Origin of the sequence: Roseibium sediminis, assembly GCF_008711325.1 — a bacterium.
Classification (GTDB): domain Bacteria; phylum Pseudomonadota; class Alphaproteobacteria; order Rhizobiales; family Stappiaceae; genus Roseibium; species Roseibium sediminis.
Window position 1 is genome coordinate 1 of record NZ_VXDB01000016.1, and the last position, 57,671, is coordinate 57,671.

General features: G+C 56.8%; 51 protein-coding genes and 1 riboswitch (1 of these 52 running past the window's edge). Of the genes, 30 read left to right on the forward strand and 21 right to left on the reverse strand.

The window, feature by feature from the left end; genetic code table 11:
* Positions 1-84 precede the first annotated feature (84 nt).
* Positions 85-849, reverse strand: a complete 765-nt coding sequence (locus F0155_RS15870; protein WP_150525525.1) for an HpcH/HpaI aldolase family protein — start codon at positions 847-849, stop codon at positions 85-87.
* Positions 850-973: 124 nt separating this feature from the next.
* Positions 974-1,297, reverse strand: coding sequence for a DUF1476 domain-containing protein (locus F0155_RS15875; protein ID WP_150525526.1), 324 nt, complete (start codon positions 1,295-1,297; stop codon positions 974-976).
* A gap of 323 nt (positions 1,298-1,620) precedes the next feature.
* Here F0155_RS15875 and purC point away from each other — a divergent pair, with 323 nt between their 5' ends.
* The 5 genes from purC to F0155_RS15900 all read left to right on the forward strand — a co-directional run bounded on the left by purC (position 1,621) and on the right by F0155_RS15900 (position 3,844).
* On the forward strand, positions 1,621-2,385 hold the full coding sequence (purC, locus tag F0155_RS15880; protein WP_150525527.1) for a phosphoribosylaminoimidazolesuccinocarboxamide synthase: 765 nt from the start codon (positions 1,621-1,623) through the stop codon (positions 2,383-2,385).
* Positions 2,386-2,532: 147 nt separating this feature from the next.
* On the forward strand, positions 2,533-2,772 hold the full coding sequence (purS, locus tag F0155_RS15885; protein ID WP_192913825.1) for a phosphoribosylformylglycinamidine synthase subunit PurS: 240 nt from the start codon (positions 2,533-2,535) through the stop codon (positions 2,770-2,772).
* Positions 2,773-2,781: 9 nt separating this feature from the next.
* Positions 2,782-2,889: a phosphoribosylformylglycinamidine synthase-associated small membrane protein gene (locus F0155_RS23940; RefSeq protein WP_150525528.1), complete on the forward strand. Its 108-nt coding sequence runs from the start codon at positions 2,782-2,784 to the stop codon at positions 2,887-2,889.
* A 23-nt stretch (positions 2,890-2,912) separates the two neighbouring features.
* Positions 2,913-3,578: a phosphoribosylformylglycinamidine synthase subunit PurQ gene (purQ, locus tag F0155_RS15895; protein ID WP_150525529.1), complete on the forward strand. Its 666-nt coding sequence runs from the start codon at positions 2,913-2,915 to the stop codon at positions 3,576-3,578.
* 20 nt (positions 3,579-3,598) lie between these two features.
* The gene (locus tag F0155_RS15900; RefSeq protein ID WP_150525530.1) at positions 3,599-3,844 is read left to right on the forward strand and encodes a DUF2164 domain-containing protein; all 246 of its coding nucleotides are present in this window, start codon (positions 3,599-3,601) and stop codon (positions 3,842-3,844) included.
* On the opposite strand, the gene F0155_RS15905 is transcribed toward F0155_RS15900, so the two are convergent.
* A complete protein-coding gene (locus F0155_RS15905) occupies positions 3,804-4,691 on the reverse strand; it encodes a helix-turn-helix transcriptional regulator (RefSeq protein ID WP_150525531.1) in 888 nt (295 codons plus the stop codon). The genes F0155_RS15900 and F0155_RS15905 overlap by 41 nt on opposite strands.
* Positions 4,692-5,029: 338 nt before the next feature.
* On the opposite strand from F0155_RS15905, the gene purL reads away from it, so the two are divergent.
* From purL to F0155_RS15925, 4 genes are all read left to right on the forward strand, one after another.
* Positions 5,030-7,231: a phosphoribosylformylglycinamidine synthase subunit PurL gene (purL, locus tag F0155_RS15910; protein ID WP_150525532.1), complete on the forward strand. Its 2,202-nt coding sequence runs from the start codon at positions 5,030-5,032 to the stop codon at positions 7,229-7,231.
* Between the two features lie 37 nt (positions 7,232-7,268).
* Complete coding sequence (locus F0155_RS15915; protein ID WP_150525533.1) at positions 7,269-7,502, forward strand: BolA family protein; 234 nt, start codon at positions 7,269-7,271, stop codon at positions 7,500-7,502.
* Between the two features lie 97 nt (positions 7,503-7,599).
* Entirely contained in the window at positions 7,600-7,932 is a 333-nt protein-coding gene (gene grxD, locus F0155_RS15920) for a Grx4 family monothiol glutaredoxin (RefSeq protein ID WP_150525534.1), read from the forward strand.
* A gap of 230 nt (positions 7,933-8,162) precedes the next feature.
* Positions 8,163-8,438, forward strand: a complete 276-nt coding sequence (locus F0155_RS15925; protein WP_150525535.1) for an antitermination protein — start codon at positions 8,163-8,165, stop codon at positions 8,436-8,438.
* 9 nt (positions 8,439-8,447) lie between these two features.
* Here F0155_RS15925 and F0155_RS15930 read toward each other — a convergent pair whose 3' ends face one another.
* On the reverse strand, positions 8,448-10,004 hold the full coding sequence (locus F0155_RS15930; protein ID WP_150525536.1) for a DUF427 domain-containing protein: 1,557 nt from the start codon (positions 10,002-10,004) through the stop codon (positions 8,448-8,450).
* A 59-nt stretch (positions 10,005-10,063) separates the two neighbouring features.
* Positions 10,064-11,002 (reverse strand): tRNA 2-thiocytidine(32) synthetase TtcA, encoded by a 939-nt coding sequence (gene ttcA / locus F0155_RS15935; protein WP_150525537.1) that lies wholly within the window; start codon positions 11,000-11,002, stop codon positions 10,064-10,066.
* 238 nt (positions 11,003-11,240) lie between these two features.
* On the opposite strand from ttcA, the gene F0155_RS15940 reads away from it, so the two are divergent.
* Positions 11,241-12,344, forward strand: a complete 1,104-nt coding sequence (locus tag F0155_RS15940; protein WP_150525538.1) for a hypothetical protein — start codon at positions 11,241-11,243, stop codon at positions 12,342-12,344.
* Positions 12,345-12,432: 88 nt separating this feature from the next.
* Here the strand turns inward: F0155_RS15940 and rpsD are convergent, their stop codons facing one another.
* A complete protein-coding gene (rpsD, locus tag F0155_RS15945; RefSeq protein WP_150525539.1) occupies positions 12,433-13,050 on the reverse strand; it encodes a 30S ribosomal protein S4 in 618 nt (205 codons plus the stop codon).
* Between the two features lie 352 nt (positions 13,051-13,402).
* Between rpsD and F0155_RS15950 the strand changes: the two genes are divergently transcribed.
* Complete coding sequence (locus F0155_RS15950; protein WP_150525540.1) at positions 13,403-15,232, forward strand: GGDEF domain-containing protein; 1,830 nt, start codon at positions 13,403-13,405, stop codon at positions 15,230-15,232.
* Here the strand turns inward: F0155_RS15950 and murI are convergent.
* From murI to fabF, 5 genes are all read right to left on the reverse strand, one after another.
* A complete protein-coding gene (gene murI, locus F0155_RS15955) occupies positions 15,209-16,018 on the reverse strand; it encodes a glutamate racemase (protein ID WP_150525541.1) in 810 nt (269 codons plus the stop codon). The two genes, F0155_RS15950 and murI, sit on opposite strands and share 24 nt — an antisense overlap.
* A 3-nt stretch (positions 16,019-16,021) precedes the next feature.
* A complete protein-coding gene (locus F0155_RS15960; protein ID WP_150525542.1) occupies positions 16,022-16,834 on the reverse strand; it encodes an RNA methyltransferase in 813 nt (270 codons plus the stop codon).
* Between the two features lie 63 nt (positions 16,835-16,897).
* Positions 16,898-17,440, reverse strand: coding sequence for a GNAT family N-acetyltransferase (locus tag F0155_RS15965; protein WP_150525543.1), 543 nt, complete (start codon positions 17,438-17,440; stop codon positions 16,898-16,900).
* Complete coding sequence (locus F0155_RS15970) at positions 17,437-17,991, reverse strand: helix-turn-helix domain-containing protein (RefSeq protein ID WP_150525544.1); 555 nt, start codon at positions 17,989-17,991, stop codon at positions 17,437-17,439. The genes F0155_RS15965 and F0155_RS15970 overlap by 4 nt, the downstream gene beginning before the upstream one ends.
* Positions 17,992-18,099: 108 nt before the next feature.
* Positions 18,100-19,368 carry a beta-ketoacyl-ACP synthase II gene (gene fabF / locus F0155_RS15975; RefSeq protein WP_150525545.1) on the reverse strand — a complete coding sequence of 423 codons (1,269 nt, stop codon included), beginning with the start codon at positions 19,366-19,368 and terminating at the stop codon, positions 18,100-18,102.
* Positions 19,369-19,820: 452 nt separating this feature from the next.
* Between fabF and F0155_RS15980 the strand changes: the two genes are divergently transcribed.
* Positions 19,821-20,387: an HdeD family acid-resistance protein gene (locus tag F0155_RS15980; protein ID WP_150525546.1), complete on the forward strand. Its 567-nt coding sequence runs from the start codon at positions 19,821-19,823 to the stop codon at positions 20,385-20,387.
* 94 nt (positions 20,388-20,481) lie between these two features.
* Here F0155_RS15980 and F0155_RS15985 read toward each other — a convergent pair whose 3' ends face one another.
* The gene (locus F0155_RS15985; protein WP_150525547.1) at positions 20,482-21,213 is read right to left on the reverse strand and encodes a DUF6630 family protein; all 732 of its coding nucleotides are present in this window, start codon (positions 21,211-21,213) and stop codon (positions 20,482-20,484) included.
* Between the two features lie 388 nt (positions 21,214-21,601).
* Here F0155_RS15985 and F0155_RS15990 point away from each other — a divergent pair, with 388 nt between their 5' ends.
* The 5 genes from F0155_RS15990 (at position 21,602) to F0155_RS16010 (ending at position 30,634) form a co-directional block, all read left to right on the forward strand.
* Positions 21,602-22,735, forward strand: coding sequence for a TauD/TfdA family dioxygenase (locus tag F0155_RS15990; protein WP_150525548.1), 1,134 nt, complete (start codon positions 21,602-21,604; stop codon positions 22,733-22,735).
* A 317-nt stretch (positions 22,736-23,052) separates the two neighbouring features.
* A complete protein-coding gene (locus F0155_RS15995; protein ID WP_150525549.1) occupies positions 23,053-25,593 on the forward strand; it encodes an Ig-like domain-containing protein in 2,541 nt (846 codons plus the stop codon).
* A gap of 556 nt (positions 25,594-26,149) precedes the next feature.
* Positions 26,150-28,381: an NADP-dependent isocitrate dehydrogenase gene (locus tag F0155_RS16000; RefSeq protein ID WP_150525550.1), complete on the forward strand. Its 2,232-nt coding sequence runs from the start codon at positions 26,150-26,152 to the stop codon at positions 28,379-28,381.
* A 209-nt stretch (positions 28,382-28,590) separates the two neighbouring features.
* The gene (locus F0155_RS16005) at positions 28,591-29,595 is read left to right on the forward strand and encodes a Tle-like phospholipase domain-containing protein (protein ID WP_150525551.1); all 1,005 of its coding nucleotides are present in this window, start codon (positions 28,591-28,593) and stop codon (positions 29,593-29,595) included.
* A gap of 268 nt (positions 29,596-29,863) precedes the next feature.
* The gene (locus F0155_RS16010; RefSeq protein WP_150525552.1) at positions 29,864-30,634 is read left to right on the forward strand and encodes an N-acetyltransferase; all 771 of its coding nucleotides are present in this window, start codon (positions 29,864-29,866) and stop codon (positions 30,632-30,634) included.
* Between the two features lie 96 nt (positions 30,635-30,730).
* Here F0155_RS16010 and F0155_RS16015 read toward each other — a convergent pair whose 3' ends face one another.
* Together F0155_RS16015 and mddA are read right to left on the reverse strand one after the other, a co-directional pair.
* The gene (locus tag F0155_RS16015; RefSeq protein ID WP_161599821.1) at positions 30,731-31,339 is read right to left on the reverse strand and encodes an OsmC family protein; all 609 of its coding nucleotides are present in this window, start codon (positions 31,337-31,339) and stop codon (positions 30,731-30,733) included.
* Between the two features lies 1 nt (position 31,340).
* Positions 31,341-32,078 carry a methanethiol S-methyltransferase gene (gene mddA / locus F0155_RS16020; RefSeq protein WP_150525554.1) on the reverse strand — a complete coding sequence of 246 codons (738 nt, stop codon included), beginning with the start codon at positions 32,076-32,078 and terminating at the stop codon, positions 31,341-31,343.
* A gap of 164 nt (positions 32,079-32,242) precedes the next feature.
* Between mddA and F0155_RS16025 the strand changes: the two genes are divergently transcribed.
* Entirely contained in the window at positions 32,243-32,935 is a 693-nt protein-coding gene (locus F0155_RS16025; RefSeq protein WP_161599822.1) for a winged helix-turn-helix transcriptional regulator, read from the forward strand.
* Positions 32,936-33,229: 294 nt separating this feature from the next.
* Here F0155_RS16025 and F0155_RS16030 read toward each other — a convergent pair whose 3' ends face one another.
* On the reverse strand, positions 33,230-33,913 hold the full coding sequence (locus F0155_RS16030; protein ID WP_150525556.1) for an energy-coupling factor ABC transporter permease: 684 nt from the start codon (positions 33,911-33,913) through the stop codon (positions 33,230-33,232).
* Positions 33,914-33,970: 57 nt separating this feature from the next.
* Positions 33,971-34,179, reverse strand: a riboswitch (cobalamin riboswitch).
* Positions 34,180-34,363: 184 nt separating this feature from the next.
* Here F0155_RS16030 and gltS point away from each other — a divergent pair.
* The gene (gltS, locus tag F0155_RS16035) at positions 34,364-35,566 is read left to right on the forward strand and encodes a sodium/glutamate symporter (protein WP_150525557.1); all 1,203 of its coding nucleotides are present in this window, start codon (positions 34,364-34,366) and stop codon (positions 35,564-35,566) included.
* 68 nt (positions 35,567-35,634) lie between these two features.
* Here the strand turns inward: gltS and katG are convergent, their stop codons facing one another.
* Positions 35,635-37,869 carry a catalase/peroxidase HPI gene (katG, locus tag F0155_RS16040; protein WP_150525558.1) on the reverse strand — a complete coding sequence of 745 codons (2,235 nt, stop codon included), beginning with the start codon at positions 37,867-37,869 and terminating at the stop codon, positions 35,635-35,637.
* A 180-nt stretch (positions 37,870-38,049) separates the two neighbouring features.
* Between katG and F0155_RS16045 the strand changes: the two genes are divergently transcribed.
* On the forward strand, positions 38,050-38,955 hold the full coding sequence (locus F0155_RS16045; RefSeq protein ID WP_150525559.1) for a hydrogen peroxide-inducible genes activator: 906 nt from the start codon (positions 38,050-38,052) through the stop codon (positions 38,953-38,955).
* 36 nt (positions 38,956-38,991) lie between these two features.
* Here the strand turns inward: F0155_RS16045 and F0155_RS16050 are convergent, their stop codons facing one another.
* Both F0155_RS16050 and F0155_RS16055 read right to left on the reverse strand, forming a co-directional pair.
* The gene (locus F0155_RS16050) at positions 38,992-41,109 is read right to left on the reverse strand and encodes a putative bifunctional diguanylate cyclase/phosphodiesterase (protein ID WP_150525560.1); all 2,118 of its coding nucleotides are present in this window, start codon (positions 41,107-41,109) and stop codon (positions 38,992-38,994) included.
* A 287-nt stretch (positions 41,110-41,396) separates the two neighbouring features.
* Entirely contained in the window at positions 41,397-43,406 is a 2,010-nt protein-coding gene (locus F0155_RS16055) for a methyl-accepting chemotaxis protein (protein ID WP_150525561.1), read from the reverse strand.
* 479 nt (positions 43,407-43,885) lie between these two features.
* On the opposite strand from F0155_RS16055, the gene F0155_RS16060 reads away from it, so the two are divergent.
* From F0155_RS16060 to F0155_RS16080, 5 genes are all read left to right on the forward strand, one after another.
* Positions 43,886-45,097 carry an NADP-dependent isocitrate dehydrogenase gene (locus F0155_RS16060; RefSeq protein WP_150525562.1) on the forward strand — a complete coding sequence of 404 codons (1,212 nt, stop codon included), beginning with the start codon at positions 43,886-43,888 and terminating at the stop codon, positions 45,095-45,097.
* A gap of 118 nt (positions 45,098-45,215) precedes the next feature.
* Positions 45,216-45,833: a glutathione S-transferase family protein gene (locus F0155_RS16065; protein ID WP_150525563.1), complete on the forward strand. Its 618-nt coding sequence runs from the start codon at positions 45,216-45,218 to the stop codon at positions 45,831-45,833.
* Positions 45,826-46,491, forward strand: a complete 666-nt coding sequence (locus tag F0155_RS16070) for a glutathione S-transferase family protein (protein ID WP_150525564.1) — start codon at positions 45,826-45,828, stop codon at positions 46,489-46,491. The genes F0155_RS16065 and F0155_RS16070 overlap by 8 nt, the downstream gene beginning before the upstream one ends.
* A 53-nt stretch (positions 46,492-46,544) precedes the next feature.
* Positions 46,545-47,018: a hypothetical protein gene (locus F0155_RS16075; protein ID WP_150525565.1), complete on the forward strand. Its 474-nt coding sequence runs from the start codon at positions 46,545-46,547 to the stop codon at positions 47,016-47,018.
* A gap of 112 nt (positions 47,019-47,130) precedes the next feature.
* Positions 47,131-47,529: a DUF2306 domain-containing protein gene (locus F0155_RS16080; RefSeq protein ID WP_150525566.1), complete on the forward strand. Its 399-nt coding sequence runs from the start codon at positions 47,131-47,133 to the stop codon at positions 47,527-47,529.
* A 14-nt stretch (positions 47,530-47,543) separates the two neighbouring features.
* On the opposite strand, the gene F0155_RS16085 is transcribed toward F0155_RS16080, so the two are convergent.
* A complete protein-coding gene (locus tag F0155_RS16085; protein WP_150525567.1) occupies positions 47,544-48,815 on the reverse strand; it encodes a cyclic nucleotide-gated ion channel in 1,272 nt (423 codons plus the stop codon).
* 235 nt (positions 48,816-49,050) lie between these two features.
* On the opposite strand from F0155_RS16085, the gene F0155_RS24050 reads away from it, so the two are divergent.
* On the forward strand, positions 49,051-49,176 hold the full coding sequence (locus tag F0155_RS24050; protein ID WP_280177007.1) for a hypothetical protein: 126 nt from the start codon (positions 49,051-49,053) through the stop codon (positions 49,174-49,176).
* Between the two features lie 81 nt (positions 49,177-49,257).
* Here F0155_RS24050 and alaS read toward each other — a convergent pair whose 3' ends face one another.
* Both alaS and recA read right to left on the reverse strand, forming a co-directional pair.
* A complete protein-coding gene (gene alaS, locus F0155_RS16090) occupies positions 49,258-51,918 on the reverse strand; it encodes an alanine--tRNA ligase (RefSeq protein ID WP_150525568.1) in 2,661 nt (886 codons plus the stop codon).
* A gap of 243 nt (positions 51,919-52,161) precedes the next feature.
* Complete coding sequence (gene recA, locus F0155_RS16095; RefSeq protein WP_150525569.1) at positions 52,162-53,235, reverse strand: recombinase RecA; 1,074 nt, start codon at positions 53,233-53,235, stop codon at positions 52,162-52,164.
* A 275-nt stretch (positions 53,236-53,510) separates the two neighbouring features.
* On the opposite strand from recA, the gene F0155_RS16100 reads away from it, so the two are divergent.
* From F0155_RS16100 to F0155_RS16115, 4 genes are all read left to right on the forward strand, one after another.
* Positions 53,511-54,470: a PfkB family carbohydrate kinase gene (locus F0155_RS16100; RefSeq protein WP_150525570.1), complete on the forward strand. Its 960-nt coding sequence runs from the start codon at positions 53,511-53,513 to the stop codon at positions 54,468-54,470.
* A 40-nt stretch (positions 54,471-54,510) separates the two neighbouring features.
* The gene (locus tag F0155_RS16105; protein WP_150525571.1) at positions 54,511-55,425 is read left to right on the forward strand and encodes a pseudouridine-5'-phosphate glycosidase; all 915 of its coding nucleotides are present in this window, start codon (positions 54,511-54,513) and stop codon (positions 55,423-55,425) included.
* 193 nt (positions 55,426-55,618) lie between these two features.
* Positions 55,619-56,830, forward strand: coding sequence for a cell surface protein (locus F0155_RS16110; protein ID WP_150525572.1), 1,212 nt, complete (start codon positions 55,619-55,621; stop codon positions 56,828-56,830).
* 127 nt (positions 56,831-56,957) lie between these two features.
* A protein-coding gene (locus F0155_RS16115) for a DUF6384 family protein (RefSeq protein ID WP_150525573.1) crosses the window boundary here: on the forward strand, positions 56,958-57,671 show its 5' portion. It continues 216 nt past the right edge of the window; the window shows 714 of its 930 coding nt (coding positions 1-714); it begins with the start codon at positions 56,958-56,960; its stop codon lies off the right edge, out of view.

A 57,671-nucleotide genomic window follows, 5' to 3' on the forward strand; every position in this document is an offset into this window, starting at 1 on the left:
CCGGCGCCCGCGGCTGCTCAAACCGTCCAAAATCAAACCGCAGGACTGAGATTGCGCAAACGCAAGGCGTTGTTCAGCAGCCTGTTAGACCTCACTGCGCATGGCAGCAGCCGCTTCACTCAGCATAGCAGTATCAACACCGTGCGCTGCCAGCTGATAGCCCATGGCTCGCGTCTCAACGACCATGTCCGCAGACACGCAGAAGACCCCGGCGATTTTGCCGGCAGCCCGTGTACGGGCAGCGATGTGGGCTGCAGCGTCCATGGTCGCCTTGCCGGTAGGGTCGATGCCCGCCCCCTTTGCAACCGTCAGGGACAAGTCCGCAGGCCCGACAAACACACCATCAAGACCGGGCACGGACAGAATGTCGTCCAGTGCAGCCAGCGCTTCGGGCGTTTCAATCATCGCAAGCGAAAGCGTATCCCGATCCCCGAGCGCCGGATATTGCCCGACATCATGGCCCGAGATCGTTGCTCCGCGATGCGGTCCCCAACTGCGTTTTCCGACAGGCGGATACTTCATGAAGTCAGCGAAGGCCTGCGCATCGGCCTTGCTGTTGATCATCGGCGCAATGATGGCCTCCGCTCCCAGATCGAGCAGTCGGCTTGCCGAAGCAAAGTCGCCCACCGGGATGCGTGCAATCCTGTGGCTGCCCACAAGGGCAAGAGAGACGACCGTGTTTCGAATGCTGGCGATGTCGTGCATGCCGTGCTGCATGTCGAGGGTCACGGCCTCATAGCCATTTCGGCCCAGAAGTTCGGAGACAATCGGATACGGCAGAAGCGACCAGGCTGTTACGACATGTTCCCCGTCGCGCATTTTGGCTGCAAGCGATCTGTGATCGGACATTCCAGGTTCCTCCAAACTCTCGTGAGCTGGATGAAAGCCGGAACCGGGCGAACCAACAAGGTCATTTTGAACAAAAAAAGCCCCCGCCGATGGCGAGGGCTCAAAAACCTGAACCTTCGGTCGATCAGCCCTGATTCTGGATCTGATCGACAGCCGTGTGCATCAGTTCGTCCATGGTGCGACGGATCTGATGGTCGGACAGCTCGACGCCAGCGGCATCAAGGTCGCCGCGAATCTTGCGGAACACGTCCTCGTCACCCGGCTCTTCGAAGTCGGAGCGGACAACTTCCTTTGCATAGTCTTCTGCGTCCGTGCCGGACTTGCCCAGAAGATCGGCAGCCCAAAGGCCCAAAAGCTTGTTGCGTCGTGCGGTCGCCTTGAACCGCAGCTCCTCGTCATGCGCGAACTTGCTCTCAAAACCTTCTTCGCGCTTGTCGAACGTGCTCATCTCGGTATCTCCCGAATGTCTGGAATGCTTCTATGCTTTCCATATAGGAACGATTTGGCCACCTGCATATCGGCTGGAGGTGCGCAAATCAACGCAGGAAGAAGCCTTACATGCAAAAGGATGAGGGTTATTTCATTCATTTTCAGCGACCGATTGTACTTTTCCCCTGCTTCGGGTAAGTTCCGCGCCGCTGATACGGGGCCCAAACCCAGAGTTTCCCCCAGCTTGCGCGAGTGACGCCGCGCAACAAGGGGAGGACAAACGACAGGTTAGGAAAGAACCCCCGTTATATGGATTTCCTCAAACATACACGGTACGTACCCATGAATCGCCGTCGGCGCATATATGAAGGCAAGGCCAAGATCCTTTACGAAGGCCCGGAACCGGGCACGCTGATTCAGCATTTCAAGGACGATGCCACCGCCTTTAACAACAAGAAGCACGAGATTGTTGACGGCAAGGGCGTCCTCAACAACCGGATTTCCGAGTATATCTTTAATCATCTGAATGCGATCGGGATTCCGACGCACTTCATTCGCCGCATGAACATGCGCGAACAGCTGATCCGCGAAGTGGAAATCATTCCGCTCGAGATCGTTGTCCGCAACGTGGCTGCCGGTTCCATCGCCAAGCGCCTCGGTCTGGAAGAAGGCACGCAACTGCCGCGCTCCATCATCGAGTTCTACTACAAGGCCGATGAGCTTGACGACCCGATGGTCGCCGAAGAGCACATCACCGCCTTTGGCTGGGCCTCTCCGCAGGAACTCGACGACATGATGGCACTCGCCATCCGCGTCAACGACTTCCTCTCCGGTCTGTTCCTCGGCGTCGGCATCCGCCTCGTCGACTTCAAGATCGAATGCGGCCGCCTTTATGAAGGCGACATGATGCGCATCGTCGTTGCCGACGAGATTTCCCCTGACAGCTGCCGTCTGTGGGACATCAAGACCAACGAGAAGATGGACAAGGACCGCTTCCGCCGCGACATGGGAGGCATGCTTGAAGCCTACCAGGAAGTTGCAAAGCGCCTTGGCATCCTGATCGAAAACGACCGCCCGGCCGTCAACGGCCCGACGCTCGTTCAGTAAGCCTCTGCCGATCCTGAAAGGCCGACAGACAATTCCCGGCTTTTCTTGAGATCAGGTCTTTTGTTGATGGGGCTCCTCGTGTATGGGGAGCCCCATTCCTGTTTGTCCGGCCTAACCGCCGCTTTGAAAGCCTTGGAGAACCGCATCATGAAGGCACGCGTGATCGTCACCTTGAAAAACGGAGTGCTCGATCCTCAGGGAAAAGCCATTGAAGGCGCTCTTGGCGGCCTCGGCTTTGACGGCGTTGGCTCTGTCCGTCAGGGGAAGGTTTTCGATGTGGAACTGACTGGCGCAGATGCAGCCGCAGCCAAGGCCAATCTGGAGCAGATGTGCGAGAAGCTTCTCGCCAACACCGTGATCGAGAACTACGCCATCGAGATCGTGTAAGGGCCAACCATGGATGAAGACAGCGCCCGCGCCGTAAAATTCATGGCGATCAAGGCCGCGATCTTCATCCTTGTTCCGGCGTTCTGCGCCGCCCTCGCCGTCTTCTTCCTTCTCTGACCACAGCATCGGAACTTTCGCTCATGAAAACCGCTGTTATCATTTTCCCGGGTTCCAATCGCGACCGCGACATGTTCGCCGCTCTGGAACTGATCACCGGCTCGCGTCCCCAGTCCATCTGGCATGGCGAAGCCACGCTTCCTGATGTCGATCTGGTGGTTGTTCCCGGCGGCTTCTCCTACGGCGACTACCTGCGCTCCGGCGCCATTGCCGCCCGCTCACCGATCCTCAAGGACCTCGTCTCCAAGGCGGAAAAAGGTGTCACGGTTCTGGGCGTGTGCAACGGCTTCCAGATCCTCACCGAAGCAGGCCTCCTGCCCGGCGCGTTGATGCGCAACGCAGGCCTCAACTTTGTCTGCAAGGAAGTGCTTCTGGAGACGGTGACGGACGCCACCCGCTTTTCCGGCAAGTTCCAGAAGGGCCAGGTGTGGCGCTGCCCGGTTGCCCACCACGACGGCAACTATTTTGCGGATGCAGAGACACTGAAGTCCATCGAGGACAACGGTCAGGTCGTGTTCCGGTATGCAGATGGCACGAATCCGAACGGATCACTGAACAACATTGCCGGCGTGATGAACGCCAAGGGCAACGTGCTTGGCATGATGCCGCATCCGGAAAACCTTGTTGAGCCCCTGCATGGCGGTCTCGACGGACGCCTCATCTTCGAAAGCATTCTGGCGGCTGCCTGAAGCGAAACAGGAACTTCGAAATGAAGCCGGAAACCCTCTCTCGTGAAGAACGTGGATTTCTGGCTTCAGAACTCCGCTCCTATCTGGAGCGGGAATGTGATGTCGAGATCGGCAACATGGATGCCGAACGCGCCATCGACTTTCTCGGCGAGCACTTAGGCGCGGTTTACTACAACCGCGGTCTGCGCGACGCAGAAGCCGTCCTCTCTCGCAAGCTTGATGATATCAGTGATGAACTGCGCGCGATGGAAAAGCCGGTTCGCTAACATCCTGATCGGTTATGCCGATCTGCCGCCCCGGAGCCTCCATCGGACTGCGGGCATATTTGGGCGCATGTCCAAACCGCCGACTGTAAGCCCTTGAAAAGGCCGCCGTGCTGGAAAACCCGCTGATTTTCGCAACGTCCTTGATCGAAACACCGCTTGCGAGTTCCGACTTGGCAATATCAAGGCGCCAATTGGAAATATAGGCACCGGGCGTCACGCCGATAATTTCCTTGAACGTCACGGCAAACTGCGTTCGAGACATTCCGGCAACGTCTGCCAGCTCCTCCAGGCTCCATTGTTTCGTCGGAGCATCGTGGATTGAAACCAGGGCAACCGACAGGCGCGGATGCGCCAGCCCGGCCAGCAGCCCCACACTTGTGCCACGCTGCGATACCACGTGCCTCAGAAGCCGAATTACAAAGACCTCAGTCAGGCGTAGCAGGACCGCCTGCCCCCCACAGCGAGGATCACGCACCTCCTCCACAATAGGCGAAATGATGGCCTCAAGCGCCGGCACATCGTGCAGAGAGACGTGAATGGTCTTGGGCAATGCTGCGACAAGATGCTCCCCTGCCCCCGAAATTGAAATCAGCGCAGCAGCCACGATCTCACCGGAAATCGACTTGCTGCATTTGCCGCTGAGAGCGGACAGCGTGTCAACATGCGGACAAAAGATAAGCTCAATACGCTTGTCTGCGGTTTCAAAGACAAAGAAGTTCGCAGGCTCGACGTAAACCTTGTTCGGCATGACCACAGTCGCCTGAACGCGAAACCGCGAAATAAGGCAGGACAAGCGATCTAGCTGGCCATCGAACTTATTTGGCAGCAAGGTTGGATTGCTCTGCATCAAAAATCGCCCTCAATAAATTACCCAGCGTAATTACACTGTAAAATCACCGAATGGAACCAATAGTAACAATGTATTTACTATTTCAGTTAACGCCCGCGCTAGGCAAAACTTTCAAAAAAATATATTCATTAATGACAACCTTTACCAATGGAAGCCTTACAGTCAATCATCGCAGAAACAGCTTAATAAATACATAGTGCGGTCCAGGCCCGGCTTTTCACCTGCATTAATCCCGATTTCTTTGATATCCGAGTCTCCCCTTCCTTCACACAATCTGCTACACGGCGGCATTCCCGCCTGCGAGCCAGGCCGACCGACAAGTTAAGCGGACCGACATGATCCCGAACACCATCCAGATCACGCCCGAACTCATCGAATCCCATGGCCTCAAGCCGGACGAATATGCACGGATTCTCGACCTGATCGGCCGCGAGCCGACCTTCACCGAGCTCGGCATCTTTTCGGCCATGTGGAACGAGCATTGTTCCTACAAATCCTCCAAGAAGTGGCTGAAGACCCTTCCGACCGAAGGTCCGCGCGTTCTTCAGGGCCCCGGAGAAAACGCAGGCGTCGTGGATATCGGAGATGGCGAGGCGGTTGTCTTCAAGATGGAGAGCCACAACCACCCGTCCTATATCGAGCCCTATCAGGGAGCAGCGACCGGTGTTGGCGGCATTCTGCGTGACGTCTTCACCATGGGCGCTCGTCCGGTTGCGGCAATGAACGCCCTTCGCTTCGGCGAGCCGGATCATCCACGTACACGCCATCTTGTTTCCGGTGTTGTTGCCGGTGTCGGCGGCTACGGCAACTCCTTCGGTGTTCCCACTGTCGGCGGCGAAGTCGAGTTCCATGCCCGCTACAACGGCAACTGCCTTGTGAACGCCTTTGCAGCCGGTCTTGCCAAGTCCGACAGCATCTTCCTTTCCAAGGCCGAGGGCGTTGGCCTGCCGGTCGTCTATCTGGGTGCCAAAACGGGCCGTGACGGTGTCGGCGGTGCGACCATGGCATCTGCCGAGTTTGACGAGACCATCGAAGAAAAACGCCCGACCGTTCAGGTCGGCGATCCTTTCACCGAAAAATGCCTTCTGGAAGCCTGCCTTGAGCTGATGGAAACCGGCGCGGTTATCGCCATTCAGGACATGGGCGCTGCTGGCCTGACCTGCTCCGCCGTCGAAATGGGCGCAAAGGGCGACCTCGGCATCGAGCTCGACCTCGACAGCGTGCCGGTTCGCGAAGAACACATGACCGCCTATGAAATGATGCTCTCGGAAAGCCAGGAGCGCATGCTCATGGTTCTCCGTCCCGAGCTCGAAGGCGAAGCCAAGGCGATCTTCAAGAAGTGGGGTCTGGACTTTGCCATTGTCGGGGTAACCACTGACACGCTCCGCTTTGTGGTGAAGCATCAGGGCGAGGTTGTTGCCGATCTCCCGATCAAGGAACTGGGTGACGAAGCTCCCGAGTATGACCGTCCGTGGGTCGAATCGGAAAAGCGCCCCGTACTGAAGGCTGCCGATATTGCCGAACCCGCTGATTATGCAGAAGCTCTGAGAACCCTCGTGGGCAATGCCAACGGATCGTCCCGTCGCTGGGTTTATGAGCAGTATGACACCCTTATTCAGGGCAACTCGGCAGCAACTCCGGGCGGCGATTCCGGCGTCATCCGTGTGAATGGTGGCCGCAAGGGCCTTGCCTTCACCGTCGATGTGACACCGCGCTACTGTGAGGCAGATCCGTTTGAAGGTGGCAAGCAGGCCGTGGCAGAAGTCTGGCGCAACCTGACTGCCGTTGGCTCCGAGCCGCTGGCTGCAACCGACAACCTGAACTTCGGCAACCCGGAAAAGCCGGAAATCATGGGCCAGTTCGTTGGCTGCATCAAAGGTATTGGCGAAGCCTGCCGCGAACTGTCCTTCCCGATCGTCTCTGGCAACGTATCGCTTTACAACGAGACCCACGGTCAGGCCATCCTGCCGACCCCGGCAATTGGCGGCGTCGGCCTGCTTCCGGACGTCAATGTGCGCGCCAAGGCCGCGTTTGAAGGCGAAGGCGATGCCATTCTCGTGATTGGCGGCAAGGGAACCCATCTGGGCGCCTCACAATATCTGGCTGACGTTCTCGGCCGCGAGGAAGGCGCTCCCCCGCCGGTCGATCTTTCCCTTGAAAAGCGCAACGGCCAGCTCATCCGCCAGTTCATTGGTGCAGGCCGCCTGACCGCCGTTCATGACATTTCCTCTGGCGGTCTCGGGGTTGCCCTTGCCGAAATGGCCATGTCCAGCGGTATCGGCGCAACCGTAAAGGTGAAAGGTCCGGCGCACGCAGCTCTCTTTGGTGAAGATCAGGGCCGCTACGTTGTGACTGTTCCGCAAGACCGTGTCGACGCGATCATCGAAGACACGCTGGACGCCGGTGTGGACGTCGATAATATCGGAACCACTGGCGGCAAGGATTTGACTGTTGAGGGCATCCTCACCATATCAGTTGAAACTTTGCGCGAAGCGCATGAAAATTGGTTCCCGAACTACATGACCGCCAAGCGCTAGGTCGCAGGAATAAACCCGAGGGAAGGACGCACCCAACATGCCAATGGCAGCCAATGATATTGAAGAGCTCATCAAGGCAGCCCTGCCGGACGCGAAAGTGGAAATCCGGGACCTTGCCGGTGACGGTGACCACTATGCTGCAAATGTTGTGTCCGAGGCCTTTCGCGGCAAGAGCCGTGTCCAGCAGCACCAGCTTGTCTATGAAGCCCTGAAGGGCAACATGGGCGGCGAGCTGCATGCCCTTGCCTTGCAGACGAAGGCGCCGGACTAATCCCAGACAAGGAGGGACTTTGCCGCAACCGGCCACGTCCCTCACCTCTTCCATTCTCCGACCGGGCCAGCCCCCGGCTGAACAAGGACGAACCGATATGAGCATCCAGGACTGGATCAAGAACGAAGTATCGACCAATGATGTCGTGCTGTTCATGAAGGGCACGCCGAATTTCCCGCAGTGCGGATTCTCCGGTCAGGTCGTTCAGATTCTCGACTACCTTGGCGCCCCCTACAAGGGCATCAACGTACTTGAAGACGATGAACTGCGTCAGGGCATCAAGGAATTCACCAACTGGCCGACCATCCCGCAGCTCTACGTCAAGGGCGAGTTTGTCGGCGGTTGCGACATCATCCGCGAAATGTTCCAGAACCAGGAACTGCAGCAGACCCTGAATGACAAGGGCATTGAAACCAAGCAAAGCGCCTGAGTTTCACCAGGGGAAATTCTCCCCTGAATTGGAATTTTCAAGAAGGCAGCCGACATATGGCTGCCTTTTTCTTTGAAGTCTCGGAAAATTCTGACGAATCATCTATTCTGAACGCAGGATGAATGCCCGTTTCAGGGTGAGTACAGTTGCGTACGGTCATTCTCCACCCAGACTAGGGGCCAGACCGGTCTTTTCAGATCACTGGTTCACTTGCCAGGGGGTTAGGGGAAATGAAGCTCATCACGGTATCAGCACTGACGGTTGCAGCCGCACTCACCGGCTTTGCCTTTGCAATGACGGTTGAAAAGCCGACCGGCGAACTGCGCCGGGTCGACTGCACCAAGATCACCATTTTTGCGCCGCATGACGGCAAGTCCGCAGAAGACCTTTGCAAGGGCTATGGCGGCGTTGCCACCAAAAATGCAGAGCCGACGGACGAAGGTCTTGTCATCCTCGTCCGCAACCAGCCGGCCGGCGGCTTCGACGGCCCGGCCTCTGTCCGCTGATCATACGGCTCAGTCAACCGCACAAAGGGCAAAGGCCCCTATGGGCCGCGATACGTTGCGCAGTTCAAGTTCGCCAAGCGGTATCGGCTTGAGAGACGGGTCGTTGCAGACGCCCTCTGCCACCACGATGGACTGACCGACCGTCTTGCCATAGTCGCTGAGCCGAGCCGCCAGATTGGCCGCTCCGCCAATGACAGTGAAATCCAGTCGCTCCCTTGACCCCACATTGCCGTAGGTCACATCGCCGAAGGCAACGCCGATGCCGCACTCCACCGGTGGCTGCGCATCACTTTTCGGCTCCGCCAGCTGCCGGACAATCTCCAGAGATGCCTGAACAGCCTGACGGCACGCTTCGCCCTGTCCCGCCGTGACGGGAAAGATGGCCATCACCGCATCGCCGATGAACTTCAAAACTTCACCGGAATGGGCATTGACCACCTCCGTCGTCACCTCAAAGAAGTGATTGAGCAATTCCAGATAGGCCTCTCGCCCCAGCTCGCTTTCAAGCCGGGTCGATGACCTGAGATCACAAAACAGGATGGCCGCATCGATGACGTCGCCGTCGCCCCGCCGGATTTCTCCGCCCAGAACACGGGCCCCGGTGCGCGCCCCCAGATAGGTCTCCAGCAGGCCTTCCGCATTGCTCTTCAACGCAAAGACCTCGTAAAGCCGACTGAGGATTGGAGCGCACTCGAAAATCAGGCCGAGATTGGCCGTTGTGAAGCCTTTCGGGTGATCGCTTGCAATGGTCAGAATGTTGATCTGGCCGCCGGAAAACGGCATGGGCATGGCCACATAATCGGTCGCCCCCTGCTCCCGCAAATCGCCCATGATGGAAAAGCGGAACTCTTCCGGGTTCACATCCAGCTTCTGCCGCACGCCGCCAAGGCCTTGCGAGACATAATGAAACGGGCTGGTCTTGTAGGCTTCGCTGGTGCTGATGCCTTCGTGAGAAGCCTCAAACGCCTCAACCTTGTCGCCGTCGCGGGTCCACACATAGCGCCGTCCGGCGATCTGCGGATGAAGCGACCAGATGAGAACGCTCAGCCGGAATACGGCAACCCCGTTCCTGACCAGCGTGCGCCCGAGTTCTGCGGTCAGCGCTTCCGCAGAGCCGATAGCAGGCGCTTCGCGCAGCATCCAGTCGACAATGGGACCTGAAATATTGTGGCCCGGTGAGACTTTCAGTTCGGTAAGGCCGGTGTCGATGACATCGGCCACACCGGGCATGAAGGCAATGTAACCGGCAAGCGCCGCGCTCTCCGGCAGAGGGTGCTTGTATTGCCAGACAGCCCGCCCGAAACGCGCGCCCTCAACCTCGATATCGAAATAGGACGCAGTTCCCTTGAACGGGCAAAATGTCTGAAAATCGGGATCGGGGGTCAGAGGAACCATCAGGTCCTCAAGGGGAAAATAGATGACCGGTTCGCGCCGCGTCTCATACATGACCTGCGCACGGTTGGTGCGGGCAAGTAGGACCTCTCCCCTGCGCGCTTCCACCCACCCGGACGCTGGCTCGACCAGGATCTGATAATCGTTTGATACGGCTTCTACTGTCTGCAACATGACCTAGAGATAGCTAGGTCATAGCAATTTTTCCAGTCCAACGCTTTCATAGGCCAACCCTATTCGGCGGCAAACAGCTTTTGCGTCATGGCGAGGCTCGCCCCACAAGGTTCTTCCGCCTCTCCGCCACTCGTTGCCGCATTTCCCGGACGAACGCCAACAAAATCAAACAGCGAGCGGTCGAGCAAATGAGAGGGACGCGTATTGCCCAGAGCCCTTGCCATGATGGAAAGGCGTCCGGGGTTTTGCTTTTCCCAGCCCTGCAGCATCCGTTTCACTTCCTCGCGCTGCAGACCGTCCTGCGAGCCGCAGAGGTTGCACGGGATGATCGGGAAATCCATGCCATTCGCAAATTTCGCGATATCCCCTTCCGCCGAATAGGCCAGCGGGCGCAGGACCAGCAGATCGCCCTCGTCATTCACCAGTTTCGGCGGCATGGAGGCCAATCGCCCGCCATAAAAGAGGTTCATGAAGAAGGTTTCCAGAATGTCTTCCCGGTGGTGACCAAGAACCACAGCCTCGCAGCCATTTTCCCGCGCAACACGATAGAGAATGCCGCGGCGCAGGCGTGAGCAGAGCGAACAATAGGTCCGGTGGGCCGGGATCTTGTCGGTGACGATGGAATAGGTGTCTTCGCGGATGATCAGGTGCTCGATGCCGTTGTCTTCAAAGAACTTCGGCAGCACATCGGTCGGGAACCCCGGTTGGGCCTGATCGAGGTTGCAGGCCAGCAAATCAACCGGCAGCAGGCCCCGCCACTTGAGCTCCAGCAGGACGGCCAGAAGCGTATAGCTGTCCTTGCCACCGGAGAGACACACCAGCCACTTCACCGGCGTTTCGCGCGCACTTTCGGGGAGCATTCCAAAGTCATCGATGGCCTGACGCGTCTGGCGCAGCAACCGCTTGCGCAGCTTCTTGAATTCGACAGACGATGGCGCATTGCGCAGCAACACCGGCACATCTCCTGCCGCATCCCCGAGACTGGAAAGATCACTCATGTCACCGCACCCAAGCCCACCGCCCCTGCTCCAGAGGCCCTTCGTGTGTGCGCCGGTTTATCGGATTGCAGAAAGGGGGGCAAGGTTTTGGGAACGCTCGCCCGAACATCGGGATAGTCATAATGCTCATCCCGCAGCACTTCACTATAATATGGAAAATCAAAGCGACATCGTTAAACTCTAAAAACACCCTTGAGTAGACCTCAAAAAACAATCTTGCACATCGGAGAAATCTATTGTGAAACACCTATTCTTGATTGCTGCTTTCTTTTTGTTGACCTTCGCCACACATGCCTCCTCGACGGAGGAAAAATTCAGGACGGCTATTCAAGCATGGTTGTCGGACGATGATGAAACCAGCTTGAATATTCTATCTGCGCTAGCCAAAGAAGGTGACACCAATGCTAGGCTAATGTTGGGGCGAATAACTGACCGGCCAGGCGCTTTTTCACCCTATATGCTTTCTTTGTCGAGAAAGGAGCGCAATACACTGCTTAAAGCCCCGGGAGGTCTGTCGGGTACCTCTTGGCTATCTGTAATCGAAAAGGATAGTCAAATCGCCGCAGCCCACCTGAAGGCTAAAAACATACAAAACGGAGTTCCGGGCATTCGTGAATTACTCGAACTCGGTGAAGTCGGACCAGCCACGGGATATATGTTCAGACAACTCCATCAGGGAAACCAGAGTGACTTAGTAGGTCTCGCAAGCATCGAAACATCGTCTGATGGTGCAAAATTTGTTCTATGGATAGCTGCACTGAACAACCTCCTAGTTGGAAAACCCATCTCTTCTGAAACGATGGCTACGCTGGAAAACTTCGCACATGAGTTAGACAAATATGATCTACGTGCACTTGTCGTTCTTGGCCACTATTATTCAATGCTTTCCCCATCTGATAAGCTAAAATTTGCAGGCGCCTACACAATGGGCAAAGAACTCATAGGCAGACTGAATTTTGGTCTCATTAACGAGTCTGAAAAAAGCATCTCACGAACAGCTGCATCAGTCGCTTTGATGCACTCGAACCACACAAAGGGAATTGTTCAACTCTGCAAACAAGAGTGCGAGAGTTCCACCGAAGCCTGTGTAAAGACGATCTTCGGCGCTGTTGGAGGCATACATGGCCTTTTGGAACTGCAAACGCCAGTCGAGGTAATTATACCGAGCGAACAGTATTTCGAGAGCAAACGCTATCAAGTAGACCTAATGAGGGTTGCTTATATCGTATTCGAAGAAAAAGGCTGGAAGACACCTCCCGGAACTCTAGACCGAAATCTAGAGGGCAAAGTGGATCAGTGCATCGCGGACAAAGTGCTTTCATCCTCAGCAGAAATAAAATGAAGATAAGGCAAAATTAATCACTTCAAAACACAAAAAACCCCGCTGTTTCCAGCGGGGTTTTTCGAGAACTGTATTCGGCGCCTGGAAATTAGCGCGAATAGAACTCGACCACCAGGTTCGGTTCCATCTGTACCGGATACGGTACGTCAGAGAAGCTCGGAACGCGGCTGTAGCTTGCGGTCATCTTGCCGTGATCAACATCGAGGTAATCCGGAACATCACGCTCTGCGGACTGGATTGCTTCCAGAACGATCACGAGCTGCTTGGACTTTTCGCGAACTTCAACCACATCGCCCGGACGAACACGGTAGGACGCGATGTTGACGCGCTTGCCGTTGACCTTGACGTGACCGTGGTTGATGAACTGGCGAGCAGCAAAGACGGTCGGTACGAACTTCGCACGGTAGACGATGGCGTCCAGGCGACGCTCGAGAAGACCGATCAGGTTTTCAGACGTATCACCCTTCATACGGGAGGCTTCGTCATAGACCTTGCGGAACTGCTTTTCGGAGATGTTGCCGTAATAGCCCTTCAGCTTCTGCTTGGCGCGGAGCTGAACACCGAAGTCGGACAGCTTGCCCTTGCGGCGCTGACCGTGCTGGCCGGGGCCATATTCACGCTTGTTTGCCGGGCTCTTCGGACGACCCCAGATGTTTTCGCCCATCCGGCGGTCGATTTTGTACTTAACGCTATGGCGCTTTGACATCGCGGTTTCCTTAGGTTAACGCGTTGTTTTTCTTCAAGGAAACGCGCCCTCCTTCCCCCTTCGCAGCAACGGATTGCCTTGATGGGTCGACAGAGCTCCAGCTAGACGGCGCCGGCTGGAATAGCTCACGGGTGCGTGGACCGTCTGGAGGATTCCCCAAACAGCTCGGCGGGTGGTATCGAAAGCGGGGAATAAAGTCAACCACAGCGGCGGAATTATCAGCTTTTCCGCTGATTGCGCCACAAACAATCTGTCTCCTCACCGGCTGGCAGGCATTTCCAAATTGTTAAGAATCGATAATTTATACATTGCAACTATTACCAATATAAAGCCGATATTAAAACCGGAAGTTATGGAACGCTCGACGGATTTACCGGACCGGAATGAGCCTCCCTCAAACGGGGAAGTTACATTCTTTTTGCGCCGCCCCGGCAGCACCACGGATATTGTCGAGAGTGTTTTATCCGGGCAGTCCATCGTCTTCCATCCCCTCGCCGACACAAGTTCCGGTGTTGTCTACGGGTATCGCGCCGACCTGGCGGGCTCCGACGGCCAGACTGGATCGCTGATCACGAAACTCTGGAACCAGGCAGCCGGGTCTAACGCGCTGCCGGAATTCGAGCTGGATTTCATTCGTCTTGCTATCGAGAGCTTCCAAACCTTGGGGGCAGCGCGAGGAACAAAACTCTTCGTGCCGTTTGACGGACGCGCCCTTGGGCTTGATCATGATCCGCGCAGCACGCTGCCCCAGGCTATCAGTCAGGCTGGGCTGGCTCCGGCCAATATCGTGCTGGACCTTGCGAGTGACCGAATGGGCCCGCGATGCGAGGTCATGGAGCACAGTCTTGCCCTGCTCCGCCAAAGCGGCTTGCCGATTTCACTGGCGCAGTTTGGCAGCGGCAACTCCGACCTGCAGCAGTTGCATGATCTGTCGCCGGATTTCGTGACAATCGATCGCTATATTCTTGACGGTATCGAGACCAGCCCGCGCAAGCGGCTGTTGCTGACTTCCGTGACAAGTCTGGCAAGGGTGCTCGGCGCGCGCATTGTCGCCGAGGACATTCAAACGGAGCGGGAATACAAGATTTGCCGTGATGCGGGCTGCGACCTGGTGCAAGGGACGTTTATCGCCGATCCGGTTCACTCCCGCCCGCAGTCCCGTCTCTTTTACGAGCATCTAAGAACAGGGACGTTTCAGGAAAGACGCAGGCGCGAGGAACAGAACATTCACCGTGAACTGGTTCAGGCGCACACGATCCGCTTTGACGCCTCGATCCGGGACCTGCTGAACCTTGTCGTCGCCTGTGAGGACCAGAGCGTCATTCCGGTAGTCGATGACAATCAGGAACCGCGCGGTCTGATCCACGAGCGCGATTTGAAGGCCTATCTCTATGGCACTGACATCCACGAGCGAGACCGGGATCAGGCTCTGGAAATGCCGCTGCAGAACTTCATCCGTTCCTGCCCTATCGCTGACATTGATTCCGACGCAAACACGCTGCTCCTGACCTTTGCCGCCTCGCTGGAATCCGATGGCATCGTCATCACGGAGAACTTCCGCTATGCGGGCTTTCTGTCGGCAACGTCTCTGTTGAAGATCATTCACGAAAAGCGCCTGCTTGAGGCGCAGGACCAGAACCCGCTGACCCGCCTTCCCGGGAATGCCGCCGTTGCCCGGTTCCTGATCGAGGCTGCCGACAAGACCGATACGCTTCGGCACCTGTGTTATCTCGACTTCGACAATTTCAAGCCCTTCAACGACAGATACGGCTTCCGTCAGGGCGACCGCGCCATCCTGATGTTCGGCGAATTGCTGCAAAGAACGGTCAATATCAGCAACTGCTTCCACGGCCACATTGGCGGCGACGATTTCTTCGTCGGACTTGTCGGACAAAGCCGCGAGACCGTTCTGGAGCACATGGAAAAGCTGAAGACCGCATTTCGGCGGGACATTGAAAGCTTCTATTCCCCGGAAGACCGGGCACGCGGGCACATTGTCTCGCGGGACCGCTTCGGGGTGGAGCGAGAGTTCCCGCTGCTGGACTGCTCTGTGTCCGTGCTCAGCATTCCGCCCGGCCTATCCCTGCATCCTGATCAGTTGAACCGGGAAATCGCCTGCCTGAAAGGCGACGCGAAACAGGCCATTTCGGGGCTTGTGTCAAAAACGCTGCTGGCCGCCTGACAATTCCAGCCCGAACCCTGCAAGCAAACGTCGAAGCGCGGCCGTGTCCTGTCCGGATGTGAAAACCGCCCGGTCGTGAAAGTCCGCAGGTCTGACGGACAGGTCGTCCCCAAGCACCCGTACCACCTGCCGCGCAATGGCCTCGGCAGGATCGAGCCAGTCCACCGGCCACGGCGCGATACGGCGAAACCGGTTGGCAAGGAACGGATAGTGGGTGCAGGCCAGAACCACGATATCAGTCCGAAGGCCGTCTTTTTCCAGGAAACACGCGCTGATCTCGGCGCGAAGGGAATCGTCGCTCACAGGCTCGCCCCGCAGCTCCTGTTCCGCATGGGACGCCAGATGATCCGAGCCGACAAGGCGGACGTGGCACTTGCTGGCAAAGCTGTCGATCAGCTTTTTGGTATAGGCCCGCCGGACCGTGCCAGGCGTCGCAAGAACCGAGACAAGACCCGAAGCCGTGCGCTCGGCCGCAGGCTTGATTGCGGGAACCGTACCAACAATGGGGTGATCAGGATGAGCCGCCCGCAGCGCCTCCCCTGCAAGCGTGAAGGCCGTGTTGCAGGCAATGACACTGGCTTTGGGCTGATAGCGGCGGATGAGCGTGTCTAACAAATTGAGGAGCCGTTCCTTGAGCGGCTCCTCCTCCCACGCCCCGATCGGGAACGCGGCATCATCCGCGACATAAAGAATGGGTTCATAGGGAAGCAGCAGACGCAGCTCCCGCAAAACCGTCAGACCACCAACTCCAGAATCAAACATCAGGATTGGCCGCCCATCTGTCATGATTTATGCCTCGTCGCCGTTGTCACTCTCGTCCTTGCGCAGCCGTGTCTGGCGCCGCTCAAGGGCCGCCACCACACCGCGCAAAGCGCGAACTTCCTGATCAGTCAGTTCCGCCTTCTGGAAGATATTGCGCAAAGTTCTGACCATATGAGGGCGGCGTTCGGGCGGACGGAAAAAAGTTACCGTATCCAGCGCGCCTTCCAGATGTTCAAAGAAGCGGACAACATCTTCCTTGGATGCGGGCGGATGCACCTCTTCGCTGAGACGGAAGGGCAAAGCCCCGCCGGTCGCGGTCTTGCGCCATTCATAGGCACAGACAAGAACAGCCTGCGCAATGTTCAGGGAGGCAAAATCCGGGTCAACCGGCAACGTCACGATCTCGTCAGCAAGCGCCACTTCCTCGTTGTTGAGGCCCCAGCGCTCGCGGCCGAAGATATACCCGGTACGATGTCCCAAAAGACCGTTTTCAACGACTTTGGCGGCCGCTTCGTCCGGACCGCGCACGGGCTTCGGCACTTCACGGGAGCGGGCTGTCGTCGCAAAGACAAAGGTCAGGTCGGCAATTGCCGCCTCAAGACTGTCGAACACCTGAACCTTGTCGATCACATGATCGGCCCGGCTTGCTGCCGCACGGGCCTTTTCGCTCGGCCAGCCATCTCTGGGATTGACAATACGCAGGTCCACCCAGCCGAAATTGGCCATGGCGCGGGCGGCGGTTCCAATATTCTCGCCCAATTGCGGTTCGCACAGGATCACCGCCGGCGGAATGATGTCCGGCAAGCGGGCAGCGTCGTCGATTTTTGCGTTCTTGCTCATGGAGCGGGATTTAGCCGAAGGAGCCGCTCGAGGGAAGACCCGGCAAACCGGAAACCGCTGCTTTCAAACGGCTGATGAAAGGCGCTTGTAGAAAACCGTCGTCGGATTGGGCACACCTTCCGGCGACAGGGCATAATCCGGAATGACCCCGACCCTTTCATACCCGACCTGCGGATAGAGCCCTTCCGCCGTATCGCCGGTCACCGTGTCGAGGACAAGAAGCGTCTTCCCATGTGAGCGTGCAAGGCTGTCCACGGTCACCAGCAACCTTCTGGCGATGCCGCGCCTGCGTGCATCGGGATGAACCAGAAGCTTCGCCACCTCGGCCCGGTGCTGCCCATTGTCCTGCGGTGCATGGCACACCATCACTGTGCCGACAATCTCCCCATCAAGTCTGGCGACAAGCAGATGGGCCGTCCCCGCCTTCAACGCTTCGTGCTGTCCGGCCCAGAAAGCTGTCAGCCGGTCCAGGGCCACGGGCAGAACAAAACCGACACCGGCTCCCCCTTCCACACAGGCTTTCAGGATTTCGGCAAGGCGCGGTACGAGCGCAAGGAACCCGCTTGCCGCAACTTTTTCGATGGTCACGTTGGTGCGCTTTGTCATGGCTGGATCACACACAGATAATAGCGCGCAGGATGATCGCCCAGCGCCTTGTAACTGTTGCCGGAATAGAGACTAAACCGCAGGCAGTCACCTTCAGAAAGAATATGGATTTCATCACCAATGGTGACCTCGAGCTGGCCAGATACCAGCACCAGATGATGCTCCAGTCCGGCAATCGGCGTGTCTGGATAGGCGACTGTCTGTCCTGCCGGAATTTCCCCTTCGATCAGGCTGCCGCGATACCCCGCAGCAGCCGGGGAAAGGGATCGGCGCAAAAAGCCTGTTTCCGGATCGCGCCAGACCGGCTGAAGAGGAGCCGATAGAAGCGCGTTTCCTTCCGGCTCAGCCCCGCCGAAGAAGGCGGCCATGGGAATGGAGAAGGCCTTGGCGAGTTGACCGAGGCTTGCAGCTGTGGCGCTGGTCTCCCCCCGCTCGATCCGCGACAGCGTGGCGCGACTGAGACCACTGCTGGCGGCAACTGCATCCAGCGTCAGCCCACGCTCTTGCCGCAGATCTGCGATGCGCCGCCCCAGCTTGCCATCAACATCCATATCAGAACTCCCAAATTCGAGATAATTTCTCATATACGGGAAATTCTGGACACGCAAGCCGTTAGCTCTCAGTGCCGTCAATCAGGGACCAATCGAAAAACCGAAGGATCAGATAACGCGCGAGAAAACCGCGCTGGCATTCACCCCGCCAAAGCCGAAGCCGTTGGTCAGGATATGATCGACCTGCCGTTTCACACCTTTGTGCGGGATCAGATCGAACTGGGAAACAACGTCATCCGGTGTCTCCAGATTACGGGACGGAGGCAAAATACCGGACTGAAGCGCGCAAATGCAGGCGATGGATTCGACAGCCCCGGCCCCACCCAGCAAATGCCCGAACATGGACTTGCTGGAGGACACGCCAAGGCTCTTGCCGCGACCGGCAAATAGCGTGGCAAGCGCCGCGATTTCGGCAGTGTCGCCAATGGGGGTCGATGTGGAATGGGCATTCACATACCCGATATCGTCAGGTGTAAGGCCCGCACGCTGGATGGCCAGCTTCATGGCCCGCAGACCACCTTCCCCGTCCTGCGGAGCTGCAGTGACATGATGCGCATCCGCCGTGGTGCCATATCCGCTGAGCACAGCCAGTATTTTCGCGCCACGTGCCAAGGCGTGGGATTCGCGCTCGAGAACCAGCACACCTGCGCCCTCACCCATCACAAAGCCATCCCGGTCCTTGTCGAAGGGGCGGCAGGCATGTGAGGGATCGTCATTGCGCTTTGAAGACATGGCGCGGATGGCACAGAACGCTGCATAGGCGATCCGGTCGATGCTGGCTTCCGTGCCTCCGGCAACCATGACATCCGCTTCACCGGAACGAATGTATCTCGCCGCATCACCAATGGCCTGAAGGCTTGCAGCGCAGGCGGTGACCGGCGCGCCGATTGGTCCCTTCAGTCCGTGACGGATCGATACCTGTCCGCTCGCAAGGTTCGACAGGAAGGAGGAAACCAGAAAGGGGGACGCCCGACGCGGCCCCTTCTCGTCAATAAGCCGCGTACCTGCCGTCAACGTCGGAAAACCGCCGGCTCCAGAGGCTATGACTGTGCCCGAACGCGTCTTTTCCTCTTCCGTTTGCGGGCTCCAGCCCGCTTGGTCCAACGCTTCGTTGGCGGCTGCTATGGCGAAATGAATAAAGCGGTCGAACCGCTTTTGTTCCTTTGGCTCGATATAACGGTCAATATCGAAACCGTTCGGGTCTTGCTCTATGGATGGCACAAAGCCCGCGATCTTGCAGGCCAGGCCATCTGTATCAAACTCCGTGATCGCGCGAATGCCGTTTTCACCGGCGGCAACTTTCTTCCAGAACGCCTCGACACCAACGCCGAGCGGCGACACGACGCCTACACCGGTCACCACTACCCGATCACTCATTCCCAATTCCCTTTTCGGAAAAAACTGCGTGCGGCATGCTTGTCACAACTCCCTGAAGGTCGTGACGGCAGTGCCTGAAATTCTCGGAAATCCCAACCGGTTCCATGTTGCGGCAGCGGGCCATCGCAAGGCATGCCTGAACGACACGGGATGCCTTGAGAGCGCTATCTGATCATGCCTGAGAACTTTGCCGGTGTAGGTCATGACAAGAACCAGTAACGAAAACTGACCAGAATTCAAACCAAATGAACGATACGGCATGTTTTCCAACGCCCTGCCGCACCCAAACCATGTCCTTGGCCCAGCTTTTCAAGCAAGGCAGGGTTGCCGAGACAGAGGATGACAAGTCTGACAATTTGCATTCAAATGCCATTAACTCCGCCGCCTGGCACTCGAAGCCACCCTGCAAAAGGAGCGGAGGTCATTTTGGATTTGAGCAATTGGAGGCATCAATGTCCGACGCAATTGAGACTTTTGAAAATTTCCGGGAAAAGGTTCAGGACAACTGGGTCTGGTTCCTTGTCCTTGGCATCGCACTGGTGATCGGCGGTATCGTGCTGATTGCAGCACCACTCGCCACATCCATTGCCGTCACCCTGCTTATCGCAGCGGTGTTCTTTGTTGGCGGCCTGTTCCAGATCTACCACGCCTTCAAGACCAAGGGCTGGTCCGGGTTTCTCTGGAACCTGATTACCGGTCTGATCGCCCTCATTGGCGGTATCGTGATCTATGTGAACCCGTTGGCAGGCACCTTTGCCCTGACGCTGGTCATCGCTGCCACTTTCGTGGCACAGGGCGTCACCCAGCTGCTGCTCGCTTTCAAGATCCGCCCGCATGAAGGCTGGTTCTGGGTGGCCATTGCCGGAGCCGTCTCGCTCGGAGCAGGTCTCATGATCTGGATGGACCTGCCCGGCTCCGCAGTGTGGGTACTCGGCCTGATCGCCGGTATCTCCGTCCTCATGAACGGCTGGAGCTATATCGCTCTGGCCCTTGCCGCAAAGGCCAGCAAATCGGCGTGAACCAGCACTGAGAATTGACTACGTTTCGACCCCGGATATTGCCGGGGTCGTTCACACGCCGCATCTGAAGCCCATCTCCGGCCTACTCTGGCTCTCACGGGATACCGGGAAGGCCCGCATACCATGGCACCGCTGGTTGAGCCAGGATGGACAGGCTTTGCTCAAAGACCTTGGTCAAGCTGACTTTATCAGTAAATGCATCAGGCACAGGTTGGATTTTTCCGATCCGCAAGCCGCTTGTACCATCCTCCTCAATCTTTACGCTCTGCCAGATATTCGCCGTCGAGTTGCGAACCACAAAGAAATAGTAGGCATCCCAATTGGCATCGAGATCCATGAGGGCGAGGCCATTCGCCTCGAAGATCGGGGTGTAATGGGCAACAATAATCGGCATGGCCGAGTAGCTTGGCGCATAGGCAGTCTCATGTTCCTGCAGGAGCTTCAGGTCAGGACGCTGAGTAACACCATAGGCGTCCAGCATTGCATTCAACGCGGGAACAACGGTCTCACTGTCCTCCTTCCAGTCGAAATAGGCATGCTTCGGGTCTTTGAAGGCAAAGGCTTCGATCAGATACCACGCCAGGGAGACGCTCCGGTCGCCATGGAGAAGATCGAACTCCTGCCCCGCAGCTGCAAAGAGCGCAGCTTCTGTCTTACTCGATACGCCTTGTTCCATAAGCTTGGCGGTCCGGACCGCTGCCGGATCATTACCGGTCATCATACGAACAAGCCGAACCCGTTCGCTGTCAAAAACACCCTGACGAGCTGCCCAGACACCGCTAACTGCGGTCAATCCAGCCAAAACCAATAAAAGAACGATCCGCACCCATCACTCCCTACGTCACTTCACGCTGTCTAGCGGGTCTTGGGCCCTAATCGCAAACTCCAAATCTGGGCCTCTCTTGCACTTTCTCTCTGCGCATTGGCGTCTCGGTCTTCCCCATCACAAAAAACTTGCACGCTCGCTCATTTCACCTAACGTCAAAACAGACACTCCACCAGCGGACAAGGTCCGCCAATCGGGCCCTTAGCGCGCATGATTGCTGTCGTTGGACGAAATCAGGGACTGCCTTTCGCCAAGGCCCAATGGTGGTGGCCGCCTCCCCGTATTGCCTGATGTTTGAACCTCAGGCTGTGTGGACGAATTTCCCGGCGAAATACACCGCCAATTCGCCCACACAGTCTAGACATCAAAGCAATACGGATCATGTTTCATGACGACGCTTACCTTGCGCGCCGACAGGCGTGCCCTCACCCTTGTTTTTGATACCGGAGACGCTGCTACCTATCCGGCGCTCTTTCTTCGTGACAATTGTCCCTCCGGCTTTCACCCCCAAACTCTGGAACGGGAATTCGACCTCACGTCGATCTCCCCGGATATCGAAATAGCCAGTGCGGAGATTTCCGGCACAGACCTTGTGGTCACCTGGCAATCGGAGGCGCTGGAGAGCCGGTTTACCTTCCCCTGGCTGTTGACGCATCGCCCCGGTCAGCCGACGAAAGATCCGGCAGATGTTGAACTACGGCTTTGGCGCGGTGAGACGAAGAAAGGCGATTTGCCAACCGCCACCGCTGCCGAACTTTTGGGCAATGACGAAGCCCTATTGAGTTTCCTCATAGAGACGAAGCGGACAGGCCTTTCCCTCGTCACCGACCTTGCCGATGATCCTGAGGCAGGCATGATGTTGGCCCGGCGGATCGGTTTCCTGCGCGAGACCAATTTCGGCGTCACCTTTGACGTGATGTCGAAGCCCGACCCCAACAACCTCGCCTATACCTCTCACGCCCTCCCGCTGCACACAGACCTTTCCAATCAGGAGTTGGTACCCGGTTTCCAGTTCCTGCATTGCATGGCCAATGAGGCGACCGGGGGTGGCTCAACTTTCGCAGACGGCTTTGCAATCGCGGAAGATCTGCGGGCAGAAGACCCGCAAGCTTTCGAGCTTCTGGCTACAACCCCGATCCCCTTCCGCTTTCAGGATGGCGACTATGACATTCGAAAGCACCATACCGTGATCGACCGGAACGCAGACGGTTCGCTGGTTGAGCTGCGCTTCAATGGGCATATCGCCGCTGTCTTCGACATGCCTTCGGACAAGATGGAGGCCTACTACAAGGCTTACCGGACCCTGATGCAGAAGAGCCGCGACCCGGCCTATGTCATGACCACGCGGCTGGAGGCGGGTGAAATGATCATCTTCGACAATCGGCGCGCCCTGCATGGCCGCGCCGCCTTCGACCCCTCCACCGGCTTCCGACACCTGCGCGGATGTTATGTCGATCGTGGCGAATTCGACAGCCGCATTCGCGTTCTGTCCCGAAGGCAAATGGCCGTTCAGGCTGCCTGACACTCAACATGCCAGCAGTCCCGGCCCATGACCGGGACTGTTCCAGACAGCCAACGTCGCCAGTCGGTTCCAAGGAAAACGCCCCTTCCCAAGACACGCACTTTCTTCCCCAGAGGAAGAAAAGAAACCGCGTACCCTTATCTATCAATGCGACGTGACATTCTTGATTGCATCATCAATTGAACCCGAGAGAGGGACTTCTGGTCTTAATCACACAAATCAACAGCTCAATTCACCTGCAAAAAACATGCTTAACAGATGATTAACTTCCCCTAAGGCAACCTGAGATTGTCATGATGTTTTAGCAGGTGAAAAGCATGCCACTCAGGCGGGTCAAGTCAGTTGGCGTTGGGGTTGCGGCAGTTGGCTGCGCGCTGTTTTCACCGATCGGTCCAGCCGTCGGTTTCGATGGGATCATTAGTGAAAATCACCCAATGGGGACCTGCAATATCAACTATGATCTGGACACCACAATTGGCACCGCACGGATCAGGTTGACCTCCATCGGAGACCATGTCGCAGGCGGATCCTTGTTCTCCGGAAATACACGGATTGTCTTTACCGCCATTTCGCTCAGCGATCTGGCCTCGTGCGGCATGACCAATGTCTCCGGCTTCACCTCGAATGGAGCGGATGGCACGGTCGCAACCGACAACTATATGGGCTTTAGCTTTGTTGGCACGTATGGCGGGGTAGAAAGGTCCTATGAATACGCATTCTCCGGCCAGACTGCGACAACGTCCATCTTTACGGCTGCTGCAGTGGATTCAGACCCTCCGACGGTAACCCTGAGCGGAGCGCCAACGGCGGTCAACTCGACCAGTCCTTTTCCGGTAACTGCAACATTCAACGAAACCGTGACCGGCCTGACCGCCGGCGAAATATCCGCCACGAACGCGACCGTCGGCCTCTCGGGGTCCGGTACGACCTACACCTTGACCGTAACACCCACGGGCGCAGGCAACATCACGCTGTCCATCCCGGCCGGCTCGGCTCAGGATGGCGCAAGCAACGACAACCTCGTGTCGAACGTGGTCAATGTGACCTATGACGCAACCGCCCCAACAGTAGCCATATCCGGCGTTCCTGCAGTGACAAACGGCGCCTCGGCATTCACGGCAACGTTCACCTTCTCGGAAGCCGTTAGCGGGTTCGATCTTTCCGACATCAGTGCGGCGCTCTCCAACGCGACGGCATCCAATTTCGCCGGAGGACCAACGGTCTATACGGCGACGATAACTCCCAACGGCGCCGGTGATGTGGTTGTCGGTGTCAATTCGGCTGCGGCACAGGATTCGGCAAGCAACGCGAACCTTGCAGCGACCGGGCAAACAACGACACTGGATGCAACCGCCCCTACCATAACGTCCATCACCCCTTCAACGACCAGGATCAGCGATGGTGACAGCTCCTTTGCGCTGACCATTGTCTTCTCGGAAGCCATGGACACCGGGGTGTTACCCACTGTTGCCTTGTCTTCGGCAAATGGCGATCCGGCGATCACCCTTTCGGCAACCTCGAACGGCTTTGTCGACGGGCAGACCTTTGTGCAGAACTATTCGGTTGCCGACGCCAATCAGAAACTGGGATCGGTCGACGTGGCGATAACCGGTGGGCGGGACCAGACCGGAAATACGACAACCAGCCGGTTTGAGGCAGGCGTGTTTTCCATCGCCATGGATCTGGACATCGTTTCGCGGCAGTTGCAGCAATCCGGCGCCAGACTTCTTGCGCAATCTGCCCACCGCGGCAGCCGCCATGTGCGAAACATCGTGCAGAACCGGTTCAGGAGCCGGATGACCGGCGCGCATGGACTCTATTCAACCGGCAGTATCGCACAGGGCAATGGCGGCCAGTTCTTCATGGGAGCCGACGGGAGCTCGCTCAGTTTTGGAGCCAGTTTCTTCGATCAACGTCTCGCCATCCCGCTGCTTGCTTTCGACAAGGCCCTGGGCACCAAAGCCACGGACAATGTCGACCTTGTGCTGCTGCAAAGGCTGGGACTGTCGGTCTATGCAACGGGCGGCTATGAAACAGGCGAAGACCTCAACTCCTATTACATTTCAACCGGTGTCGACAGGCATTTTGGAACCAACACCATGTTCGGCGTTGTCGGCACCTATGAACGGCATGTGTTTGATGAAACCGCCCTGAACGATCTTGGCAAGGTGACTGCGGAGAAAGACGGCGTCAGCCTGACGGCCTATGGATCCCATATCCTGGACGAATTGCTCTCGTTCCAGGGCGCGCTCTCCTATGGCAGGTTCGAGACCAACATTGCCCTCAATGAACATCTGGGCAAATTCGATTCCAGCCGCTGGAGCGGCTTCATTCAGGCAACGCTTCACCAGCAATTCGGCAATGCAGTTTCCTTTTCCTCGCTTGGCACCCAGGCCCTTTATGAAACAAGCGATGCCTATGACACCGAGCCCGGCGCAGAAGTTGAAAAGGACCGGCTGAACGAGTGGGATTTTTACTTCGACCAGCAAATCAGCTTGAAGGGGCTGAACTTCAAGGACTTTCGCTTCGAGCCATATGTTGGCGGCACATTCAGTTTCACCCAGCGCAGACTGCGCTCCCAGGACAAGGACGAGAATTTCGCCGATGTGGACCTGAAACTTGGACTTGTAGGAGAAACGCTCTTGGCCAGCGAATGGCTGATCGGCTACCAGTTTGAAGCGGCCTACAACGACCTCGGCGACACTCAAAGCCTTGCCTTCACAGCCGGAATATTCGGTGGCCTGCCCGCCCGCATTGGCAACCAGACACTGAAGTACAACCTCAATGCCTTCAACACCCTAAGCACTGAAAAGGTCAACAGCCTCGGCGCAAAATTCACGCTGAAAGCCAATTTTTGATAACTTTGGCGCAGCAAGTTCGACAGCTGCCTCACAGTCCTCCAACGGGACCAATCTGCAGCTCAAGCAGCGCGCAAAGGCCCACAGAGCAAGAGCCAAACCTCGCTCTATTCGACATGCCCGACTTGATCATGGCAGCCCTTCCGCTCCCTATCCGCAGACCGTGCAAGCTGAAGCATTACGGTGTTGATCACCGGATCAAGTCCGGTGATGACGTACGAGAGTGCGGCTCCAGAGCGGGTCATCCCATGGCATGACCATGGGATCCATTCCGTTCCCTCTCCACGCATATCATTCGTTGCAGCATTGCAGGATTTAATCTCCTTGATCAGGTGGATAGCAGGCTCTCTCGGGCCTGGTGATGGCCACACTGAGAAATAGTCCCATCCCCAATTCCCCTGATTGTCATTTCTCACCGGTTTGATAGAACATCGCCGCCAGACAAAGGTTGACTGGTAAAAGATTGCGTACAGTCGTATACAGCTTCGCGATTATGTCGGAAGGGTACCCGAGACGCCCGTTTCGACGCCGACTCTGAACAGGGAATTGATTAGACATGGCCGACACCGCACGTCCCGACATCATCTACACCAAGGTGGATGAAGCGCCGCAACTGGCAAGCGCTTCGCTGCTGCCGATCATCCGCGCCTTTACCAAGGCAGCCGGGATTACCGTTGGCACCAAGGACATTTCGCTGGCTGGCCGTATCATCTCCCAGTTCCCGGAAGTTCTGACCGACGCCCAGAAGCAGGCAGACGACCTTGCCGAGCTGGGCGAACTGGTGAAGGAGGCCGATGCCAATGTCATCAAGCTGCCGAACATTTCCGCTTCCCAGCCGCAGCTGAACGCTGCAATCAAGGAACTGCAGGCTCAGGGTTACAAGCTGCCGGACTACCCGGCCAACGCAACCACGGACGAGGAAAAGTCCGTCAAGGCGCGCTACGACGCGATCAAGGGCTCGGCCGTGAACCCGGTCCTGCGCGAAGGCAACTCCGACCGCCGCGCGCCGAAGGCCGTGAAGGAATACGCCAAGAAGAACCCGCATTCGATGGGGGAATGGCTTTCCACCTCCAAGACCCATGTTGCCACCATGGGCGAGAACGATTTCCGTGCCAACGAAAAGTCCGTCACCGTTTCAGCCGCATCTGCCGGCAAGGCAAAGATCGAATTTGTTGCCAAGGATGGCGCTGCATCCGTCCTGAAAGGCGACTGGGCGCTGGACGAAGGTGACGTGATCGACGGCACCTACATGAGCGTGAAGGCCCTGTCCGCTTTCCTTGAAAAGGAAATCGCCAGCGCCAAGGAAGAAGGCATCCTCTTCTCCCTGCACATGAAGGCAACGATGATGAAGGTCTCCGACCCGATCATCTTCGGCCATTGCGTGAAAGCCTTCCTGAAGGACGTCTTTGCCAAGCATGAAGCCACTTTTGCAGAGCTCGGCGTCAACCCGGATCTCGGCATTGGCGATCTGGAAGCCAAGGTCGCAACGCTGCCTGCCGACAAGGCCGCGGAAATCACCGCCGACATCAAGGCTGCGCTTAACAACGGCCCGGCCATGTATATGGTGAACTCCGACAAGGGCATCACCAACCTGCATGTCTCCTCCGACGTCATCATCGACGCCTCCATGCCTGCCCTCATCCGCGCAGGCGGCAAAGGCTGGGGCCCGGACGGCAAGGAAGGCGACACCAAGTGCGTGATCCCGGACTCATCCTATGCGGGCGTCTATTCCGCAGTCATCGACCACTGCAAGGCCAACGGCGCGCTTGATCCGTCCAAGATGGGCACCGTGCCGAACGTTGGCCTGATGGCGCAAAAGGCCGAGGAATACGGCTCGCACCCGCAGACCTTCAAAGCCCCGGCCGACGGCACCATCCGCGTTGTGGATGCAGCTGGCAACACGCTGATTTCCCACGACGTTGAAGAAGGCGACATCTGGCGCGCCTGCCGCACCAAGGACGCACCGATCCGCGACTGGGTGAAGCTCGGCGTGACCCGGGCCCGCCTCTCCGGCATGCCGGGCGTCTTCTGGCTGGACAAGTCCCGCGCTCATGATGCGGAGCTGATCAAGAAGGTTCAGGCCTATCTGCCGGAGCATGACACGTCCGGTCTGGACCTGCAGATCATGGCCCCGACGGAAGCGGCCAAGCACACCACGGCGCGGATCGCACAGGGTCTCGACACGATCTCCATCACCGGCAACGTATTGCGCGACTACCTGACCGATCTTTACCCGATCCTGGAAGTCGGCACCTCGGCCAAGATGCTGTCCATCGTGCCGCTGATGAATGGCGGCGGACTGTTTGAAACCGGTGCCGGTGGCTCCGCCCCGAAACACGTTCAGCAGCTGATGGAAGAAAACTACCTGCGCTGGGATTCGCTGGGCGAGTTCTGCGCGCTTGGCGCGTCGCTTGAGCATCTGGCGAACGTAAAAGGCAACGCCAAGGCGTCTGTTCTGGCCGAAACGCTGGACAACGCGATTGAAAAGCTGCTCGACAACGACAAGTCCCCGAGCCGCCGCGTCGGTGGTCTCGACAACCGTGGCAGCCACTTCTACATCGCTCTCTACTGGGCCCAGAACCTTGCCGCACAGGACAAGGACGCGGACCTCAAGGCGCATTTTGCACCGATCGCCGAGAGCCTCACTGCCAACGAAGACAAGATCGTAGGCGAATTGAACGGCGTTCAGGGCAATGCAGCGGACCTCGGCGGCTACTACCGTTCCGACGACACCAAGACCGACGCCGTGATGCGCCCGAGCGCAACGCTGAACGCTGTCATCGGCTGATCCAGAACACCGATCAAAGACTACAAGGGGCGGCCAACTGGCCGCCCTTTTTCATGCCGACCATCAGGGCATGACCGGAAAAACATGGTTACCGAAACGTTAACTTTTTTCTTGCACCCATAAATCCTCCATGCAAGTCTTCCACTTTACGTAAAGGGAATCTTTATTTCGAGATTGATGTTTCATCGAATTAATGGGGGAGCAAAAGCATGAGGATTACAGCGAACCAGCCAGCTGGAAAGGCCGGAACAACGGACAAGGCCGCCCGGTTTCAGGCAGCACTGACCAATGCCCGCACGGGCACAAAACCGAGCACCAACACGGCCTCCACTGCGCGCAGTTCTGCCAGTCAGAACCCGCTCGGATATATTGGCAATGCCCTGAAAACGCGGATCACCAACAGTTTTGGCCCACAGGTTCCTGCCAGCGATATCCCGCAAGACGCTGCCCGGCATGGTGCGGAAAGGCTCAGGCTGTCCGCGGGTGCCTATGGCGTGAACTCCTTCGTGCCCAAGGATTGGCAGAAGCTCGACGTGTCGCAAGTCGGCGGTGTTCCGCTCAATGACTTCAAGACCGGCTTCAATTCCTCAATCTATCGCAACAAGTCCACCGGCGAGACCGTCGTTGCCTATCGCGGCACGGATGCAGGCATCAACCTCGCCGATGTCGTGACCGACGCGAAGCTCTTCAGCCAGTCCCGCGTTCCGGATCAGGTGCGTCAGGCCATGGATCTGGCAAAGGCTGCCAAGCAGGAATACGGCTCGAACCTGAGCTTCACCGGTCACAGTCTCGGCGGCGCGTTGTCGACTGCTGCAGGCCTATCTACCGGGCTTCCGGCAACCAGTTTTGATCCTCCCGGCCTCTCTCCGGCGATCCGGCAGGAGATCCTTGCCCGCAATCCCGATGCCAACGGCAGCACCATCACCAATTTCGCCGCTCAGGGAAATTTCGTCACCGACCTCGACCGCCAGAATACACAGCAAACTCCAACCGGAGACCTGATCGGCAAAACCTATTTCGTCTCGACAGACGGCGTCGGCGCGTTGGCCGGAACCCTCCCCTTCCTGCAGGCAGACCCCTTCACAAGCCATATCCCGACTTATGCGCTGGAAGAGCTTGAACGGATCGGCTACGGCAAGGAGGACACGACAAACGACTTTGTCGATTTCCTCAAGTTCGCAGTGCCATACGTGAAAAACTCGATTTTCGGGTGAGCCGATCTTCACCCCTCAGAGCACGTCTCGTATCCAGTGAAACACGTGATGTGCTCTGAATAGTTGACGTGGCGCGGTTTATGACGGCAAACCGGCATTCACTTCGCCGGGAAATGCTCCAGACAGGCGCAAAGCGGCCCCCTCGCCTTGCGCCTCCGCCCCCCGCATTGGCAGTAACGAGTGATCCCGATTGCGTGAGCCGCGATGCAATATGGCCAACTCGGCATTATCTAGATCCGTCTGAAGACGTTACGAAAAGGGGCAAACCATGCAATTCGGGATTCTGGGACACGAAGCTCCAGAGCTTCATTTGAAGGACTGGGTGACAGCCTCCGGTGTAGTGGCCCCGTTCACGCTTGCCAATCGCGATGGCAAGGTCCGTGTGCTGTTTTTCTTTCAAGCCTGGTGCCCCAGCTGTCACAGCCACGGGTTTCCGGTGCTCAAGCACCTGATGGACCACTACAAGGGCAACAGCGAAGTTGTCTTTGCCGCCGTGCAGACCGTGTTCGAAGGATTTGGTGCCAACGGTCCCGAGCGTCGGCTGGATATGCTGGAAGATTATGGCATTGACCTGCCGATTGCGCAGGACGAAGGGCAGAGACCGGACACGATCAAGGCCTATCGAACCGGTGGAACGCCATGGTTCGTCGTGATCTCGCCGGACGGGCGCGTCGCCCATAACGACTATCGGCTGGGTCTGCGCTCGGGCATTGCCCTGATAGATGGCCTCGTTACCGGCAGCGCCACTATCCCATCCCCGCAAGATGACAGGGTCCTGCATGACGAAGCACGGCAGACCTATCTGGTGGAATTTGCAGAAGGCGGCACGGGACGGCTCGAGTATCACCGCAACGGGCACATCCTCAGCCTTATGCATTCGGAAGTCCCGGCCAACATGCGTGGCAAGGGACTGGGCGGCCGCCTTATGGAACGGGTGCTGGAAGAGATCGAGGCAAGCGGCAGAAAGGTTCGCCCTGTCTGCTCCTACACAGCAGCCTATCTCAATCGCTACAAGCGGTGGGCACACCTGCGAGCCTGACAGACTTCAGGAATGACAAACGATATATAGCGGACAAACCTGCAGTTTACCAAAGGACTCCAAAAGCCGGCTTTAGGAAAGTTGCTCATTTCGGCTTTAACCGACCGCTGGCTTAACGAAGTCACCAAGGCATCGTTCGATTGTCACCGTAGGCGGGGCGCGAAGAGTTTGCAGAATAACGCAGCTCCGTTCTGCGGCATCGATCAGCCCGTTCAGATGCGGCTCCGACAGATCACACTCCGTTTTCAGATCGACCTTCATGTGCGCGTTTTGAAACCCAACAGGCACACCTTCACCTGTCATCAGCGCCCCACGGACGTCCGCACCAAGACTAACCTGCACTTCAAGGTGGCTCAGCTTTATCTCCTTGAGGTTCGCAATTATGCGGATGGCCGTATCAAGACAGCTTGCCAACGCCGCAGCCAGGAGTTCACCGGGACACGGAAAATCGCTTTCGCCTCCAACGGCCTCGTGAACAGAAACGGGAATATCCACCGGTATGGCTTCGCCGCAAACGACATGCCCATGGATTGGGTGATCAGCGGGAATCTGAGTATCAACTGTTCTTGCATGATCACACACCCACGCAGCATCCGGCATGTCATGGTAGTGCTTGCGCAATGGCAATTGCCGGTCAAAAATATTGGTCGGCCGCCCTTCTGCGAATGAATGGATGTGGCTCAGGTATTTGGGATCCAGTGCCATTTTACCGCCCCCAGCCAAGTCCGGGAACAAACGCAGGGACCTCACGCTGATATGCGCGATAGTCATCACCAATCTCGGCTATCAGGTCCTTTTCTTCGAGATGCCGCACAGCTATGAAGATGTAACCTGTGGTCACCAACGCGAACAAAAGATGCCCGACTGACATGGTAGGCGCTGCCCAAAAGGCGATCAGAAACCCTGTCATAATGGGATGTCGTACGAATCTATACAGACCAACCCTGACGAAACCCGGTTGCGTCGCGTCGCGCTCTTTCAGGTTCGCGTAAATTTGCTTTAGGCCAAACAGATCAAAATGGTCGATCGTGAAGGTTGATACCAAAACAACCAGCCAGCCGATCCCAAAAAGCACGGTCAACACCATTCCAAAAATTGTATTACTGACATCCCAAATCGGGGTCGCAAGCGGTTGCCAGAACGCAAAGATTAGGATCAACGCAACGCATGTCGTCAGAATGTATGTGCTGCGTTCAGCAGCCTTGGGAATTATTTTTGTCCAGATGCGTTTGAAAGCGGGACGTGCCATGATGCTATGTTGAAGCGCAAAGACAGAAAGCAGCGTCAGATTAATCACAATTGAAATCGCGAACGGCCCTTGGGCGCCGGCATCAATGGATTTTGGCACCAGAATGTTGCCAACAAATCCGATGGAATACAGGAACGTCGCCAGAAAAATGGCGTAGGCAGCGATGCCATAAATGAATGTAATTGAGCGCCCCATTGCGAGCTCCTTTCATTGCAAAATCACTTGAAAAACCCAAGCTTCGCATAATGATAAGAGGATGGAGCGGTGGGAGATACTTCACATTTTATACTAAACCACTACAAAATCCGTAGTAGTCATGCAGCCCTTCGAAACAGTATGCTTATGAAATGAACAATAAAATGACGAACGTATCAGGCAGCCTCTGCCCAGCAATGGCATCCGCAGACCTACTGGGGGACAAGTGGACCTTGTTATTGCTGCGCGAAATGTTCTTAGGAACGACACGGTTCGGCCGGTTTCAAAAGGCCATTCCAAGAATATCGCCTTCGATCTTGAGCAAACGGCTCAAGACATTGGAAGCGGCTGAGATCATAATTCGTAAGGCGGCGCCGGCCGGACAGGCGACCGAATATAAGCTGACGCGCTCTGGCCGAGAACTTGGGCCTATCATCGAGAATATGGCCGTCTGGGGCATGCGGTGGCGCAAACGCAGCATCGCGGCACAGGATTGTGATGTTGGCGGATTTATGTGGGATTTTCACCGCACACTTAATACAGAAAGCTTACCGGACGGAGAAACCGTAATCCTTGTGCAAATATCCGACCGCGCTGATCTCAATTCATGGTGGGTGATTGCAAATGGCGATGTAGTCGACCTATGCGCCGAGGACCCTGGTCATGAGGTTGATGTCTACCTCACGGCAACGCTCGCAAATTTGATTACGCTTTGGTTGGGGGATGTGGGTGTGAAGCTGGCGGTTGACGACAAAACCATCTATTTGGACGGGTCAAGGCATCTGATAAATACAGCGCAGGACTGGATGGCGCAGTCTCCACTTGTTAGGGTCAGACCAGCTTCTCCGGCTCAATGATAATTCTCATCCAGCACAAATTCCTGACCGCTTGTCGAAAGCCGACATTCGCTGCGGAACGTAAAATCAGCAATTAGAGTATTTCCAGCTTTTTCATCGGTCAGAACGGCATTGATCAGAAAAGATTTGCCAGTCAATGACATAGCTTGGCAAGAGGCAGTAAAATTAAGAAGCTGAAAAGAATTTCACAACACAGCTGGTTCGATGGGGCACCACATCATCATAAGGCACTTCATAAAGAAACAAAAAAAGGCGGCCAATCGGCCGCCCTTTTCATTTCGAATGATGAATTGCTCAGGCTGCAGCGTGGTGCAGGCGGTTGGTGAAGAGCGGGCTGTCAGCCAGCGGAGCAAGCGTCTTGGCACCGGCAAGCACAGCAAGATCCAGAAGCGGTTCACCCAGAACAACCAGCATGTAGGCTGCGCCGAAGGAGCCGACGGAAACCATGTTCTCCGCACCAAAGCCCTGACCGTAGAAGGCCCAGAAGGCGACCCAGGCCACGATACCGCCCTGATAGGTGGTCGAAAGCGCCAGCGCCTGTGCGTAGGACACGTCCTTGTAAGCCGTCTTGGTCGGGATGATCTTGTTTGCCAGAAGGCTGACGGCATAGAGCGGAACGATCAGCGTGGTCAGGTTGATACCGAATTGCGGCAGATCGAACGGAGCCACAAGCAGCCCCTGCATCAAAAGGCCAAGGGCCAGCCCGACAGCCGCCGGTCCGGCGCCAAGAACAAGAAACAGCGTCGAGCCAAGGATGAAGTGAACTTCGGAAACCCCGACCGGATAATGCGGCAGCAGCTCAAAAAACGAGAAGACAGCGGCAGTCGCAATCACGCTGCGGGCAGCAAGACCGACTACCCCACCATCCTTGCGAAAGGTGTCGAGGCACATCTTTCCGATGAGACCGGCAGCGGCAATTCCTGTGCCGTAGGAAAGCGCCATCTTTGCGCCGTCAACAATGCCCGGTTCAATATGCATTTCATTACTCCTTTGCGCACCCACCGTGCGCGAGGTCGTTTCAGATTGCCATCTGCAAGAGAGGCGTCGTTTACGGCAGGTCTCCTGGCTCGCGGGTCCTGGCTCCGCCCGCCTTCCCGGCTTGTCCAGCCAGTGGCATTTCGGGCGTCACTCTCCGCTTACAGTTGCGGGGGCAGCCACGGTCTTGGTCCCTTTTGGGTACGCCTCACCGTGTTCCCATTTAATCCACCCTTGCTTTTGCTTGGCGGAACCGTGTCATCATCCTTGCCGGGTTTGATGATTTTTTTCAAGCCCGACGCACCCGCTCCTTTGGAGAAAATGCGACTTCCGCTTTCAGAGGCAGGCACATAAAGGACCCGAATTTCCATAGTAATGTTGCATGAAAAGAACTGATCAGTAACTGATACCGTACCGGTTTTGAAATTGTTCCTTTTGTCAGAGAGGCTTCCAATGGGTTTTGAAATTGATGCTTTTGGTGCGCTGACACTTGGCATAGTCGTTTATCTTGTCGGCACGCGCCTGAACGAAAAAATTGCGGTCCTTCGAAATTATTCCATACCCGAACCTGTATCCGGCGGTCTTCTGACTGCACTTTTCTTTCTCGGTGTCGTGCTCGTGACCGGGCGTAGTGTCTCCTTCGACCTTGCCGCGCGCGACATGTTGCTGGTCTACTTCTTCACCTCCGTTGGGCTTAACGCCCGCATAGCAGACCTCGTCAAGGGGGGCCCCTTGCTTGCGATCCTGCTAGTCCTCACCATTGTTTGCATGTTCCTGCAGAACGCCGTCGGCGCCTTAAATGCGTTCTTGTGGGACATCCCGCTTGAGGCGGGTGCGATGCTCGGAACAGCGTCACTGATAGGGGGACATGGAACAGCGATTGCCTGGGGCCCTGTTCTGCAAAATGAATATGGGGTCGCTGGCGCCGCAGAACTGGGCATAGCCACGGCTACAATGGGCTTGATTGTAGCGAGTTTGCTGGGCGGTCCGATTGCCCGTTTTCTGGTTGAGCGCAAGGATCTCCTTAAACAGAATAAGCTTGAGGACGACTCCCCCGTCGATCATGATGCGGTCACGGCAAAGGACCCGATATCCAACAATGGTATCTTGCGGTCTGTGTTGTGGATTCACATAGCCATCGCCATAGGGTATTCGATCCACAGCGCCCTCAGCAGCGCCGGTATCATGTTGCCGCTGTTTGTCCCCTGCCTGCTGACAGGCATCGTCCTGTCCAACACCGTGCCGCATTTCTTCACCGCGATCGAATGGCCGGCCCGCTCGGCTTCAATGGCGCTCATTCAGGAATTCAGTCTGAGCGTGTTCCTCGCCATGTCCCTGATGAGCATGGAACTCTGGACACTGGCTTCCAGCGCAGGCGTGCTAACCACAACCATCGTGATGCAGGCCGCCGTCGCCGCCGTGTTCATCATCTTCGTCGTGTTCCCGATCATGGGCCGGAATTATTTTGCGGCAGTTCTATCGGCCGGTTTTGCAGGCTTTTCCCTTGGCGCGACGCCGACGGCTATTGCCAACATGACCGCTGTCACCCAGCGCTACGGCCCCTCGCCGCTTGCCTTCATCATCCTGCCATTGATTTCGGCGTTCTTCGTGGACCTCGCCAACGCCTTCATCATCCAGTGGTTCGTCAGCCTCTGAGTTTCTTGAAAAGAAAAACGCCCCGGTTTTGGCCGGGGCGCTGATGTTCAAATCAAGCTTCCGTCTGATCAGGCTTGCAGATCAAACCGGTCTGCGTTCATGACCTTGGTCCATGCAGCAACGAAGTCGGATACAAACTTGCCGCCTGCATCGTCACTTGCATAAACTTCAGACAGGGCACGCAGTTCGGAGTTCGAACCGAATACGAGGTCTACGCGTGTTCCTGTCCACTTGACCTTGCCCGAAGCCCGATCACGGCCTTCGAACACATCTTCGCCTTCAGACACGGACTTCCATTCGGTCGCCATATCCAGAATGTTGACGAAGAAGTCGTTTGTCAGCTGGCCCGGACGGTTCGTCAGAACGCCGAGCTTGGACCCATCCCAGTTGGTGTCAAGGGCACGCATGCCGCCGATCAGCACGGTCATTTCCGGTGCAGTCAGCGTCAACAAATGTGCCTTGTCGACCAGCAGTTCTTCAGCTCGCAGGGTGTATTTGGTCTTCTGGTAGTTCCGGAAACCATCTGCCTGCGGCTCAAGCACGCCAACCGATTCCACATCCGTCTGCTCGGCAGTTGCATCGCCGCGGCCCGGTGTGAACGGCACGGTTACGTCGTGACCTGCATCTTTTGCAGCCTTTTCGATCCCGGCATTGCCCGCCAGAACGATCAGGTCGGCAATGGACACCTGCTTGCCACCGGACTGGGCGCCGTTGAAGTCGGCACGAATGCCTTCCAGCACACCCAGAACCTTGGAGAGCTGGGCCGGGTTGTTGACCTGCCAGTCCTTTTGCGGAGCAAGGCGGACACGTGCGCCATTTGCACCACCACGCATGTCGGACCCACGGAAGGTCGATGCAGACGCCCAAGCAGTCGAGACGAGCTCGGAAACGGACAGACCGGACGCCACTATCTTTGCCTTCAGAGCCGCCACATCCTGATCATTGACCAGTTCGTGGGTGACTGCCGGGACCGGATCCTGCCAGAGCAGCTCTTCGCTCGGAGCGAGAGAACCGAGATAGCGGGAACGCGGACCCATGTCGCGATGCGTGAGCTTGAACCATGCCCGTGCAAACGCATCCTGGAACTGGTCCGGATTTGCATGGAAGCGGCGGGAAATCTCGCCATAGATCGGGTCCATGCGCATGGCCATGTCGGCCGTAGTCATCATGGTCTTGACCTTCTTGGACGGATCGTGCGCCGCCGGCGCCATGTCCTCATCCTTGACGCCAACCGGTTCCCAGATCCATGCGCCGGACGGGCTCTTGGTCAGGTTCCAGTCGTAGCCGAACAGAAGGTCGAAATAGCCATTGTCCCACTGGGTCGGGTTCGCGGTCCACGCACCTTCAATGCCACTGGTGGTCGTGTCATCGCCCTTGCCGGTGCCATGGCCGTTGATCCAGCCAAAGCCCATCGCTTCCAGCGGAGCTGCTTCCGGCTCCGGACCAACAAGTGCCGGGTCGCCAGCACCATGCGCCTTGCCGAAGGTGTGACCGCCAGCAACCAGAGCGACGGTTTCTTCGTCATTCATGGCCATACGGGCAAAAGTTTCGCGAATGTCGCGGCCGGAAGCGAGAATATCGGGCTGACCGTCCGGACCTTCCGGGTTCACATAGATGAGACCCATCTGCACGGCTGCCAGCGGATTTTCCAGCTTGGAAGCGCCGGAATCACCAGTCTTCAGGTCGCGCTCACCCTGATAGCGGCTATTCGGATTGTTGCTCTCCTGCAGCCACTCTGTCTCGGAGCCCCAATAGACGTCTTCTTCCGGCTCCCAGATATCTGCACGACCACCGGCAAAGCCGAAGGTCTTGCCGCCCATCGATTCAATCGCGGCGTTGCCGGCGAGGATCATCAGGTCGGCCCAGGACAGCTTGCTGCCATACTTCTTCTTGATCGGCCAAAGCAGACGGCGCGCCTTGTCGAGGTTGCCGTTGTCCGGCCAGCTGTTGAGCGGTGCAAAGCGCTGAGTGCCCGTTCCGCCGCCGCCACGACCGTCTGCGGTACGATAGGTACCGGCGCTGTGCCAGGCCATGCGGATGAAAAGACCGCCGTAGTGGCCATAGTCGGCCGGCCACCAATCCTGGGAATCGGTCATCAGCGCATAGAGGTCCTTCTGCACGGCCTCCAGATCGAGTTTCTTGAACTCTTCGCGGTAGTTGAAGCCGGTGCCCATCGGGTCCGAAAGGGAGGAGTTCTGACGCAGGATGCGCAGATTGAGCTGGGTCGGCCACCAGTCCCTGTTCGTCACTTTCAGTTTGGCCCCAAACGGGCAAACACCTTTTTCACTGCTCGGCGCGTCCATCACATTCTCCCGAAAAACTGTTTCACCGAACCGGGACCGGTTCGGGACAAAAAACCAGTCAAACAAAGGACGCCGCGTTTCCTTACGGAAACGGCGCCCCTCCCTTGACAAGACTCACACTAGCAACCGATTTCAATCAGGTAAATTTTGATTTTCTGATCCTTATGATAAGATAATCTAATGACACCGCTCACCATCAGACAATTGCACTATTTTGACGCGCTGGCGCGGCTCAATCATTTCGGCCAAGCGGCAGAGACCTGCGCAATTTCCCAACCGGCCCTGTCCATGCAGATCAAGGAATTGGAGACTTTGCTTGGTGCGCCCCTGTTTGAAAGAAACGCGCGCAAACTGAGACTGACGCCTTTCGGGGAAGTCGCTGTGGAACGTGCCCGCGCAATCCTGAAATCAATTGACGAACTGGAAGACCTTGCACGCGCCTCGTCCGGAAAGCTTGTCGGCAGGCTGAGGATCGGCATCATCCCGACCATTGCGCCCTATCTGCTGCCGTCAATCATCCAGACTCTGCAGACCGACTATCCGGGACTGGACATCCATGTGCGGGAAACGATCACGCCCACGCTGATTTCAGAGCTGGATAATGGCAAGCTGGATACAGCCATCGTTGCCCTGCCAGTCTCGGAACCCGGTCTGACCGAAGCACCGTTGTTTGAGGAGAATTTCGTTCTCGTTCGCCCGATATCCGACGCAAACAAACCGGTGCCGGATCCTGACACCTTGCGCCAGATGCGCCTGCTGCTGCTGGAAGAAGGCCACTGTTTCCGCGATCAGGCCCTCGCCTACTGCAACATAGGCCAAGGCTCGACCCGCGAAGTGCTCGATGCAAACTCGCTGGCAACCCTGGTCCAGATGGTTGGGGCAGGCATGGGCGTCACCTTGATCCCGGAAATGGCCGTTTCCATCGAAACACGCTCTGCTGAAGTCTCGATTTCGGCTTTTTCGGAGCCCAAGCCGAACCGGACCATTGGCATGATCTGGCGCCGAACCACACCGCTGGCACGTCAAATGGAAGATATTGCAGACACAATCCGCCATTCGATCGGGGATGTGCGTCCAGCAGCATGATCGGTTTGTCGGAAACACAAGGCGATGTGGAAGGGATCAACTGATGCCGTTGGCTGACTTTCCCGGCAGCCTGTCTGCCTGCAACTCAGCCATCCGCTCCCTGGCGAGCAACTCCCGGAACTCGGCAATGGGCATCGGCTTGCTCCAAAGGAAGCCTTGCCCGTAACGTCCTCCCCAAACCTTGATGTAGTCAGCCTGAAGCTCGGTTTCGATACCTTCCGAAACCGTTTCCATGTTCAGCTGGCGCGCCATGAGAAGGATGAGCTCGGTAATCTTTCGGCGATCCTCATTCGTGGCCAAATCGCGAATAAAGGATCGATCGATCTTCAGCGTGTTGAACGGAAGATTGGTCAGGCTGTTCAGGCAGGAATACCCGGTCCCGAAATCATCGATTGCGAATTTGACCCCCTCGTTCCTGATCGGGGTGATTTTGTCGATGATCGCCTGCGTGTAGTCCACCAAACTGGACTCAGTGATTTCCAATTCGAGCTTCTGCGTCGGGAACCCGCTTTCGCCAATGATCCCGAGCATACGATCGGTAAAGCTCGGGCTCTGCAACTGCAGAGGAGATACGTTGACCGCAACGGAAATGTCGAAGCCGAGCTCACGCGTTGCGCCGATATCCTCCAGCGCCTTCTGCAGAACGAACTCGCCAATGGGAACAATTAGGCCGGTTTCCTCGGCCGCCGGAATGAACTTCAGCGGGGACACGCTGCCGAGTTCGGGATCATTCCAGCGCAGCAAGGCTTCCGCGCCGGATATCTTCTCGGTCAGGATATCAACCTTGGGCTGGTAATGCACCTCAAGCGAATTGTTCTCCAACGCATGTGAAAGGCGAGATTCCAGGAATTCCTTCTCCACCACCTCGGCCCGAAGCGCAGGTGTGTAGAAGACAGGCCTGCCCCTGCCCGCACTTTTGGCCCGGTACATGGCAAGGTTGGCATTTTGCAGAACTTCGGTAGAGGTCTGTTCCGTGTTGGCGAACTGCACAACCCCGATACTGACTGAGATCGTGAAGAGATGCTGCTCGATCCGAAAAGACCTGCCCATTTTCTCCACCAACTCGTCAGAAATCTCGGCAATCTGGTCGTCGGAAAACGCACCCGACAGGATCACAACAAACTCGTCACCGGAGAACCGTGACACAAAGGGATCTGCGGCTGCATTGCGTTCAGCACAGGCCCCGGTGATCTCCGACAGCCGCTCGGCCAGATGGGTCAGAACCATGTCGCCGACGCGATATCCATGCATGTCATTGATCAGCTTGAAGCGATCGAGGCCAATATAGAAAACAACGCCCTCCGCACCCTTCTTTCCGCCAACACGATCTGCCAGCGCCTTTTCAAGCTGCGTGCGATTTGGCAACCCGGTGATCCGATCGGTAAAGACATGGCGCCTGATTTCGGCAACACTCTGACGGGTCGTGGTCATCAGTTTCTTGAAGACCGTTTGCAATTGGCCAACCTCACCGGGGGCAAGGCGCGAAAGGTTCACATCAAGATCAAGAAACCCCTCCGAAGCCACCTTGGCCGTTTCGGCGATTTCACTCAACCCGGCAGTTGCCCGGTGCATGAGGACTGCAATAACCGGAACAAAGACGGCAAAAACAAGCAGAAGGGTGACAGCACTCTGGATTTCGAATTCCTTCAAAAGTGCATGTAACTCCCGCTTCGACACCCGAATGAGCACACTTCCAACCACTCGCCCATTGGAAATGGCGGGTGCGACATAAACCATCGACTGTTCGGCATTCTTGATTTGGGCGACGCCCGTCTCCGCAGCCCGCACGGCTAATGGCTCAATGGTAATTGCCGATGGGGCATTGAAAGTCTTCCAGTCCGAGGCGAACTCACGACCAGCCAGCGTATAAGCTTTTGCCGCGATCACAGGATCTGCAGCAATGGTGTTGAGGATCGTTTCGACCCTCTCGGACCGAAGCCAAGGAATATCCAGCGCGACCGACGCGGCGATGGTGTCCGCCTTGTCCCGCGCAAACGATTCCAGACGCGCTTCAATCTTGGAGGCCTGAGAATAGTAGTTGACGAATATCAGCGTGAGCGTGAATGCCAGCATCCCAAGCACGGAATAGACCGTCGCCCTGACAAACACCCTCTGAAATGCATTTCTGACCCTGGAAATCACTCCGCCCAACATTCACACCAATCCGAACAGGTCTCAGAAAGTCAGCAACGATTGCATGGAACAATCGAAAACAGCCCCAGATAGGCTACCCAACTTCCGTGAAGGAATTCATAACATCGGGAAAAGAAACAGAAAGACAGGGAAGCTCAAATTTACAATTCGAAGCACTCATTATGAAATTTACACTACAAAAATTGATGACCATCCCAATACAATTTGCATTTAAAAGTACAGCCATAGCTGGCCGCGCCCTGCGCGCGACCAGTTTAATTTAAAGACGCAAGCTTTCGCCTGGAAGGTCACGCAGCCCTGACACACTTCAGGAAATGTTCAACCTGGGTCTTGAGCTCTTCCGATCTCTGACTCAGCCCACCTGCAACTCCGGTCACCTGCGCTGCAGTGTGCTTCGTTTCCTCTGCGCCCTTCGTTACTTCCTGAATGTTGGTGGACACTTCCAGCGTTCCTGCGGAAGCACGCTCAACGTTTCGCGCAATTTCCGAGGTGGCCAGCGATTGCTGCTCAACAGCTGCAGAAATGCTGGCTGATATGTCGTTGATTTCCGATATCGTTCCGGCAATTGACTTGATTGCCTCGACAGCTTCGTTTGTTGCCTGCTGGATGTTGCTGATCTGGCTGCTGATGTCCTCGGTCGCCCTGCCAGTCTGGTTGGCAAGATCCTTGACCTCTGCAGCCACCACTGCAAATCCCTTTCCGGCATCGCCGGCACGGGCAGCTTCGATTGTCGCGTTAAGAGCCAGAAGGTTTGTCTGTTCGGCAATATCCGAAATCAACTTGACGACTTCGCCGATCTTCTCCGCTGCATGAACAAGTCCGCGCACCTGATTGTCGGTCGCACCCGCCTGATCAACGGCACGCTGCGCAATCTCTGAAGACTGCCCCACCTGGCGCATGATCTCGTTGATGGAGCTTGACAATTCCTCTGTAGCACTGGCCACGGTCTGCACGTTGGAAGAGGCTTCCTCGGCAGCAGATGCAACTGTTGCACCGCGCAGGCTTGTCTCGTTTGCAATGCCCGACATGGAATCTGCTGTTGAGGTCATATCACCGGAAGCTGCAGCAACCGCTTCAAGAAGTTTCGAGACATTGGCATCAAAGTCCAGGGTCAGGCGCTCTAGCTCCTCGGCGCGGGCAACCTGCTTGCGGGCTTCTTCTGCCTCCCGCTCCGACAACTCGTCGGCGCGGATCATATTCTGCTTGAACACTTCAACCGCAGCGGCCATCTCGCCAATTTCGTGGAGATGATTACGCCCCGGCACTTCGATGGCCTTGTTCCCCGAAGCCAGTTCCTTCATGGCCCGAGTGATGTCCTTTACAGGACGAGAAATTCCGCGCCCGATCGCAAAAGCCAAACCGACGCCAAGTGCAATACTGACCGCAGCAATCGCCATCATGATGGTCACCGCCCGGTTCATGGAGGTAACGGCACTATCGCCAAGATCATTCTGAAGCGTTTTTGCTTCAAGCTTCAGGTTTTCCATGTTGGCAGCAACGATGGGCCCGAAGTGATCGAGGATAGTGTGCACGATATGGTTTCTGGCGCGCACCAGATCCCTGACGGATTTGACCGATGCAAAATAGTCCTTGTGCATCAACCGCACATCATGAGCAGCGGCTAGCCATTCCGGGTTCTTCAGTGCCACAAGCAAGGCATCATGATTAGCCTGAAGCTCCCGGTATTCCTGGCGGAGGCGAAAGAACGCATCCTTGTTGTTGTGGAGCAGATACTTGGTCACATAGAGCCGCATGAGCAGAAGATTGCGCTGAACGACCCCGGCGAGATAGGCGATTTCGGGCTCGTTCGCTTCAAAGGCAGCGCGCATGATGGAGGTGATCTTTTGCTCCATCTTGGGCCCGACAACATCCAGCTGATCCTTGATCAGCTGGTCCCGCTCGATCTGAAAGCGGACAACGTGCTGAAAAGCTTCATGGTAGCCGCGCACTTGTGACTGCGCTTCGCGAGCAGCAGAGCTCCATGCGGAATGACCGGCAGACATTTCCACCAAGCCATCATTGTAGGTCAGCGTCTTCTTGATCCGCTCGTCGACCGTCTCGATATTCTGGTCAGAGGTATGGATGAGGAAGTTTTTCACTGCCAGGCGAGCCTCGAGCAGATTTGCCTGCACCCTGCTGGCCTGATTGGTCTGGGACGCGACGCTTCTGTAATCGGAGAACCTGTCATTTGACGAGTTCAGGTTCACCACGCCTGTTGCGCCGATCAGAACGAGCAATGCCAGGATCGCCAAAAACCCGCCGAAAACCTTTACCGAGATTGAAAACTTCCGCAACATAACGATGACCTGCAACTTGGTTGATCAGAAACACACGCAAAATCCGACAGAGATATCAAAGAGTACTCTTTCGAATTTGCTCCGCGCCCTGATGAAACCTGTCCACCGAAAGTTGCCAAAACATAAAATTATAAAGACAAGAACAAAAACTTGTTCATTCATATGGATATTTCATCATGGAATTACTGGCAATAAACAATCAAAAATTGCATTTTTTCAAGAAACACGATGAAACAAGTACGTATATCAATCATAAATTACCTATTCCCCATCCATCTGCACTTCAAGACGAACAAAAAATGAGCAGTGAACCAATGGGATTGGCGCCGACTCGATCCCTTTCGTCACACTCATGGCTCTGGTAAACCCCATCGACAGCGGGGTTGCGCAACCAGATTTCAAATTGTATACAATTGCGCACAATCCAAAACCCCACACGCACAGGCCCCTTCCGCCCAAGCAAAAGGTCCTTAGACACCATGGCAAAAATCAAAGTCGAAAACCCGGTCGTTGAGCTCGACGGCGATGAAATGACCCGGATCATCTGGCAGTTCATCAAGGACAAGCTGATCCACCCTTATATCGACCTGCCGCTGGACTACTACGACCTTGGCATCGAAGAGCGGGACCGCACCGATGATCAGGTGACCGTGGACGCCGCCAACGCCATCAGAAAGCATGGCGTTGGGGTCAAATGCGCAACCATCACGCCGGATGAAGCTCGCGTGGAAGAATTTGGCCTGAAGCGTATGTACCGGTCACCGAACGGCACGATCCGCAACATTCTGGGCGGTGTGATTTTCCGCGAGCCGATCATCATGAAAAACGTCCCTCGCCTCGTGCCGGGCTGGACGCAACCGATCATCGTGGGCCGCCACGCATTTGGCGACCAGTACAAGGCGACCGACTTCCGCTTCCCGGGCAAGGGCAAGCTGACCATCACCTTTACCGGCGAGGACGGAAAGGTGATCGAACACGAAGTCTATGACGCACCGGGCGCTGGCGTTGCCATGGCCATGTACAATCTCGACGATTCCATCCGGGATTTTGCCCGCGCTTCCCTGAACTACGCGCTCGGCCGCAAGGTTCCTTGTTACCTCTCGACAAAGAACACCATCCTCAAGGCCTATGACGGTCGCTTCAAGGACATCTTCCAGGAAATCTACGACGCCGAGTTCAAGGACCAATACGCGGAAGCCGGCATCTGGTACGAACATCGCCTCATCGACGATATGGTCGCCTCGGCCCTGAAATGGTCCGGCGGATATGTCTGGGCCTGCAAGAACTACGATGGCGACGTTCAGTCTGACACCGTGGCGCAAGGATTTGGCTCCCTCGGCCTCATGACGTCCGTCCTCATGACGCCGGACGGAAAGACAGTCGAAGCCGAAGCGGCCCACGGCACCGTGACCCGCCACTATCGCCAGCACCAGAAGGGCGAAAGCACGTCCACGAACTCGATCGCCTCGATCTTTGCCTGGACGCGCGGCCTTGCCCATCGTGCCAAGTTGGACAACAACGATCAGCTGGCAGCCTTCGCCCAGACCCTGGAGAAGGTCTGTATCGATACTGTCGAAAGCGGCTTTATGACCAAGGATCTTGCACTTCTGGTCGGTCCCGACCAGAGCTGGCTGACCACCACAGGCTTCCTCGACAAGATTGACGAAAACCTGCAGAAGGCCATGGCATAATCTTCTTAGCCAAGACACCGAAAAGCCCGCCATTTTGGCGGGCTTTTTTTGTCGTTGACCAGCTGTCTATCAGATGCAATTCTGCTTGGAACATTTCAGGAACATGAATTGCGAAACAATGGCTGACCTCGTCCTTTATACAAACCCGATGTCCCGTGGCCGCATAGCAAGATGGATGCTTGAGGAAATCGGGCAACCTTATGAAACACAGATTCTGGGCTATGGCGAAGGTATGAAATCTGCCGATTATCTTGCCATCAATCCGCTGGGCAAGGTTCCTGCGCTCACCCATGGTGACAAGGTCACTACGGAGGCAGCCGCCATTTGCGCCTATCTCGCCGATGCCTTTCCCGAAGCCGGCCTCGCTCCTGAACTGTCAGAGCGCGCAGACTATTACCGCTGGCTGTTTTTTGTTGCCGGTCCGCTTGAAGCCTGTGTCGTCGGACGCGCCTTGGGCTTCGAAGTGCCGGAGGAAAAATATCGCATGGCCGGATATGGCCGATATGGCGACATGCTGGGCGCGCTGGAGGGAGCCCTTTCGCAACGGGACTACATTGCCGGAAACACTTTCACCGCAGCGGATGTTTATGTCGGCGCACAGGTTAACTGGGGTCTCCAGTTCGGAACCTTCGAAGCACGCCCTGCCTTTACTGCCTATGCGCAGCGTCTTGCGTCCCGCCCCGCCTTCAAACGCGCCAACGAACTGGACGATGCTCTGATGCCAAAGGATGGATAAGCTGGAGCGGAAGTTTCCCACGGGCAAACCGACGCTTTACGGTGCTCCGTACTCCGTATATGTGCGCTCGGCCAGACTAGGTCTGGAGGAAAAAGGCGTTGCCTACCATCTGGAGCCGGTCGACGTATTCGCCGAAAACGGCGTTCCGGACTGGTATCTGGCGCTCAACCCGTTTGGCAAGATCCCGACCCTGTGCCATGAGAATGCGGTCTTGTTCGAGACTTCCGCGATCCTGCGTTACATCGATGAAGCCTTTGAAGGTGTACGCCTTCAGCCTCGGGACCCCATGCGCCGTGCGCGGATGAACCAGGTACTGTCCATACTGGACAATTATATCTACCCCCATCTCGTATGGGACATCTATGTGGAGCGGATCGTCAATGCTCGGAATGGAACTACGGATGAGCTGAAGATCGCAGCGGCTATTCCAGTGGCTAGCCAGGCGCTCACTTCAATTTCTGCTATTTTGAGCAACGGCCCTTGGCTGCTTGGTGACGAGATTTCGCTCGCAGATTTGCACGCCGCCGCCATGCTCTCGCTCGCAAGCAATGCTCCGGAATGCAAGATGCTGATTTTGGAGCATCCAGCCCTTGAGGACTGGCTTGCGAGAATGGAAGCCCGGCCCAGCATGCAAAGAACCACCTCAAGAGCTGATTGATTGCTTCCGGCTGGTTCAACTATGTATTGTTGGCAAACCACATGGAGTCTCTCATGACGAAGTCTCGCGCGCGCTTCTCGCATCCCAACCCCTTCATGTCAGCTTTTACCATGCTTGCGATCTGTTTCGTGATTGCAACTTGCCTCAGTGCTCCCTTGAAAGCGCAGACGGTATTTGAACCTCCCCGCGGTTCAGCCGAGCGCAAGGAGGTTCTGGATGCCGTGCGCCCGCTCATGGAAGCCCATTTGCATGCACCAGTGGAATTTGTCATCAACTGGATGCGCGTTGGAAATTCCTGGGCCTTCGTGGGCGTCAGCCCGCAGCGTCCGGGCGGCGGGGCCATAGACCCGCGCGGCACCTTTCTGGCAGATCAGGCCGAATACATGGACGGTCTGCACACCTATGCGCTGCTGCGTCATCAGTATGGCCGCTGGAACATCGTTGATTTTGCAATTGGACCGACAGACGCCTTCTGGGATGGCAGTGCCTTGTACAGTCAGGTTCCTCAGGGCCTGCTCCCTCACTAGGGCCTGCAAGGACCTTTATTTTAAACCCTTGCGGCGGCTCGCACCAAAGTGGGAACCTTGATATGCGTTGCCCTCAAGACACTCCCCTTTGAAGCAACATACGACGGCCCAGATGCAACTAGCCCCCCTGCTGAATGCCCAGTTCCCCATTCCCCTTCACGCCGTTGCTGCGATTGTGGCGCTGGGAATGGGAACGGCTCAGCTGTTGTTGCCAAAAGGCTCCCGACAACATCGCCTGATGGGTTATGGGTTCATCTGTTTCATGGCTGCCACAGCCATCTCTAGCCTCTTCATTTCAACGATCAGGATGTGGGGTCCGTTTTCACCGATCCACCTTCTGGTGCCCTTGACCTTGTGGAACATATATCGCGGCTGGAAGGCGGCCCGGATGGGTGACATTCGAAAGCACAAGCTTGAAATGATCATCCTTTACGTGATTGCCCTCGTCGTGACAGGAGGCTTCACGCTTCTGCCCGGGCGCATCATGAATGAAGTTCTCTTCACCGGCTGAATGGCAGGCGCCGCCTATTTCTCGGCATTACCATCGGGAAAGAGTTCCGGCTCCTGATCCGAGCCTTCATCATCAAGAGGCGCAATATCGGCCTGGGCCAACTCCACATCGGCGAGATCGGCAAAAGACTGCATGTTTGCCGCAATCCGTTTCTCCGCTTCTGTCAGGATCTTGTGGGTCAGCGTCGCATTGTCGTCCATCAGCTTTTGTAGCGCCCTCGCCGACAGGACAAGCAATTCACAATCCCGCACAGCCCTGACTGTTGCCGCCCGTGGACGTTGCTGGATAAGCGCAAGCTCACCAAAAAAGTCCCCGTCGTCCAAATGAATGACCTTGTTCTTCAGCTTGATCTGGGCGGCCCCTTCTGAAATGAAATACATCCTGTCGGCGATCTCACCCTTTTCGGCGATGACTGTACCGGCCCTTACCCGCTGCGCCTCGAGCAACTTTGAAACCTCCGCAATTTCAGTTGCGCTGAGGTCTTCAAACAATGGAACGCGCGCCACCATTGACCAGGTGACAACAAAGTCGCGGCTATGAATTTCTCGGGCAAAGGCAGAAGCGATGATGCCGACAGGCAACGCAATTAGGCCGTAGCCCATCAGCATGACAAATCCGGCGATCATCCGCCCCGCATTGGTCACCGGCACAACATCGCCATAACCAACGGTCGTGATGGTCGTCACAGCCCACCACATTGCATGCGGGATGCTGGCAAGCGCCTCTGGTTGGTCGTCATGTTCCACCAGATACATCAAGGTCGCCGACAGCAGGATCACACCACCGATGATGACCGTTGATCCGATCAGCGCATGGCGCTCCGAAACAATTGCGGTCAGCAGTGACCTTAGCGCCGGCGAATAGCGGGCAAGCTTCAAGAACCTCAACAAGCGCAGGATGACAAGAACCGTCACCGCAGTATTCGGCAGGACGAAGATCAGCAACAGCGGCAGCGCTGCCAGAAAATCCACGATCGCTTCGGGCTGGATGGCATATCTGAGCCGCGCCCGGATAGGACCATATCGGCGCAGCGGCGGATGAAGGTCGGACACATAAAGTCGCAGCAGATATTCCACCACAAAGATAAAACCGGAGCACAGCTGCAGGACGCTCATCAACCCGCCCTGTGACTCCCTCACCGACGGGATCGTCTCGATCACGGCAAAGAAGATATTGAGGACAATCAGCGTGATGAAAAAATGACGCAGGGAACGGGCAGCAACCCTGTATTTCCCGGTTTCCTCAAGAAGATCGAACAGAAAATGCTTGAAGTGTGTCTGAGACAAAGAAGGAGCCTCGTCGGATTGGGATTCGTTTAGTCGGAGGCTATCAGGTGTTGCCCTGTCCTGCACCCGCCTTGGTTATGATCAGCGCAAGTGAAGCGCATCCGGGCGAAGCATCACAAGATGCACGCAAGCGCGTCTACACAAATTGGTGATGCGACGTGACCGAGAGGGACTTGCAGAAAGAAAACGAATACCCATTTCAGTTAGGCAGGCAAGAAATGAAAGGACAAACACCATGGCCTTTGATGTAAACAAAACCAAAGCAGCTACTGTCTCCCCGCAGGATGGCGCTTTGACCATGCTTATTACATCTACGTTTGTTGCCAGCATCTCGATGGCTTTCGTTGCATTCGTACTCTGATCTCCCCCGGCAACGAAACATCAAAAAAGGCGGGCACTTGGCCCGCCTTTTTGATTCAATTCCTTACGTTAAGGAAGATACTCAAGCACCCAGATGCGCTTCAATTGCCTTGATCGCATCATCGGCCTTGGAACCATCCGGGCCACCGGCCTGAGCCATGTCCGGGCGTCCGCCGCCACCGCGCCCGCCAAGGGCCTCTGAACCAATGCGAACGAGATCGACGGCGCTGACCTTCTCGGTCAGGTCTTTGGTCACGGCCGTTACAATGGATGCCTTTCCGGCATCGTCGGTGGAAATCAGAACAACAACGCCGGATCCGAGTTGGGTCTTGGCCTCATCCGCCATGCCCTTCAGGTCCTTGGCGTTGATGCCTTCAACAACGCGCCCCAAAAGCTTGTACTCGCCAATGGTCTTGACGGTCGATGCAGCATCACCGCCCGCGCCCCCGCCCATGGCCAGCTTCTTCTTGGCGTCCGCCAGTTCCTTTTCCAGACGGCGACGATCCTCAACCAGCTGGGCAACACGTGCCGGAACGTCCGCCATACCGGTCTTGAGGATCGAGGCAAGCTCCTTCATGCGCTTGTCCTGACCATCCAGATAGGCGCGGGCTTCGGCTCCAGTGAGTGCCTCCACGCGGCGAACACCTGCAGCCACCGCCCCTTCGGAAACGACCGTCACAAGACCGATGTCCCCTGTGCGCTTCACATGGGTGCCGCCGCACAGCTCCAGCGAATAAGGCTTGCCAGCCTTCGATCCATGCAGGGCTGTACCCATGGAGACAACACGAACCTCATCGCCGTATTTCTCGCCGAAAAGCGCCATCGCACCCGCCTCAATCGCATCGTCAACGGCCATCAGGCGCGTATCGACGGGGGCGTTTTGAAGCACGATTTCGTTGGCGTATTTCTCGACAACGGCCAATTCGTCATCGGACAGCGGCTTGGGATGCGAGAAGTCAAAACGAAGACGCTCCGGGCTGACCATCGACCCCTTCTGGGCCACATGCGTTCCCAGAACCTCGCGCAGCGCCTCATGGACAAGGTGCGTGGCAGAATGGTTGGAGCGGATCGCTGAGCGGCGTGCATGATCAACCTTCAGCTCAAGCGGCTGATTGAGCGCGACAGCCCCTTCCACAATCGTGACGAGATGGATGAAGAGGCCATCAGCCTTCTTCTGCACGTCCTTCACTTCAATGCGGATGCCATCGGCAGTCATCGTTCCTGCATCGCCAACCTGACCTCCGGATTCGCCATAGAACGGGGTCTGGTTCAGGATGATGACGCCGTCCTGACCGGCAGTCAGCTTGTCGACTTCCGCGCCATCGGCAACCAGTCCGGTCACGATGCCCTCGGCGATTTCGGTTTCATAGCCAAGGAAATCGGTAGCGCCTGCCTTTTCCTTCAGCGCAAACCAGACAGTTTCGGTGGCAGCTTCACCCGAACCGGACCAGGCCGCACGAGCTTCAGCCTTCTGTCGCTCCATCGCGGTGTTGAAGCCAGCCGTATCCACGCTGATGTTGCGGGCGCGCAAGGCATCCTGCGTCAGGTCCAGCGGGAAGCCGTATGTGTCGTAGAGCTTGAACGCGGTTTCGCCGTCCAGCTGGCCACCTTCGGTCAGGTCGGCAGTTGCCGTATCCAACAGTCCGAGGCCACGCTCCAGCGTCTTGCGGAAACGGGTTTCTTCCAGCTTCAACGTCTCGGTAATCAAGGCCTCAGCCCTGCCAAGCTCGGGATAGGAGCGTCCCATTTCGCGGATCAACGACGGCACGAGCTTGTACATCAGCGGATCGCGCGCACCCAGCAGATGGGCGTGGCGCATGCCGCGGCGCATGATCCGGCGCAGAACGTACCCACGACCTTCATTGGACGGCAAAACGCCATCGGCAATGAGGAAGCTGGTAGAGCGCAAGTGGTCGGCGATCACGCGGTGGCTGTTCTTTGCCGCCCCTTCTGCTTCCACACCTGTTGCCTGCTCGGAAGCGGAGATCAAGGCACGGAAGAGGTCGATGTCATAGTTGTCGTGCACGCCCTGCAGAACTGCGGCGATACGCTCGATCCCCATGCCGGTGTCGATGGACGGACGCGGCAGGTCGATCCGCCCTTCACCCGTCTGCTCGTATTGCATGAAGACGAGGTTCCAGATCTCGACAAAGCGATCCCCGTCTTCTTCCGGAGATCCCGGAGGGCCGCCCCAGATGTGGTCGCCATGGTCGTAGAAGATCTCGGAACACGGACCGCAAGGGCCGGTATCCCCCATGGACCAGAAATTGTCGGAGGTCGGGATCTTGATAATCTTGCTTTCCGGAAGTCCGGCGATCTTTTTCCAGAGATCGAAGGCTTCCTGATCTTCTGAAAAGACCGTAACCAGCAGCCGATCCTTGTTCAGGCCATATTCCTTGGTGATCAGGTTCCAGGCGAGTTCGATCGCGCGGTCCTTGAAATAGTCACCGAAGGAGAAGTTCCCGAGCATTTCGAAGAACGTATGGTGGCGTGCAGTGTAGCCGACATTGTCGAGGTCGTTATGCTTGCCCCCTGCACGAACCACCTTCTGGGCGGTCGTGGCACGGCTGTAGTCACGCTTTTCCAGACCGGTGAACACGTTCTTGAACTGGTTCATGCCCGCGTTCGCGAACATCAATGTCGGATCGTTGCGCGGAACCAGCGGCCCCGATTCCACCACTTCGTGGCTGTTCTTGGAAAAATAGTCCAGAAACGTCGATCTGATGTCATTAACGCCGGTCATACGCGGGTCTCGCCTCGGTCTGCATAACGCTTGCTGGAAGAAGCGTTCATGGTAATTCTTGGACGGAAGAAGCCTTCATCTCCTCCAGTCGGAGAAGCCTTTTAACTTTCAAGCCAAACACTGTCCAGAAGGCGAAAGGCCTTCCGTCGCTGCAAATGCAAAAAGGCGCCGGATTATCTCCAGCGCCTTACCGTTTGAATGATGATCTAAAGCGCCCGCATCATGAGATTGGCGCACCGACCATCAGCTGTCGTCAGCTTCTTCCGGCATCCCGTCCGGATCAATGATCGCTTCAGCAATCAACCCGGCATTCTGGCGCACGGCCAGTTCGATTTCCTCGGCCAGTTCCGGATTTTCGCGCAGGAACTGTTTTGCGTTCTCACGCCCCTGCCCCAGACGCTGGCTGTTGTAGGAGAACCACGCGCCGGATTTTTCGACGATATTGCCCTTCACACCCAAATCGATGAGTTCGCCCATCTTCGAGACGCCCTCACCATAGATGATGTCGAACTCGACCTGACGGAAAGGAGGTGCAAGCTTGTTCTTGACCACTTTCACGCGGGTCTGGTTGCCAACGACCTCGTCGCGGTCCTTGATGGCGCCGATACGGCGAATATCAAGGCGCACGGAGGCATAGAACTTCAGCGCATTACCGCCGGTCGTCGTTTCCGGCGAACCGAACATCACACCGATCTTCATGCGGATCTGGTTGATGAAGATGACCATGCAGTTCGACTTGGAGATCGATGCGGTCAGCTTGCGCAGGGCCTGGCTCATCAATCGGGCCTGCATCCCCGGCAAGCTGTCACCCATCTCACCCTCAAGCTCCGCCTTCGGAGTGAGCGCTGCAACGGAATCGATAACCAGAACATCAATCGCCCCGGAGCGCACGAGCGTGTCACAGATTTCCAGGGCCTGTTCGCCCGCATCCGGCTGAGAAATCAGGAGATCGTCAATATTCACGCCCAGTTTGCGGGCATAAATCGGATCGAGCGCATGCTCGGCGTCGATAAAGGCGCAGATACCGCCCTGTTTCTGGGCTTCTGCAATGCAATGCAGCGCCAGAGTTGTCTTGCCCGAGGATTCCGGCCCGTAGATCTCGACAATTCGTCCCTTTGGCAAACCGCCGATGCCCAGCGCAATGTCCAGTCCAAGAGATCCGGTCGAAACAGCCTGAACCTCTACGGCCTGCCCCTGCCCCATCCGCATGATGGAACCCTTGCCGAAGGCCCGTTCGATTTGCGAGAGCGCTGCATCGAGCGCTTTGGTCTTGTCCATCTGGTTGCTTTCCACGAGACGAAGTGTGCTTTGCGACATGTTGTGCGCTCCTTATTCCACGACGGGCCAGTCGTTTCAAACTGATCGATATGTACCTATTTTGTTCTCATTTGACAATGAATTTTAAGTTAATGAAAATTCGTGAGAAAAATCAGTTTGTTCACCACATGTTCCCATGGGGATACATTAAAATTGCCGCTACGTAAGTTTCTCCGATCCACATTCACGCACACAAAGAATCGCTTGGCGCTTGAAGGACGGAGGAACAGCTGATAGCGACATAGCCCGACAAACTTACCTCTGGGAGCGCTTCGGTGCCCGATCTGCAATCCGTTCGATCATCGCCGACAGAAACCTGGTGTTTCGGAGCTGTTCATCTGGACACTCTCGTTCATGCGCTCATCCCCCTGTCAGCAGACACCTCAACACCAGCCTCCTTTGACGAAAGCCTGGGCGGGGTCGCGACGAATGTGGCCACGGGTCTGGCAAAGCTCGCAGTTCCAACCCATCTGTTCGGCGCGGTGGGCAATGACACGGCGGCCGAGACCGTCAAGGCCATGTTGGCGACCACTCAGGTTCACCCACATCTCTCGCCACTAGCCGGTAGTGCAACCGGACGCTACTCCGCTTTTCATCAACCTGACGGCACACTGGCACTTGCCTGTGTCGAATCGCGCATTTTGGAAGACGCCGGACCAGAGCTCGTCGAGACCTGGTTAGCCGATACGCCTGCATCCGACAGGCCCGGGATCTGGTTTGCCGATGCCAACCTGCCGGAGCGCCTGCTTGAGAGGCTGGCCGACAGGAAGGCAGGAAACCTTCTTGCAGTTGATGCGGTCTCACGGGCAAAGGCGCCCCGGCTGAAGTCCATTCTCGCTCACTGCGACCTTGTGTTCCTGAACAGGTCCGAAGCCTCAACCCTGACCGGACAGCCAGATGAGACCGCGCCTGAGGAACTGGCCGAGGCGCTTCACCGGATGGGGGCCAGATCGATTGTCCTCACCCTTGGGTCCAACGGTCTTTTGTGGTCACGCGGACCATCTGACCTTGGCCTCGTCGCCCCTCTTCCCGTAAAATTGGTGGACGTAACGGGCGCGGGAGACGCGCTCATTGCCGGAACGCTTGCCGGCCTGGCCCACAGCCTCCCCCTGGAACAGGCGGTTCTTTGTGGCCGCAAGGCAGCACAGCTTACCCTTCAGTCAACCGGAGCCACCGCTGCACGGTTGGACTGGACCTCCATTTCACGATCCATCCACGAGATACAGCCCGCCTGAACGGGCTAAATGAACGAACCAGACAAAAAGGCTCTCCCCCGTGCTTCTTTCCTCTCTCTTGAGTTTCAGCAGCGAAGTTCGTCACGCCAGAGAAAACGGCCTGCCGATCGTTGCCCTTGAATCCACAATCATCACCCACGGCATGCCCTTTCCGCAGAATGTGGAAACCGCCCGCATGGTGGAGCAGGACATTCGAGACGCCGGCGCGGTTCCCGCGACCATCGCCGTCATGGACAAGCGGCTGCGCATCGGGCTGGAGCCGGAGGACCTTGACCGGCTTGCCCAGTCTGAAAATGTTCTGAAATGTTCACGCGCCGATCTGGCCCTTGCCCTCTCGACGGGGCAGCCGGGCGCAACGACCGTTGCCGCAACGATGATGGCAGCCAGCGCTGCAGACATTTCCGTGTTCGCCACGGGCGGTATCGGCGGGGTTCACAAGGGCGCGGAGCAGAGTTTCGACATTTCCGCCGATCTGGTTGAACTTGGCCGCACCCCGGTCTGCGTTGTTGCAGCAGGCGCCAAGGCGCTGCTTGATCTGCCCAAGACACTGGAAGTGCTGGAAACCAACGGTGTGCCGGTGATCGGCTATGGCACGGACGAGCTTCCCGCCTTCTGGTCACGGAAAAGCGGAATTCCAGCCCCTTACCGGATGGATTCTGCCGAAGACATTGCCGCCCTGATCAAAACCCGCGAACGTTTTGACAATCACGGCGGTGTTCTTGTCGCCAATCCGGTGCCGGAAGAAGCGGAAATCGGACGTGAGGAAATGGCAGTCCATATCGATGCCGCGATCCGTGCAGCAGAAGCCGACAAGATCAGCGGCAAGGCCGTAACACCTTACGTTCTTTCAAAAATCTTTGAACTGACCGGTGGCAAGAGCCTGGACACGAACATCGCGCTCGTGCGCAACAACGCGCGTCTGGCAGCGCGCATTGCAGCTGCATTGGCCGCATGACATTTGGCAACTGGAAAATTGCACCCCATGTGACGAGGGAAAAATATCACTGGCAAGTGACACTTGCCTTAACCTTGTCACACCCTTGGGGCAAGAGCGTTGACACTGTCAGTTTTGCCTGCCCTTAGTGGAGCTGACAGTACGAATTGAGGCCCGAAAACAACAAAACGGGCGAGACTGCGAGGAGGTATCAATGGTGGACACTACGACCGCGCCGGAAAACGTTCCAGCCACAACAACCTGGAGCGGACTGTCTCCGCTGCAGTATCTGGACAACGCCTTGTCCAAGCTTCGCGAACTCGGCATTGCTGTCGAGAGCGAGGCCAATGCGCCGATCAACGCGCTGCTGGAACAGATTTCCGACCTGTCCCCGGACAAGGTCGCCGTGATCACCCGCACCCTCGGTCAGGCATCCAACTTCAACGAAGTGGTGCGTAACCAGGTCCAGCAGATGGACATCGGCGAACGCTACGAAAAGATCACCGAGAGCTTCAACTCCATTCGCGACGACGCCAAGTCGCTGGTCGATCAGCTGGCCGACGGCAAGATCTCCCTGATGGAGAACCTGTCCAACAAATGGCGCGACGTCACTCGCGGCACGATCTCTGATCGCTTCGATGACATTCGCGACACCTACAAGGAAGTGGCAGCCGCAACCAAGGACCAGATCGAGCGCGAACTGACCATTCTGGAAGCCTATCGCGACTTCCGGGGCGCGTTGAAGCAGGCTGAAGTGACAGCTCTTGAACTTCTGAACACCGCAACAGAAAAGTTGAATGAAGCCAAGACCCGTCTGGAAGGCGCTTCCAACGAGGTGGCCGGTTATGCCGGTCAGGACGCAGCCCACAAGGCCCGTCTGGAACTGGCGCGCGATGAACGCCTGCGTGAAATGCAGGACGAGGAAAAGCGCTACCAGATCGCCAAGGACCTCTCCGACAACCTGACCATCGGCTACAACACGTCTGAAATCATCATGGCGCGTCTGATGCAGACGACCAATGCCAAGGAACGAGTCTACGCCCAGTCGGTGAGCTTCTTCTCCACCAATGAATCGGTACTGACCGCGCTCAACGCGTCCTTCACCGGACTGCAGGGCCTGCATGAGTCCACCGAAACGCTGAACGCAATGAAGGATGGCCTGAACAAGAGCCTGGAAACGCTGGCGGAAATCGGCGACACGGTTCAGAAAGAAGCGCTGAAGGCAGGTTACGGCCCGACCGTTCAGGCCGCATCCGTAAAGAAACTCGTGGATTCAGTGGTGAACTTCCAGCTGTCTTCACGCGAGATCATCAACGAGATGCGCGAAATGTCGACCAAGAACTCCGAGGAAATCCGCAACGCGGTGGAAGATGGCAAGCGCCGTCTGGCCAAACTGGCTGCAAACGGCAACGCTCTCATGCGCTGAGTTTGCTCGCGCTCTTGCAAAAGAGCGAAAACCGAGAAATGGAAGGGCGTCTCGCCCTTCCGCTGGCTGGATTTGACCGCCAAGGGCATTGGCACGTAGCACCGGGCGGGTCTGGAGAGTTTTCAAGATGGCAAACGAACCTCAGGCGCCACTGGATGACCTGATGATGGCCATGGACGTGGTGGATACGCTCCGCCACGAACAGAAGGTCGTGGAAACGGAACTGGCCGAGGAAGACCGCGACAGCTACCTGATGGGCAGGCTTCGCGAGATCTACAAGTCGCAGGGCATCGACGTTCCCGATCACATTCTCAAGGCCGGGGTCGAGGATCTGAAGGCCGACCGGTTCGTCTACCAGCCAAGGGGCGGCGGCCTGTCCCGCACGCTCGCAACCATCTACGTGACCCGTGCCACCTGGTCCAAATGGGCCGGAGGCATTCTCGTTGCCCTGATCATCACAGTCGTTGCCTGGCAATTCCTTGTCGTTGGGCCGCGAGAGCGCGCAGCGCTTGCGCTTCAGCAGGAATTGACCGAGGGCATTCCACAATCGATCACATCCCTGAGCGAGCGGATCCAGTCGCTGACCCGCGACAAGGACATCCTTGCCGAGGCTGATCGTCTTGCTACCGGCGGGCGCATTGCCGCCGAGGACAGCAAGGTGGAGGTCGCCCGCAAGGCCGTGACCGATCTGCGGGAACTTGCAACTGCCCTCAACGAGGCGTTCGAGGTTCGCATCGTTTCCCGCCCCGGCGCAAAGACAGGCGTGGAACGCATTCCGGACGTCAACCGGAACTCGGCCAACTACTACCTTGTCGTTGAGGCCATTGGACCGGACGGCTCC

Coding starts and splice junctions, on each gene's coding strand:
- F0155_RS16000 (WP_150525550.1), top strand. CDS start 26,150: ATGGCCGACACCGCACGTCCCGACATCATCTACACCAAGGTGGATGAA.
- F0155_RS16025 (WP_161599822.1), top strand. CDS start 32,243: ATGACGAACGTATCAGGCAGCCTCTGCCCAGCAATGGCATCCGCAGAC.
- rpsD (WP_150525539.1), bottom strand. CDS start 13,050: ATGTCAAAGCGCCATAGCGTTAAGTACAAAATCGACCGCCGGATGGGC.
- F0155_RS23940 (WP_150525528.1), top strand. CDS start 2,782: ATGGATGAAGACAGCGCCCGCGCCGTAAAATTCATGGCGATCAAGGCC.
- F0155_RS16075 (WP_150525565.1), top strand. CDS start 46,545: ATGACGAAGTCTCGCGCGCGCTTCTCGCATCCCAACCCCTTCATGTCA.
- F0155_RS15995 (WP_150525549.1), top strand. CDS start 23,053: ATGCCACTCAGGCGGGTCAAGTCAGTTGGCGTTGGGGTTGCGGCAGTT.
- F0155_RS16065 (WP_150525563.1), top strand. CDS start 45,216: ATGGCTGACCTCGTCCTTTATACAAACCCGATGTCCCGTGGCCGCATA.
- F0155_RS15925 (WP_150525535.1), top strand. CDS start 8,163: ATGAAGCTCATCACGGTATCAGCACTGACGGTTGCAGCCGCACTCACC.
- F0155_RS15905 (WP_150525531.1), bottom strand. CDS start 4,691: ATGCAGAGCAATCCAACCTTGCTGCCAAATAAGTTCGATGGCCAGCTA.
- F0155_RS15930 (WP_150525536.1), bottom strand. CDS start 10,004: ATGTTGCAGACAGTAGAAGCCGTATCAAACGATTATCAGATCCTGGTC.
- F0155_RS16005 (WP_150525551.1), top strand. CDS start 28,591: ATGAGGATTACAGCGAACCAGCCAGCTGGAAAGGCCGGAACAACGGAC.
- F0155_RS16045 (WP_150525559.1), top strand. CDS start 38,050: ATGACACCGCTCACCATCAGACAATTGCACTATTTTGACGCGCTGGCG.
- F0155_RS15965 (WP_150525543.1), bottom strand. CDS start 17,440: ATGACAAAGCGCACCAACGTGACCATCGAAAAAGTTGCGGCAAGCGGG.
- F0155_RS16080 (WP_150525566.1), top strand. CDS start 47,131: ATGCAACTAGCCCCCCTGCTGAATGCCCAGTTCCCCATTCCCCTTCAC.
- F0155_RS16070 (WP_150525564.1), top strand. CDS start 45,826: ATGGATAAGCTGGAGCGGAAGTTTCCCACGGGCAAACCGACGCTTTAC.
- F0155_RS16050 (WP_150525560.1), bottom strand. CDS start 41,109: ATGTTGGGCGGAGTGATTTCCAGGGTCAGAAATGCATTTCAGAGGGTG.
- purQ (WP_150525529.1), top strand. CDS start 2,913: ATGAAAACCGCTGTTATCATTTTCCCGGGTTCCAATCGCGACCGCGAC.
- F0155_RS15950 (WP_150525540.1), top strand. CDS start 13,403: ATGGAACGCTCGACGGATTTACCGGACCGGAATGAGCCTCCCTCAAAC.
- purC (WP_150525527.1), top strand. CDS start 1,621: ATGAATCGCCGTCGGCGCATATATGAAGGCAAGGCCAAGATCCTTTAC.
- recA (WP_150525569.1), bottom strand. CDS start 53,235: ATGTCGCAAAGCACACTTCGTCTCGTGGAAAGCAACCAGATGGACAAG.
- F0155_RS15900 (WP_150525530.1), top strand. CDS start 3,599: ATGAAGCCGGAAACCCTCTCTCGTGAAGAACGTGGATTTCTGGCTTCA.
- purS (WP_192913825.1), top strand. CDS start 2,533: ATGAAGGCACGCGTGATCGTCACCTTGAAAAACGGAGTGCTCGATCCT.
- F0155_RS16055 (WP_150525561.1), bottom strand. CDS start 43,406: ATGTTGCGGAAGTTTTCAATCTCGGTAAAGGTTTTCGGCGGGTTTTTG.
- fabF (WP_150525545.1), bottom strand. CDS start 19,368: ATGAGTGATCGGGTAGTGGTGACCGGTGTAGGCGTCGTGTCGCCGCTC.
- katG (WP_150525558.1), bottom strand. CDS start 37,869: ATGGACGCGCCGAGCAGTGAAAAAGGTGTTTGCCCGTTTGGGGCCAAA.
- F0155_RS15870 (WP_150525525.1), bottom strand. CDS start 849: ATGTCCGATCACAGATCGCTTGCAGCCAAAATGCGCGACGGGGAACAT.
- murI (WP_150525541.1), bottom strand. CDS start 16,018: ATGACAGATGGGCGGCCAATCCTGATGTTTGATTCTGGAGTTGGTGGT.
- F0155_RS15970 (WP_150525544.1), bottom strand. CDS start 17,991: ATGGATGTTGATGGCAAGCTGGGGCGGCGCATCGCAGATCTGCGGCAA.
- gltS (WP_150525557.1), top strand. CDS start 34,364: ATGGGTTTTGAAATTGATGCTTTTGGTGCGCTGACACTTGGCATAGTC.
- F0155_RS16060 (WP_150525562.1), top strand. CDS start 43,886: ATGGCAAAAATCAAAGTCGAAAACCCGGTCGTTGAGCTCGACGGCGAT.
- grxD (WP_150525534.1), top strand. CDS start 7,600: ATGAGCATCCAGGACTGGATCAAGAACGAAGTATCGACCAATGATGTC.
- purL (WP_150525532.1), top strand. CDS start 5,030: ATGATCCCGAACACCATCCAGATCACGCCCGAACTCATCGAATCCCAT.
- F0155_RS15915 (WP_150525533.1), top strand. CDS start 7,269: ATGCCAATGGCAGCCAATGATATTGAAGAGCTCATCAAGGCAGCCCTG.
- mddA (WP_150525554.1), bottom strand. CDS start 32,078: ATGGGGCGCTCAATTACATTCATTTATGGCATCGCTGCCTACGCCATT.
- ttcA (WP_150525537.1), bottom strand. CDS start 11,002: ATGAGTGATCTTTCCAGTCTCGGGGATGCGGCAGGAGATGTGCCGGTG.
- F0155_RS16030 (WP_150525556.1), bottom strand. CDS start 33,913: ATGCATATTGAACCGGGCATTGTTGACGGCGCAAAGATGGCGCTTTCC.
- alaS (WP_150525568.1), bottom strand. CDS start 51,918: ATGACCGGCGTTAATGACATCAGATCGACGTTTCTGGACTATTTTTCC.
- F0155_RS15875 (WP_150525526.1), bottom strand. CDS start 1,297: ATGAGCACGTTCGACAAGCGCGAAGAAGGTTTTGAGAGCAAGTTCGCG.
- F0155_RS24050 (WP_280177007.1), top strand. CDS start 49,051: ATGGCCTTTGATGTAAACAAAACCAAAGCAGCTACTGTCTCCCCGCAG.
- F0155_RS15980 (WP_150525546.1), top strand. CDS start 19,821: ATGTCCGACGCAATTGAGACTTTTGAAAATTTCCGGGAAAAGGTTCAG.
- F0155_RS16015 (WP_161599821.1), bottom strand. CDS start 31,339: ATGGCACTGGATCCCAAATACCTGAGCCACATCCATTCATTCGCAGAA.
- F0155_RS16010 (WP_150525552.1), top strand. CDS start 29,864: ATGCAATTCGGGATTCTGGGACACGAAGCTCCAGAGCTTCATTTGAAG.
- F0155_RS15960 (WP_150525542.1), bottom strand. CDS start 16,834: ATGAGCAAGAACGCAAAAATCGACGACGCTGCCCGCTTGCCGGACATC.
- F0155_RS15990 (WP_150525548.1), top strand. CDS start 21,602: ATGACGACGCTTACCTTGCGCGCCGACAGGCGTGCCCTCACCCTTGTT.
- F0155_RS16110 (WP_150525572.1), top strand. CDS start 55,619: ATGGTGGACACTACGACCGCGCCGGAAAACGTTCCAGCCACAACAACC.